The 57671-nt window shown below is 69.2% G+C and carries 55 protein-coding genes (2 of these 55 running past the window's edge); 35 read left to right on the plus strand and 20 right to left on the minus strand.

What is annotated here, in order from left to right; all coding sequences use genetic code 11:
- Together P3102_RS37215 and P3102_RS37220 are read left to right on the plus strand one after the other, a co-directional pair.
- A protein-coding gene (locus P3102_RS37215) for a response regulator transcription factor (protein ID WP_276365331.1) crosses the window boundary here: on the plus strand, nucleotides 1-73 show its 3' portion. Its footprint begins 584 nt before the window's first position; 73 of the gene's 657 nt are visible here — the last part of the coding sequence; the start codon falls outside the window, past its left edge; its stop codon occupies nucleotides 71-73.
- Nucleotides 74-164: 91 nt separating this feature from the next.
- Nucleotides 165-575: a VOC family protein gene (locus P3102_RS37220; protein WP_276365332.1), complete on the plus strand. Its 411-nt coding sequence runs from the start codon at nucleotides 165-167 to the stop codon at nucleotides 573-575.
- Nucleotides 576-766: 191 nt separating this feature from the next.
- On the opposite strand, the gene P3102_RS37225 is transcribed toward P3102_RS37220, so the two are convergent.
- Entirely contained in the window at nucleotides 767-1678 is a 912-nt protein-coding gene (locus P3102_RS37225) for an SDR family NAD(P)-dependent oxidoreductase (protein ID WP_276365333.1), read from the minus strand.
- Nucleotides 1679-2257 carry a TetR/AcrR family transcriptional regulator gene (locus P3102_RS37230; protein ID WP_276365334.1) on the minus strand — a complete coding sequence of 193 codons (579 nt, stop codon included), beginning with the start codon at nucleotides 2255-2257 and terminating at the stop codon, nucleotides 1679-1681. It lies immediately after the preceding gene.
- 190 nt (nucleotides 2258-2447) lie between these two features.
- Between P3102_RS37230 and P3102_RS37235 the strand changes: the two genes are divergently transcribed.
- From P3102_RS37235 to trmB, 6 genes are all read left to right on the plus strand, one after another.
- The gene (locus tag P3102_RS37235; protein WP_276365335.1) at nucleotides 2448-3386 is read left to right on the plus strand and encodes an ABC transporter ATP-binding protein; all 939 of its coding nucleotides are present in this window, start codon (nucleotides 2448-2450) and stop codon (nucleotides 3384-3386) included.
- A gap of 39 nt (nucleotides 3387-3425) precedes the next feature.
- Nucleotides 3426-4157, plus strand: a complete 732-nt coding sequence (locus P3102_RS37240) for an ABC transporter permease (RefSeq protein ID WP_276365336.1) — start codon at nucleotides 3426-3428, stop codon at nucleotides 4155-4157.
- Nucleotides 4158-4307: 150 nt separating this feature from the next.
- Nucleotides 4308-5228, plus strand: a complete 921-nt coding sequence (locus tag P3102_RS37245) for an ABC transporter ATP-binding protein (RefSeq protein WP_276365337.1) — start codon at nucleotides 4308-4310, stop codon at nucleotides 5226-5228.
- Nucleotides 5225-5977: a hypothetical protein gene (locus P3102_RS37250; RefSeq protein WP_276365339.1), complete on the plus strand. Its 753-nt coding sequence runs from the start codon at nucleotides 5225-5227 to the stop codon at nucleotides 5975-5977. The genes P3102_RS37245 and P3102_RS37250 overlap by 4 nt, the downstream gene beginning before the upstream one ends.
- A gap of 160 nt (nucleotides 5978-6137) precedes the next feature.
- On the plus strand, nucleotides 6138-6689 hold the full coding sequence (locus tag P3102_RS37255; protein ID WP_276365340.1) for a hypothetical protein: 552 nt from the start codon (nucleotides 6138-6140) through the stop codon (nucleotides 6687-6689).
- A 141-nt stretch (nucleotides 6690-6830) separates the two neighbouring features.
- Nucleotides 6831-7514, plus strand: coding sequence for a tRNA (guanosine(46)-N7)-methyltransferase TrmB (trmB, locus tag P3102_RS37260; RefSeq protein WP_276371539.1), 684 nt, complete (start codon nucleotides 6831-6833; stop codon nucleotides 7512-7514).
- 214 nt (nucleotides 7515-7728) lie between these two features.
- Here the strand turns inward: trmB and P3102_RS37265 are convergent, their stop codons facing one another.
- Both P3102_RS37265 and P3102_RS37270 read right to left on the minus strand, forming a co-directional pair.
- The gene (locus P3102_RS37265; RefSeq protein WP_276365341.1) at nucleotides 7729-9978 is read right to left on the minus strand and encodes an ABC transporter permease; all 2250 of its coding nucleotides are present in this window, start codon (nucleotides 9976-9978) and stop codon (nucleotides 7729-7731) included.
- Nucleotides 9978-10673, minus strand: coding sequence for an ABC transporter ATP-binding protein (locus P3102_RS37270; RefSeq protein WP_276365342.1), 696 nt, complete (start codon nucleotides 10671-10673; stop codon nucleotides 9978-9980). The genes P3102_RS37265 and P3102_RS37270 overlap by 1 nt, the downstream gene beginning before the upstream one ends.
- A gap of 246 nt (nucleotides 10674-10919) precedes the next feature.
- On the opposite strand from P3102_RS37270, the gene P3102_RS37275 reads away from it, so the two are divergent.
- The 3 genes from P3102_RS37275 to P3102_RS37285 are packed head-to-tail and all read left to right on the plus strand — an operon-like array spanning nucleotide 10920 to nucleotide 14598.
- Nucleotides 10920-12629, plus strand: coding sequence for a histidine kinase (locus tag P3102_RS37275; RefSeq protein ID WP_276371541.1), 1710 nt, complete (start codon nucleotides 10920-10922; stop codon nucleotides 12627-12629).
- Entirely contained in the window at nucleotides 12626-13276 is a 651-nt protein-coding gene (locus P3102_RS37280; protein ID WP_037334212.1) for a response regulator transcription factor, read from the plus strand. The genes P3102_RS37275 and P3102_RS37280 overlap by 4 nt, the downstream gene beginning before the upstream one ends.
- 14 nt (nucleotides 13277-13290) lie before the next feature.
- Entirely contained in the window at nucleotides 13291-14598 is a 1308-nt protein-coding gene (locus P3102_RS37285; protein WP_276365343.1) for an amidohydrolase, read from the plus strand.
- Nucleotides 14599-14631: 33 nt separating this feature from the next.
- On the opposite strand, the gene P3102_RS37290 is transcribed toward P3102_RS37285, so the two are convergent.
- Nucleotides 14632-15318 carry an SDR family oxidoreductase gene (locus tag P3102_RS37290; protein ID WP_276365344.1) on the minus strand — a complete coding sequence of 229 codons (687 nt, stop codon included), beginning with the start codon at nucleotides 15316-15318 and terminating at the stop codon, nucleotides 14632-14634.
- Between the two features lie 268 nt (nucleotides 15319-15586).
- On the opposite strand from P3102_RS37290, the gene P3102_RS37295 reads away from it, so the two are divergent.
- Together P3102_RS37295 and P3102_RS37300 are read left to right on the plus strand one after the other, a co-directional pair.
- Entirely contained in the window at nucleotides 15587-15739 is a 153-nt protein-coding gene (locus tag P3102_RS37295; RefSeq protein WP_276365345.1) for a hypothetical protein, read from the plus strand.
- A gap of 119 nt (nucleotides 15740-15858) precedes the next feature.
- Nucleotides 15859-16089 (plus strand): hypothetical protein, encoded by a 231-nt coding sequence (locus P3102_RS37300; RefSeq protein WP_276365346.1) that lies wholly within the window; start codon nucleotides 15859-15861, stop codon nucleotides 16087-16089.
- A gap of 200 nt (nucleotides 16090-16289) precedes the next feature.
- Here the strand turns inward: P3102_RS37300 and P3102_RS37305 are convergent, their stop codons facing one another.
- From P3102_RS37305 to P3102_RS37330, 6 genes are all read right to left on the minus strand, one after another.
- Nucleotides 16290-16913: a class I SAM-dependent methyltransferase gene (locus P3102_RS37305; protein WP_276365347.1), complete on the minus strand. Its 624-nt coding sequence runs from the start codon at nucleotides 16911-16913 to the stop codon at nucleotides 16290-16292.
- 234 nt (nucleotides 16914-17147) lie between these two features.
- Nucleotides 17148-18767: an SdrD B-like domain-containing protein gene (locus P3102_RS37310; RefSeq protein ID WP_276365348.1), complete on the minus strand. Its 1620-nt coding sequence runs from the start codon at nucleotides 18765-18767 to the stop codon at nucleotides 17148-17150.
- A 111-nt stretch (nucleotides 18768-18878) separates the two neighbouring features.
- A complete protein-coding gene (locus tag P3102_RS37315; protein WP_276365349.1) occupies nucleotides 18879-20975 on the minus strand; it encodes a PhoX family phosphatase in 2097 nt (698 codons plus the stop codon).
- 179 nt (nucleotides 20976-21154) lie between these two features.
- Entirely contained in the window at nucleotides 21155-23215 is a 2061-nt protein-coding gene (locus tag P3102_RS37320) for a PhoX family phosphatase (protein WP_276365350.1), read from the minus strand.
- Between the two features lie 98 nt (nucleotides 23216-23313).
- Complete coding sequence (locus tag P3102_RS37325) at nucleotides 23314-24531, minus strand: MFS transporter (RefSeq protein ID WP_276365351.1); 1218 nt, start codon at nucleotides 24529-24531, stop codon at nucleotides 23314-23316.
- On the minus strand, nucleotides 24521-24979 hold the full coding sequence (locus P3102_RS37330) for a MarR family transcriptional regulator (RefSeq protein WP_276365352.1): 459 nt from the start codon (nucleotides 24977-24979) through the stop codon (nucleotides 24521-24523). Before P3102_RS37330 ends, P3102_RS37325 begins: the two co-directional genes overlap by 11 nt.
- Before the next feature lie 76 nt (nucleotides 24980-25055).
- Here P3102_RS37330 and P3102_RS37335 point away from each other — a divergent pair, with 76 nt between their 5' ends.
- Nucleotides 25056-25691 carry an HAD family phosphatase gene (locus tag P3102_RS37335; RefSeq protein WP_276365353.1) on the plus strand — a complete coding sequence of 212 codons (636 nt, stop codon included), beginning with the start codon at nucleotides 25056-25058 and terminating at the stop codon, nucleotides 25689-25691.
- Between the two features lie 82 nt (nucleotides 25692-25773).
- Here P3102_RS37335 and P3102_RS37340 read toward each other — a convergent pair whose 3' ends face one another.
- Both P3102_RS37340 and P3102_RS37345 read right to left on the minus strand, forming a co-directional pair.
- A complete protein-coding gene (locus P3102_RS37340; protein ID WP_276365355.1) occupies nucleotides 25774-26856 on the minus strand; it encodes an inositol-3-phosphate synthase in 1083 nt (360 codons plus the stop codon).
- 63 nt (nucleotides 26857-26919) lie between these two features.
- Complete coding sequence (locus P3102_RS37345) at nucleotides 26920-27465, minus strand: PadR family transcriptional regulator (protein ID WP_005168208.1); 546 nt, start codon at nucleotides 27463-27465, stop codon at nucleotides 26920-26922.
- Nucleotides 27466-27713: 248 nt separating this feature from the next.
- Between P3102_RS37345 and P3102_RS37350 the strand changes: the two genes are divergently transcribed.
- From P3102_RS37350 to P3102_RS37360, 3 genes are all read left to right on the plus strand, one after another.
- Entirely contained in the window at nucleotides 27714-28127 is a 414-nt protein-coding gene (locus P3102_RS37350) for a DUF5318 domain-containing protein (RefSeq protein ID WP_276365361.1), read from the plus strand.
- 517 nt (nucleotides 28128-28644) lie between these two features.
- Nucleotides 28645-31026: a transglycosylase domain-containing protein gene (locus P3102_RS37355; RefSeq protein WP_276371543.1), complete on the plus strand. Its 2382-nt coding sequence runs from the start codon at nucleotides 28645-28647 to the stop codon at nucleotides 31024-31026.
- Between the two features lie 232 nt (nucleotides 31027-31258).
- Nucleotides 31259-33790, plus strand: coding sequence for a transglycosylase domain-containing protein (locus P3102_RS37360; protein WP_276365363.1), 2532 nt, complete (start codon nucleotides 31259-31261; stop codon nucleotides 33788-33790).
- An 8-nt stretch (nucleotides 33791-33798) separates the two neighbouring features.
- Here the strand turns inward: P3102_RS37360 and P3102_RS37365 are convergent, their stop codons facing one another.
- Nucleotides 33799-34848 (minus strand): Gfo/Idh/MocA family oxidoreductase, encoded by a 1050-nt coding sequence (locus P3102_RS37365; protein ID WP_276365364.1) that lies wholly within the window; start codon nucleotides 34846-34848, stop codon nucleotides 33799-33801.
- Nucleotides 34849-34903: 55 nt separating this feature from the next.
- On the opposite strand from P3102_RS37365, the gene P3102_RS37370 reads away from it, so the two are divergent.
- Nucleotides 34904-35983 carry an ROK family transcriptional regulator gene (locus P3102_RS37370; RefSeq protein ID WP_276365366.1) on the plus strand — a complete coding sequence of 360 codons (1080 nt, stop codon included), beginning with the start codon at nucleotides 34904-34906 and terminating at the stop codon, nucleotides 35981-35983.
- A 149-nt stretch (nucleotides 35984-36132) separates the two neighbouring features.
- Nucleotides 36133-37710 (plus strand): glycosyltransferase 87 family protein, encoded by a 1578-nt coding sequence (locus P3102_RS37375; protein WP_276365367.1) that lies wholly within the window; start codon nucleotides 36133-36135, stop codon nucleotides 37708-37710.
- A gap of 133 nt (nucleotides 37711-37843) precedes the next feature.
- Here the strand turns inward: P3102_RS37375 and P3102_RS37380 are convergent, their stop codons facing one another.
- Both P3102_RS37380 and P3102_RS37385 read right to left on the minus strand, forming a co-directional pair.
- Nucleotides 37844-38353 (minus strand): hypothetical protein, encoded by a 510-nt coding sequence (locus tag P3102_RS37380; protein ID WP_276365368.1) that lies wholly within the window; start codon nucleotides 38351-38353, stop codon nucleotides 37844-37846.
- A 174-nt stretch (nucleotides 38354-38527) separates the two neighbouring features.
- Entirely contained in the window at nucleotides 38528-39307 is a 780-nt protein-coding gene (locus P3102_RS37385) for a deoxyribonuclease IV (RefSeq protein WP_276365370.1), read from the minus strand.
- A gap of 174 nt (nucleotides 39308-39481) precedes the next feature.
- On the opposite strand from P3102_RS37385, the gene P3102_RS37390 reads away from it, so the two are divergent.
- From P3102_RS37390 to dnaB, 12 genes are all read left to right on the plus strand, one after another.
- A complete protein-coding gene (locus P3102_RS37390) occupies nucleotides 39482-40342 on the plus strand; it encodes a hypothetical protein (RefSeq protein WP_276365371.1) in 861 nt (286 codons plus the stop codon).
- A 123-nt stretch (nucleotides 40343-40465) separates the two neighbouring features.
- Entirely contained in the window at nucleotides 40466-41356 is an 891-nt protein-coding gene (locus P3102_RS37395) for a hypothetical protein (protein ID WP_276365373.1), read from the plus strand.
- Nucleotides 41357-41457: 101 nt separating this feature from the next.
- Nucleotides 41458-42339: a hypothetical protein gene (locus P3102_RS37400; protein ID WP_276365374.1), complete on the plus strand. Its 882-nt coding sequence runs from the start codon at nucleotides 41458-41460 to the stop codon at nucleotides 42337-42339.
- A 102-nt stretch (nucleotides 42340-42441) separates the two neighbouring features.
- Entirely contained in the window at nucleotides 42442-42762 is a 321-nt protein-coding gene (gene rpsF / locus P3102_RS37405) for a 30S ribosomal protein S6 (protein ID WP_276365376.1), read from the plus strand.
- 16 nt (nucleotides 42763-42778) lie between these two features.
- On the plus strand, nucleotides 42779-43291 hold the full coding sequence (locus P3102_RS37410; protein WP_101611516.1) for a single-stranded DNA-binding protein: 513 nt from the start codon (nucleotides 42779-42781) through the stop codon (nucleotides 43289-43291).
- A 77-nt stretch (nucleotides 43292-43368) separates the two neighbouring features.
- A complete protein-coding gene (gene rpsR, locus P3102_RS37415) occupies nucleotides 43369-43617 on the plus strand; it encodes a 30S ribosomal protein S18 (protein ID WP_005168122.1) in 249 nt (82 codons plus the stop codon).
- Nucleotides 43618-43629: 12 nt separating this feature from the next.
- The gene (gene rplI / locus P3102_RS37420) at nucleotides 43630-44085 is read left to right on the plus strand and encodes a 50S ribosomal protein L9 (RefSeq protein ID WP_276365379.1); all 456 of its coding nucleotides are present in this window, start codon (nucleotides 43630-43632) and stop codon (nucleotides 44083-44085) included.
- A gap of 142 nt (nucleotides 44086-44227) precedes the next feature.
- On the plus strand, nucleotides 44228-44632 hold the full coding sequence (locus P3102_RS37425; RefSeq protein ID WP_276365380.1) for a hypothetical protein: 405 nt from the start codon (nucleotides 44228-44230) through the stop codon (nucleotides 44630-44632).
- Nucleotides 44632-45225 carry a DUF3558 domain-containing protein gene (locus P3102_RS37430; protein ID WP_276365382.1) on the plus strand — a complete coding sequence of 198 codons (594 nt, stop codon included), beginning with the start codon at nucleotides 44632-44634 and terminating at the stop codon, nucleotides 45223-45225. Before P3102_RS37425 ends, P3102_RS37430 begins: the two co-directional genes overlap by 1 nt.
- Before the next feature lie 3 nt (nucleotides 45226-45228).
- Complete coding sequence (locus P3102_RS37435) at nucleotides 45229-46614, plus strand: PPE domain-containing protein (protein WP_276365383.1); 1386 nt, start codon at nucleotides 45229-45231, stop codon at nucleotides 46612-46614.
- Between the two features lie 97 nt (nucleotides 46615-46711).
- On the plus strand, nucleotides 46712-47509 hold the full coding sequence (locus P3102_RS37440; protein ID WP_276365385.1) for an ESX secretion-associated protein EspG: 798 nt from the start codon (nucleotides 46712-46714) through the stop codon (nucleotides 47507-47509).
- Between the two features lie 475 nt (nucleotides 47510-47984).
- Nucleotides 47985-49394 (plus strand): replicative DNA helicase, encoded by a 1410-nt coding sequence (gene dnaB, locus P3102_RS37445; protein ID WP_276371545.1) that lies wholly within the window; start codon nucleotides 47985-47987, stop codon nucleotides 49392-49394.
- Nucleotides 49395-49568: 174 nt separating this feature from the next.
- On the opposite strand, the gene P3102_RS37450 is transcribed toward dnaB, so the two are convergent.
- Entirely contained in the window at nucleotides 49569-50684 is a 1116-nt protein-coding gene (locus P3102_RS37450; protein ID WP_276365386.1) for an FAD-dependent monooxygenase, read from the minus strand.
- A gap of 70 nt (nucleotides 50685-50754) precedes the next feature.
- Between P3102_RS37450 and P3102_RS37455 the strand changes: the two genes are divergently transcribed.
- Together P3102_RS37455 and P3102_RS37460 are read left to right on the plus strand one after the other, a co-directional pair.
- The gene (locus P3102_RS37455) at nucleotides 50755-51435 is read left to right on the plus strand and encodes a TetR/AcrR family transcriptional regulator (RefSeq protein WP_276365388.1); all 681 of its coding nucleotides are present in this window, start codon (nucleotides 50755-50757) and stop codon (nucleotides 51433-51435) included.
- A gap of 63 nt (nucleotides 51436-51498) precedes the next feature.
- Nucleotides 51499-52677 carry a serine hydrolase domain-containing protein gene (locus tag P3102_RS37460; RefSeq protein WP_276365389.1) on the plus strand — a complete coding sequence of 393 codons (1179 nt, stop codon included), beginning with the start codon at nucleotides 51499-51501 and terminating at the stop codon, nucleotides 52675-52677.
- Nucleotides 52678-52769: 92 nt separating this feature from the next.
- Here the strand turns inward: P3102_RS37460 and P3102_RS37465 are convergent, their stop codons facing one another.
- Nucleotides 52770-53231: a MarR family winged helix-turn-helix transcriptional regulator gene (locus tag P3102_RS37465; RefSeq protein ID WP_276365391.1), complete on the minus strand. Its 462-nt coding sequence runs from the start codon at nucleotides 53229-53231 to the stop codon at nucleotides 52770-52772.
- A 170-nt stretch (nucleotides 53232-53401) separates the two neighbouring features.
- Between P3102_RS37465 and P3102_RS37470 the strand changes: the two genes are divergently transcribed.
- Nucleotides 53402-54172 carry a class III extradiol ring-cleavage dioxygenase gene (locus P3102_RS37470; protein WP_276365392.1) on the plus strand — a complete coding sequence of 257 codons (771 nt, stop codon included), beginning with the start codon at nucleotides 53402-53404 and terminating at the stop codon, nucleotides 54170-54172.
- Here the strand turns inward: P3102_RS37470 and P3102_RS37475 are convergent.
- Nucleotides 54169-55335 (minus strand): MFS transporter, encoded by a 1167-nt coding sequence (locus tag P3102_RS37475; protein WP_276365394.1) that lies wholly within the window; start codon nucleotides 55333-55335, stop codon nucleotides 54169-54171. The two genes, P3102_RS37470 and P3102_RS37475, sit on opposite strands and share 4 nt — an antisense overlap.
- Nucleotides 55336-55426: 91 nt before the next feature.
- Here P3102_RS37475 and P3102_RS37480 point away from each other — a divergent pair, with 91 nt between their 5' ends.
- A complete protein-coding gene (locus P3102_RS37480) occupies nucleotides 55427-56638 on the plus strand; it encodes an ROK family transcriptional regulator (protein ID WP_276365395.1) in 1212 nt (403 codons plus the stop codon).
- Between the two features lie 123 nt (nucleotides 56639-56761).
- Here P3102_RS37480 and P3102_RS37485 read toward each other — a convergent pair whose 3' ends face one another.
- Nucleotides 56762-57671, minus strand: partial view of a PE-PGRS family protein gene (locus tag P3102_RS37485; protein WP_276365397.1) — the 3' portion only. The gene runs 3071 nt beyond the window's last position; the window shows 910 of its 3981 coding nt (coding positions 3072-3981); the start codon falls outside the window, past its right edge — the gene reads right to left on this strand; the stop codon is at nucleotides 56762-56764.

Below are 57671 nucleotides of genomic sequence, written 5' to 3' on the forward strand. Positions count from 1 at the left end.
CGATCTGCGTGATCGCGTGCAGGCCGTGGTGCTCGCCTACGAGACCGGCCTCGCGCGTCCCGGCGTCACCTGAGCCTGGATTTTCGCAGTTTTGGAAAGTGGTCACTCGGTGAGCACTTTGCGGCGGATCCTTGTCCTCGGAGCCGCTACTCGAGGAGACGGAAATGCTGCGAGGCCTCACCACCACCACGTTCTACGCCGACGACCTGACCGCCGCGATCGAGTGGTACTCCGATCTCTTCGGGATCGAGCCGTACTTCGTCCGCAGCGGCCCCGACGGCACACCGGCCTACGTCGAGTACCGGATCGGCGACTACCAGCACGAGTTCGGCCTGGTCCGCGGCGACTTCCGGCCTCCGCTCGCCCGGCCCGGCCCGGGCGGAGCCATCGCGAACTGGGCCGTCGACAACGTCGAGGACGCCTTCGCGAAGCTGCTCGAAAAGGGGGCGAAGGAGTATGAGCCGATCATCGAGCGCGGGCCGGGCTTCGTGACCGCGGCCGTCATCGACCCGTTCGGCAACGTCCTCGGCGTCATGGTCAACCAGCACTACCTGGACGTGCTGGCCGGGAAGTAAGGCCTTCGCGGCATGGTCCCGGACCGGGTCGACGGGAGCCCGCCGGGCCCGCGCCGAAGGACGCGGCCCGGCGGCTGGATATTCCCGTTATGGCTTGCTGCGGCCGGGCGTCGTGAGTGGCGAACAGGGTTGGAACACGAATCGCCACTCACGGCCCCCTGTACCGACGCCCTCGCGTACCGCGGCCTGCCCTAGCGGTACAGGGCGTGATCCGCCGTCTCCGGATCCTTGCCCGTATCCCGGACTTCGGCCATCCACTTGCCGAAGTCGGGGCGTGAGCCGTCGACGTCGGTCAGGCCGTACTCGTTCATCAACGTCCACGACGCGAGCGTCCTGCCCGCGAACCGCGAGACCTCCGGGTCGGTCGCCAGCTTCGCGACACCCCGCCCGAGCAACGTCGGGGTCTCCGAGATGGCGAAGTCGACGGGCGCCGTCTTGCCCACCGCGTCACGCCAGGTCTCTTCGGTGACCTCGAAATGGTCGAGCATCGACTCCGAGCGCAAGAAGCCGGGCGTCACGGTCATGCCGACGCAACCGACCTTCTTCAGTTCGGCGCCGAGCGCCCTGCCGATCGCGCGGATGCCCGACTTCGCGAGGAAGTACGGGATGCCCGCGCCGACGTACTCGTCGTGGTCGCCGTCGGTGACCTCGACGACGAGACCGCCCGCACGCCGCACGACCAGCGGAAGCAGCCGGTGCAACGCGATCAGATGCGTGTCGATCGCGTTGTGCACCAGCGTGAGCGCGTCGTCGAGGCTGGAGTCCCAGTACGTGCGCTCGAAGTCCGCGAACGGGTCGCCACCCCAGACGTCGTCGACCAGTACGTCGATCCGTCCGTCCACTTCGGACTCGATGCGCGTCTTCAAGGCGTCCACGTCGGACACCTCGGTGAAGTCGGTCCGGACGGCGATCCCCCGGCCCCCCGCCGCGTCGACGAGCTCCGCGGTGTCTTCGATCGTCTCCGACCGCTTCATCGGCGACTGGTGTTCGCGCGTCGTGCGGCCGGTGACGAACACCGTCCAGCCGAGCCTGCCCAGCTCCACCGCGATCGCGCGGCCACATCCCCTGGTCGCCCCCGTGACCACGGCCACTTTCCGGTCCATTCAGGACACTCCTTTCCACGCGGTCAGCACCGCGTCCACGTCTTGCCCCACCCGGTCGACGAATCGGCCCTTCGGCCGGATCGACCAGTCCAGCGCGGCCCCGTTCGCCACCCCCAGCAGCACCCGCGCCGCACGGACGACGCCGGGCGCCCCCGGCAGATCCCGCGCCGCGACGCGCATGAGCCGCCGCAACTCCGCCTCCACGGCGATGAAATGCGCACCCAGCAGGGCACGGAGTTCCGGATCCCCGATGTCCACCCCTAACTGACCGAGATGGTTCGCCGCCGTCTCCGGGGTGCCCAGCCCCTCGTAGACCACGACGACCGCCGCCCGCAGCGCCTCCACGGGGTCGGTCAGCTCACCGCATTCCCGCATCAGCCCGACGACCGATCGCGTGTTCAGCCGGCTCAACGCCTGCAAGAGGCCGTTCTTCGAACCGAACCGCTGGGCGACGGTGCCGACCGCGACCCCGGCTTCCGCCGCCACCTGGGCCAGCGTGAAACCCGGGCCGACCATGCCGATCACGGTCTCCGCCGCGTTCAGCAGTCGTTCGTCCGTGATGCTCCGGGGCCTTGCCACCCCATTATTGAACCACGGTTCATTAACCAGGACGAATCAGGGTCGCCATCAGGGGGATCACCGATCGCGTACGCCGCCGGAAGACGGCAAGCTACGTCTCAGGTCGGGTATCAGGTTGGCACCTCAGGATGACGCGCTCGACCACCCACATGGACGACGATTGTGCTCGCAGTCGCCGAGGGGAGCAGACATGATCGAGGCAGTGGGCCTCACCAAGCGGTACGGCAAGACACTGGCGGTGAACGACCTTTCCTTCTCCGTCGCGGCCGGGGAGGTCACCGGATTCCTCGGCCCCAACGGGGCGGGCAAGTCGACGACCATGCGGATGATCCTCGGCCTGGACAACCCGACCTCGGGTCAGGTGCGCATCGGGGGCAAGCTGTACCGCGAGCTGAAGGAACCGCTGCGGACGGTCGGCGCGCTGCTGGACGCCAAATGGGTGCACCCCAACCGGTCGGCACGGGCGCATCTGCGCTGGATGGCGAAGTCCAACAAGATCGCGGAGAGCCGGGTCGACGAGGTGCTCGAGACCGTCGGGCTCACCAGCGTCGCCGGAAAGCGCGCCGGTGGTTTCTCCCTCGGCATGTCGCAGCGGCTGGGGATCGCGGCGGCACTGCTGGGCGACCCGGAGGTCCTCCTCTTCGACGAGCCCGTCAACGGTCTCGACCCCGAGGGCATCCTCTGGATCCGGAAGTTCATGCACCGGCTCGCCGAGGAAGGCCGCACGGTCTTCGTTTCCTCACACCTGCTTTCGGAGATGGCGCTGACCGCGAGCCACCTGGTCGTGATCGGCAAGGGGCGGCTGATCTCCCAGTCCTCCACCGAGGACTTCGTCTCACGGGCCGCCGAGAACACGGTCAAGGTCCGGTCGCCGCAGCTGCCCGCGCTGCGCGCCGCGCTGACCCAGGCGAGCGCCCAGGTCACCGACGCCGACCGAGCACTCGTGGTGTCCGGTTTGGACAGTGAGAAGATCGGCGAGATCGCCGCGGCCAACCAGATCGTGCTGCACGAGCTCAGCCCGCAGACCGGCTCCCTGGAGCAGGCCTTCATGCAGATCACCGGCGATTCGGTCGAGTACCACACGGGCCTCGAAACCGAAGCCGCCGAAGTGGTCACCGCCGCCCAGTAGCCGCTCACTCTTTCAAACACCGCCGAGGAAAGAAAAGCCATGACTCTGCTCGCCGTGGAACGCATCAAGCTGTTCACCACACGCTCACCCTGGTGGTGCGCGCTGGCCGCACTGGCGGTCGTGATCGGTTTCGCCGCCATCGTCTCCGGCGCCGCACCCGCCGGGGAACTCACCGACGTCAGCCTGACCCAGTTCGGTTACGGCTTCGGCATGGCCGTGATCATGGTGCTCGCCGCGCTGTCGGTGACCACCGAATACCGCTTCGGCACCATCCGGACCACCTTCCAGGCCGTGCCGAACCGCACCGCGGCGCTGCTGGCCAAGACCGGCGTGGTCGCGACCCTGTCACTCGTGATCGGGGAGGTCGCCGCGTTCGGCGCCTGGGGCCTCGCCTCGGCCATGCGGCCGGAAGACCTCGCGCTGAACACCACCGCGGAGTGGGTCGGTGTCGCCGGGGTGGGCGTGGTGTTCGCCCTCGCCTCGGTGATCGCGATCGCCGTCGGCATCCTGATCCGGCACAGCGCCGGCGCCATCTCGCTCGTGCTGATTTACGCCCTCGCGGTGGAGAACCTGATCCAGCTGATCCCGAAGATCGGCAAGGACATCTACGACTGGATGCCGTTCCACGTCGCCGACAGGTTCCTCACCGGTTCGGGCCGGGCCGCGGCGGAAGCGCCGTTGAGCCAGGCCGGATCGCTGGCCTACTTCGCCGGCTTCGCACTGGTGCTGCTGGTCATCTCGCTGGTCGTCGCGAACAAGCGCGACGCGTAAGCACTTCCACCGGGGGAAAGCCGGACGTCTTCACTCGGGGGAGCGAGACGTCCGGCCGGGGAGAAAAGGGGAACAAGGACCGGGCCGCCTAATCGGGGGGCAGCCCGGTCCTTTCCCGCGTAATGTCGGAACACACCGGAGGGAGGGCTGATGATCGAGGCCACCGGACTCACGAAAAGCTACGGCGACAAGCTCGCCGTCGACGACCTTTCCTTCACCGCCGAAGTGGGGCGAGTGACGGGATTCCTCGGCCCCAACGGGGCGGGGAAGTCCACCACCATGCGGATGATGCTCGGGCTCGACAACCCCACGTCGGGCACGGTGACCATCGACGGCAAGGCCTACCGAGAGCTGCATGATCCCCTTCGGACGGTCGGCGGCATGATCGACGCCACCTGGCGGCATCCCGGCCGGACCGCGCGCGAGCACCTCCGGTGGATCGCCGCGACCAACGGCCTGCCCGACCAGCGGGTCGACGAGGTGCTCCGGCTGGTCGGACTGGAATCGGTCGCCCGCAAACGGGCCGGGCAGTTCTCGCTCGGGATGTCGCAGCGGCTCGGGATCGCCACGGCGTTGCTGGGCGACCCGCGAGTGCTGCTGTTCGACGAGCCGGTCAACGGGCTCGACCCCGAGGGCATCGTGTGGATCCGGAAGCTGATGCACGCCCTCGCCGCCGAGGGCCGCACCGTGTTCGTGTCCAGCCACCTGCTGCCGGAGATGGCGCAGACCGCGCAGGACCTCGTCGTGATCGGCCGGGGGAAGCTGATCTACCAGGGCACGATGGAGGACTTCGTCGGCCGGGCGAAGGGGCTCGGTGTGCGGGTCCGCAGCCCGCATCTGCCCGAACTGCGGACGGCGCTGACCGAGAAGGGCGCCGATTTCCGCGAGGAGGACGGCGCGCTCATCGTGTCCGAACTGGACAGTGACGACATCGGTGAACTCGCCTTCGGCGCCGGCGCGACCCTCCACGAGCTGAAGCCGCTCACCGGCTCGCTCGAACAGGCCTACATGCAGCTCACCGCCGAAGCCGTCGAATACGGCACCGGCCAGGTTCCGGAGGTCGTCCGATGACCGCGGCGAACGTGCTCCGCGCGGAGCGGATCAAACTGCTGAGCACCCGCATGCCCTGGTGGTGCGCGGGGATCGCGGTCGTGGTCGCGCTCGCCTACACCGCGCTCTTCTTCGGCTTCGTGCCGCTCGAAGGCGAGACGAGCGTCAACTCCACCCAGGTCGCCAGCGCGCTCGGCCGCACCGTGGTGCTGGTCCTCGCCATCCTCGCGGCGGCGACGGAGTTCAACTGGGGCACGATGAAGCTCACCTTCCAGGCGGTGCCGTCACGGGTACCCGCGTTGCTGGCGAAGGGCGCCGTCGTCGGGGCGTTCTCGGCGTTGATCGGGTTGCTGGTGGGCTTCGGCTCCTGGGCGGTCGCGTATCTGATCGAACCGGCCGCCGACCTGGGGCTGGCTTCGGGAGCCGACTGGCGCGCGGTGGCGGGTCAGGGCGTCACCTTCCTCCTGACCGGGCTGCTCGGTGTCGGCCTCGGGCTGCTGTTCCGCAACCCCGCGTTCGCCCTCGGTTTCGCGCTGGTCTGGACGCAGTTGATCGAAGGCCTCGTCATGCTGATTCCGAAAGTGGGCGACGACATCTACCAGTGGATGCCGTTCTTCGCGGCGAATCAGTTTTCCGGACCGGATCTCACGGTGGCGATGTTGAAACTCGAGCCACCGTTGGGACCGTGGGGTTATTTGGCTTATTTCGGCGCCATCTGCGTGATTGTCTATACGGCAGGGCTGATGATCACCCATCGACGGGACGCCTGAGCTTTACCGCCTCCAAAGGAGTCAAGTCCACGTTAAGAGCCTGTGGCTTCCCTCACAGGAAGCGGACATACTGTTCCTGACCGGGCGATGCTCGGGATGAGCTTATTTTTCGGCTCTTCAGCCCCGGAGGTGATCCTTGACGGTGGATTCCGGTCAGGGAGTGGAACGTATGATCCCGCAAGCTCGCACGGAAAGTATGCGACCCCGGCTCGAGCCCATGCTCGACCTCGAATGGTCACAGGCGATCGAACTGCCCCGCACGGTCGCTTCCGCGACGCGGCCGTCCGATATCCGCCGCGCGTGGGTGCACCGCGCACCCGAAGATCTCGTTGTCGCGCTGTATCGCGCGTCCAGTGGAATGCACGGCGAAATTCCCGCGCCGTGGTGGCTTCGCGCCGTCGTGGAAGGCAGGCTCGAATCGCGGGAACTCGGTTTCCGCATCGAAGACCGCATCGCCGGCCTGCTCGGCAGGCGTCCCGGGTGGGAATTCGTCCCGTGGGCCGCGGACGGAGAATCCGGTTACTGGGAGTTCATGCCTTCCGAACGCGGAGCGTCCGGGCATTCGATCCCGACCACCGTGTTGAACACCAGCCGCCACGACGGCTGGATCGACGTTCTCCCCGCCCATTCCAGTACGACGCCGGCACCGCTCGCGGTCGCCGGATTCGCGGGCCTGCGCTCGCGGCTGGGGGAGTTCGAAGCCGTCCGGTAAGTCGCCGGGCGGAGCCGAAGGCGCGATCCGGAAATCGGCCATAGCCCAACCCGCCCGGCCGACGTGATCACGGACGCGGGTTCGCCGGTGCGCACTGCCGCCGCGTTTAATGGGCTGGTGGAAAACGAGGACCAGCCACGGATGCGCAGCGTGGTCAGCTATGTCAACCGCGGCGGCCGGATGACCGTCGGGCAGCAGCGAGCCTGGGACGACCTCTGGCCGTCGCTCGGCCGCACCGTCGGCGAACTGCCCGAAGGCCCGGTGGATTTCGAGGAGTGGTTCGGCAGGCAGGCCCCGGTCATGGTGGAGATCGGTTCGGGCATGGGCGAGACCACGTCCCAGCTCGCGGCCGCCGCTCCGGAGCTCAACTACGTCGCGGTCGAGGTGTACGACCCGGGCCTCGGCCAGCTGATGTTGCGCGCCGAGAAGCTCGGCGTGCGGAACCTGCGGCTGATGCACGGTGACGCCGTCGTGCTGCTGACCTCGCACGTCGAGCCGGGCTCGTTGTCCGGCGTCCGGCTGTTCTTCCCGGACCCGTGGCCGAAGAAGCGGCACCACAAGCGGCGGATCGTGCAGCCGGAGTTCGTGTCGCTGGTCGCCTCGCGGCTCGTGCCGGGCGGGACCTTCCACCTGGCGACCGATTGGGAGAACTACGCCGAGCAGATGCTGGAGGTCTGCTCGGCCGAGCCGCTCCTGCGCAACCGCCACGCCGACGAGCCCGGTGGCTGGGCCCCGCGTCCGGAGTGGCGGCCGGTCACGAAGTTCGAGAACCGCGCCGACGTCGAAGGCCGGATCTCGCACGACCTGATCTTCGAACGGGTCTAGCAGCGACGGAAAGGGCCGGTCAGGACGTCCCCGCGTCCCGACCGGCCCTTTCCCGCCCCCGCACCTCGGGATACCCCCTGCGTATCCCCGGTGCCCGTGCGTCCCTCCCCGGCAGAGGGACGACGGGGCACCCAGGCCCGTGGGTGGATCACCACCGACTCCATCCACGAGACCTGCCCGCCCGGACGCCATGACGCCATTCGGGCGAACTTCCTCACTCGTCGGCCAGTGGCTCCGACTGCACCCGCTTGAGCGCCGGGGTCGAGACGGATGCCCCGAGCAACGCCACCCCGATGCCCAGCACCACGGGCGCCAGCAGCCAGGGGCTCAGCACGACCGTGTCCTTCTCGACCATGCTGTAGAGCCCCATGCCGACTCCGATCCCGACCACGCCCGCGCCGATGGTGGCCACCATCGCGGGCAGGGCCGCTTCCATCCGCAGCGCCCTCGCCAGCACCCGCACCGGGGTCCCGGCCGCGATGAGCGCCCCGAAGGTGCGGCGGCGGTCCATCACCGAGCCCGCGGTCGCCACGGCCGCGCTGCACCCGGCGAGCACCCCGGCGGCGATCAGGCCGATCACGGTGACCCGGCGCAGGTCGCCGAGCTCCTGCTGCTGGCCGATCAGGTGCAGGCCGCGGCTGCCGACCTCCTGGCCGGGTGCCGCGCCGACCAGCGCGGTCCGCACGACCTCGCCGTTCTCCGGTGTCGTCGGCACGAGCACGTCGAACCGCTCCGGCGTGACGCCCGCGGGAACCAGGGCCGGGTCGATGACGATCGTGCCGGCGGTGTCCTCGTCGCCCATCGGGAAGAGGTGCACGGGAGTCTTCGGATTCAGCGGCGTACCGGCCTTGTCGTACTCCGCCGTCACGCGGTACTCCGCCGGGTTGATCCCGGCCCTGCTGTAGATCGCGGGCTCCTGCTCGCAGGAACCACCGATGTTCACCCGCAGCAGTTTCGTGGCGTCCTCGCAGGTCATCACGAAAGCCCGGTTCAAGTTCTCGGAGCGGGTCCCCATCTCGCCGGTGGCCAGGTAGACCTGCCCGACCGAGACGGCCTTCTCGGTGATCCCGTAGCGGGTGAGCGACGCGTTGGCCCGGCCGGCGATCTGCTGCGCCTGCGTGGCGTCGGCTTCGGCGTAGAGAACGTTGTCCTTGAAGGTCCGGCCGCCGCCCGCCATCGACTCGAACGAAGGCAGCAGGGTGAGCGCCATCGAGCCGGTGAAGACGGCGAGCACGACACCCGCCGTGGCGCGGTAGGCGCTTTTCGGGTCGTCACGGAGCCTGCGCCCGGCCAGCAGTGATGCCGGTTCGCGCCAGATCCGGACGAAGGTGCCCCCGACCGCCGAGGTGACCCACGGCCCGATGATCGCGGCCGATCCGACCAGCAGGAACAGCCCCAGCATCACCATCGGCAGGCTGGCGTTGTCCTGGGTGACCGCGAAGAGGAAGAAGGCACCGGCCACGGGGACCGCGAGCAGCCGCCACCAGTGCAGCGGTTTGCGAGCGTGTGCCGAAGCCGCGAACAGCGGAGTCTTCAGCACTCGGCGGATGCCGAGGACGCCGGCGAAGACGACCAGCAGCGGGATCGCGATGGCGACCGCGATGGTCGAGCCGAGCGGGAGGTCGAAGTCCGAGGCGAGCCAGGTCCCGCCATCCCAGGGGACGAACGTCGAGAGGCCCTGGAGCGCCGGTGCCACGAGGATGCCGAGTAGCGCGCCGACCGTGGCGGACAACGCCGTCTCGGCGGCGACGATCTTCGTCACCTGGCCAGGGGTCGCGCCTGCCAGCCGCAGCGCCGCCATCCGCACCTCGCGCCGTGCCGCGGTGAGCCGGGCGGAGGACGCGACGAGCACCAGGCTCGGCACGAGCAGGACGATGACGCCGACCCAGGCGAGCAGTTCGAGCAGCGGGTCGGGTTCGGCCTGCTTGCCGGGGAAACCATCCGCGGCCATCGCCGTCTTCGGCATCGACTCCGGGGTGTGGCCGACGACGGCGACCAGCTGCTCCGGATACATCAGCGAGTCCGGGCCGAGCGAGTCGACGAGTGTGCCGAACCGGTCCCCGAGCTGGGCCTGCGGCGCGGACTGGATCAGTTTCCCGAGCGCGGGGGAGACGACCGCCTCGCCGGGGGCGGGCAGCCGCGGGATGCCCGGCGGCAGGCCGAGCATCGGGGCGGTGCCGGTCCGGGCGATGTCGACGCGGACGATCTCGCGGTCACCCGAGTAGTCCTTGGTCGCGGCCATCAGCAGCGGCGCCGCGCGCTGGGGCTGATCGGACTCGGAAGAGTAGCTGTAGGTGTCCTGCCAGATCGCGCGCTGGGAACGGGCCTGCGTGGCACCGGGAAGAGAGGCGAGCAGGAGCACCAGACTGGTCGCGACGGCGACCCCGACCGCGGTGAGGATGGCCGACGTGCGGGTCCGGCGGTCGACCCGGAGCACCCGCATGGCCAGCTGGAAGCTGTTCATCAGGCGGCCAGCCTCGTCGCGATCAGGCCGTCCCGGATGGAGACGGTGCGCGGCATGGCTTCGGCGAGCTCGCGGTCGTGGGTCACCACGATCACCGCGGCACCGCTGTCGGCGGCCGCGGCGAGCAGCGCGTCCATGGTGGCCCGGCCGGTGCGGGTGTCGAGCGCGCCGGTCGGCTCGTCGGCGAAGATGACCTTCGGCCGGTGCGTCAGCGCGCGGGCGATCGCGACGCGTTGCGCCTCACCACCGGAAAGCTCGCCGGGGCGGCGCTTCTCCTTGCCCGCGAGGCCGAGCTTCGCCAGCCATTCGCGGCCGGCCTCGATGGATTCCTTGCGGCCTTTGCCACCCAGCAGCGACGGCAGCGCGACGTTCTCCTCGGCGCTCAGTTCGGCGACGAGCATCCCGGACTGGAACACGAACCCGAACTCGGTGCGCCGCAATTCGCTGCGCTTGCGCTCGTTGAGCTGGTCGACCCGCTGCCCGGCGAGGAAGATCTGCCCGGAGTCGGCGCGGAGGATCCCGGCGAGCACGTGCAGCAGGGACGTCTTGCCCGAACCGGAGGGCCCGACGATGGCGACCGCGTCCCCCGCCTGGATGTCGATGTCGATCCCGGCCAGCGCGTGCTGCGTGCCGTACCGCTTCACCAGTCCACGCCCGGCGAGTACCGGCTGCCCTGTCCCCTGTGGAGCTACCACCGCGAGTCTCCCTAGTCAGTCACTTGTGTTCGGCTTCGGGGGAGAGCTTCGCCGCGAACCACCTATGTCCACTTCGGGCAGACGGCCAGTGCTGATCACCCGCGCATCGGCCGATCGGCCGACCCGGCTCGGGCCGGTCGGCCAAGGTGCGGGCGGTGGCGGATCCTTTACCGTCACGGTGTGACAGCAGGTCCCTCCCAGAACAGGTTCGCCGCGCGGGTGAGCGCGCTCGCGCGGCGGATCGGCATGCCCGCCGTCGTCCTGCTGGCCGCGCTCGCCTTCGACCTGGTCTTCGTGACCGACGCCGCCTTCGACGACACCGGCCCCCGCGGTATCGATCTCCTGCTGTTCCCCGGCATCTTCGCGATGGTGTTCTGCGCGCTCTGGGCGCAGCGGCGGGCCGCCGTCGGTGCCGTCGCGGCCTCGGTCGTGCTGGTGGCGTACACGCTGGTCATCCGGTATCTCGACATCCCGACGTACTCGAGTGTGCTCGCCCATCTGTCCATCACCGAGGTGGTGGCGGGGGTCGAAATCCTGTTCTACGCCGCCCGCCGGACGCGGCCGGGGGTCGCGTTCGCCGTGATCTCCGGTCTGGTGCTGGCCACCCTGACCGCGGTGTCCGGCCGCTACTACTACGGCGACAGTTCGAGCGGCACCATGGCGCAGGCGATGCTGTTCGGCGGAGTCCTGCTGGGTTGCACGCTGGTCTTCGCCATCCCCGGGCGTGACCGCACGGTGACCCCGAACCGCTACGAGAAGCTGCAGAAACTCAACAAGCTGGTGCTGGGCCAGTGGCCGCTCATCGGCATGCTGGGGGTGGCGCTGGTCCTGGAATTCGGCTTCACCTACGCCAGCGGGGTGCAGGGCTTCCCCATCGTGGTCTGCTCGATCGTGGCCGCGGTCATCGCGGTCGCCGCGCCGCGCCGACCGGCCGACGCGATGGTCGCGCTCACCGCGGTCATGCTGCTTTCCGCGCTGGTGACGCCGTTCCTGCGGCTGAAGTACGACTACCCGACACCTGGCGGAGTGCCGGGAACGCAGGTCGTCGCGGGAATGGGCCTGGTCGTCACCCTGGTCCGCGCGGCCGGGCTGAGCAAGGCCGTGCCCCGGATCGCCGGACTGTCCGTGGTGGTCGCCCTGGCCTGCGTCCTCAACGCCAAACGGCCGACCCCCGATCCGACGACCGACCCGGACGACATCGCCGGTTTCGCCGTCATCGCGCTGCTGCTGCTCGGCATCTCGGTCGCGATCGGCCTGGCGCTGCGTTCGCGGGATTCGGAACGCACGCAGGTCATCCAATCGGCGATCTCCGACGCGCAGACCTCGGAACGGATGGCGTTGGCGCGGGAGCTGCACGACGTCGTCGCCCACCACGTCACCGGGATCGTCGTGCAGGCGCAGGCGGCGAAGATGATGGGCGAGAAGAATCCGCAGGTCGCGGTCGAGGCGATGGGCCGGATCGAGGACGCCGGGGTGGAGGCGCTCGCGGCGATGCGGCGGCTCGTGCGGAGCATGCGCGGCGACGCCCCGGCCGGGAGCAGCGAATTCAGCGAACAGGCCACCACCGATCTCGCCGCCGACCTGCGGACGCTGATCGAACGGTCGAATCACGGCGTGCGGACGTCGATGAAGCTCGAACTGCCGCCGGACGTGCCGCACGAGGTCGGGCGATCGGCGTTGCGGCTGGTGCAGGAGTCGCTGACGAACGTCGGCAAGCACGCGTCCGGCGCGAAGGAGGCGCTGGTCATCGCCGAGGTGACCGGAAGCGAACTGCACCTCCAGGTGACCGATGACGGACGCGAACCGGAGCGTCGTCCGGCGGGCGGGTCGGGCGGCTACGGTCTGATCGGCATGCGCGAACGGGTCGCCCTGCTCCACGGCCGGCTTTCCGCCGGCCGGGCGCCGGGCGGCGGATGGCGCGTCGAAGCGTGGCTACCACTTGAAGGAGAAGAGTGATCCGGGTATTGATCGCCGACGACCAGGACATGGTGCGGATCGGCTTCCGGATGATCCTGGACGCCCAAGACGACATCGAGGTGGTCGCCGACGTGGCGGACGGTGTCTCGGCGGTCGCGAAGGCGCGCGAGCTGCGGCCGGACGTCTGCCTGCTGGACATCCGCATGCCGGGGATCGACGGGCTCGAGGTCACCAAGCAGCTCGCGGGGCCGGACGTCGCCGATCCGCTGAAGGTGGTGGTGGTCACGACGTTCGATCTCGACGAGTACGTGCACACCGCGCTACGGAACGGCGCGAGCGGGTTCCTGCTGAAGGACGCCGGGCCCGCACTGCTGATCGAGGCGGTGCGCGCGGCCGCCCGCGGGGACGCGCTGGTCTCACCGCAGATCACCGTCCGGCTGCTGAAGCATTTCGACGGCGGAGCGGTGAAACGCGACGTCAGCCCACCTTCGGAACCGCTGACCGCCCGGGAGCTCGACGTGGTCAAGGCGGCCGCGAAGGGGCTGACGAACACGGAGATCGGCGCCGAGCTGTTCCTGTCGTTGTCCACGGTGAAGACGCATCTGGCATCGGTGCAGGGCAAGGTCGGTGCGCGGAACCGGGTGGAGATCGCGGCCTGGGCGTGGCGGAGCGGTGTCGTGGACTGACCTAAACTCGATTCATGCAACGCCGTTTCCACGCTCCCGTCGTTCTTCCCGCCGACCCCGCTTGCTCGTTGCTGCGTGACGCCGTGGTCGACGTGGACGAAGCGGGGCGCATCACCCATGTCGGTCCCGTGGCCGGGGCTCCCGAGACGTCCGCTCCCGTGACCCGGTTGAGCGGTCTTCTCCTGCCCGGCCTGGTGAACGCGCACGCGCACAGCCCGATGACGCTGCTGCGCGGGATGGGCGGCGACCTGCCGCTGCTGCGGTGGCTGACCGAGATCATCTGGCCGACCGAGGCGAAGCTGAAGCCCGCCGACATCCGCACCGGCATGATGCTGGGCTCGGTCGAAATGCTGCGGCACGGCGTCACGACCAGCGCGGAGATGTACTTCGAAGGCGAGCAGCTCGCCGACGCGGTGCTCACCACCGGTGGCCGGGTGGTGCTGGGCCCGCCGATCATGGAACTGCCGGGGACGGACTGGCGCGCGATGCTGAAGGGCATCGAACGCTGGATCGACACCGACGGCCTCCGGTTCGGGCCCGGCGAGCGGATCGAGGTCGGCTACGGGCCGCACTCGGCGTACATGCTGAACGCCGAAGCGCTGCGCGCGACCGCGGAATCGGCGGCCGAACGTGGCGCGCTGGTGCAGATCCACGTGGCCGAGGCGGCGCTCGAAGACGTCGAACAGCGTGAAGAGCACGGTTCGGTACCCGCGTTGCTGGAGAAGGTCGGGATGCTGCGGGGCCGGACGCTCGCCGCGCACGCCATCCACCTTTCCGACGAGGACATCGCACTGTTCGCCGCGCGCGGTGTCGGGATGGCGCACTGCCCGGGCTCGAACGCGAAGCTCGCTTCAGGCATCGCGCGTGTGACGGACCTGCGGAAGGCAGGCGTCGCCGTCGGGCTCGGCACGGACGGCCCGGCGTCGAACGACGACATCGACCTGTGGGAGGAACTGCAGCTCTCGGCGATGTTCGCGCGGCTCGCGACCGGCGAGTCGACCGTGCTGACCGCGGCCGACGCGTTCCTGCTCGGCACCCGCGGCGGCGCGGACGCGCTGGGCCGCACCGACATCGGCGCGCTGGAAACCGGCCGGTGGGCGGACATGGTGCACGTCGACCTCGACGACCCGGCGTTCGCGGCAGGTATCGACGTCCCGGACGAGCAACTGCTCTCGAACCTGGTCTGGGCCGCGGGCTCGCGGCGCGTCCGCGACGTGTGGGTGGCGGGCGAGCAGGTCGTCGGCGACGGCGAATCCCTGCGCGTCGACCGCGCGAAGGTGCAGGCCGAAGTCGCGGAAACCTCGGCGCGGCTGCGTTCTTAGGCCGCGGGTGGTCACTCACGACCCGCGGGACGGCTAGACCAGGCCGCGCGGGCGGAGGGTCACGTCGGTGGGGTGCGCGTCACCGGTGGCGGAGACGGCGGCGAGGACGGCGGCCGCGACGGATTCGGGGCGCAGGAAGCGTTCCGGCTCGTATGCGCGGCCTTCGTCGGCGACGATCGCCTGCTGCATTTCGGTGTCCGTGCGGCCGGGGTAGACCGACGTCACCCGCAGCGCGGACTCCTCCTCCCGCAGCGCGTCGGCGAAGGCGCGGACGGCGAACTTGCTGGCCGCGTACGGACCCCAGCCCGGGCGCGCGTTCTGCCCGGCACCCGAGTTGATCACGACGACATGCCCCTTCGCGGTACGCAAGGCGGGCAGCAACTGCCTGGTCAGCGTGACGACCGCGAGCACGTTGACCTCGAAGTTCGCCCGCCAGTCGGCGTCGGTCGCGGCCTCTACCGTGCCGAGCCTCGCGACGCCCGCCGAGTGCACCAGCACGTCCAGCGCGCCGAATTCGGCGGTCGCCGCCTCCAGCGTCTCGGCGTCGGTCAGGTCGATCGGCCACGGCCGGGCGTCGGGCAGCGTGCCCGCCAGCGCGCCGAGCGCGTCGGCGTCACGACCGCCGAGCAGCAACCGGTGGGTGGGGGCGAGCGCGCGGGCGACCGCGGCACCGATACCGCGGGTGGCACCGGTGACGAGAGCCAGGGGGAGGTCAGCCATGCCACCACGCTAGTGGTTCGGAGTTGAACGACTTACGCGTGTCCAGGAAGCGATCTCGCGTGATCAGGGAGCGCACACGCGTGATCGGAGGCGTAACTCGCGTGATCGGAGGGCGCACACGACCGGCGGCTTCGCCGCCCGGGGGAGCCGGCCGTCCACGCCGCGGATCGCTTCCAGCGTCGACGGCATCAACGGATGGCCGGCGAAATCCTTCGCCAGGATCGGATGCCCGTGCCCGGTCGACCGCGACCGGAAGGAACGCTCATCCGTGACGCCGACAGCGCTCGGAGAGGCCGAATACGACGGGCGAAGCGATCCGGCGGCCACGACCGCCCGAATCCCCACGACGGCCAAGAGCACCACGGTCACCCTCGTCACCGGCAAGACCGGTGCGGTGTTCGGCGCCAGCAGACCGTGGTAACCCATCTGGAACACCTGATAGGCCAACGAGAGCGCGGCCGCCACCGCCAGCAGACCCGGCGCGGCGACGTACCGGCCGCGCGAGCACGAACAGCGCGGTCAAGGCGACAACGCCGAAGAGTGCGGAGATCAGGCCGCACCAACGGTCCCAGCCCGGCGACCAGCGCGACCGGCCAGGCCCGCAGGTCGTCCATTGTGGACACCCGGCGGACGAGCGGCCACCAGGTACCGCCCAGCCACAAGATGATCAGGCCGGTCTCGAGCCCGGACGTCGCGAAGTCGCGGAACGGCGGCAACGCGCACATCACCAGCGCGCCGCCAGGCGCGAAACCGTGGACCGCCAGCGGCTGATAGAGCCGCCGGGCGCCGTCCAGGCCGAAGAACAGCCCGGTGACCGAGAAGACCAGTCCGATGATCGCCGAGATCCACTCCAGCGGAACCCCGGGTATCAACCGAAAACGCTCAACGCCACTGTCCACAACGGACTGGTGTTGGCCTCGACCCGCCCGCCTCGGTTGCGTGCGCAGGAGATCAGACCCGCGGCCCGCGAGTCAGACCGCGCGGGCGGCAAGGCAGGCTTGGGGCAGCTTCCTCCCTTCCATGGCCAGCCGTGCGGCGACCTCGAAGCCGGTCCGCTCCAGTAGATCGGCGACCCGGCCGGGTTCCAGCAGGTACGCGTCGTAGGTGACCGGGTGGCCGTACGCCGTCTTCGGGCTCAGGCGCTCGTCGCCGACGTGGAACCCGAGCAGCACTCGCCCACCCGGCGCTAGCACACGGCGGAACTCCGTGAACACCGCCGGGAGCACCTCCGGCGGGAGGTGGAAGATCGACCACCAGGCGACGAGACCGCCCAGTTCGCCGTCGGGGAGATCGAGGGCCGTCATCGAGCCGACGAAGAACCGCAGCTCAGGATGACGACGGCGGGCGATCTCGATCATCTTCGGCGACAAGTCGACACCGGTGACGTCGAGGCCGAGCGACGCCAGATGGGCGGTGACATGACCAGGGCCGCAACCGACGTCGACGACCGGGCCGCGTACCTGCTCGGCGAACGCGGCGAGCATCGCGCGGCTGATCGGCTCCTGTTCGAAGAGCGGCTCGACCCGCGCCACGTAGTCCTCGGCGACAGTGTCGTAGGACTCGCGGGTGGTGGTCAGAAACGAGGGTTCGGTCACGGTGGGCGACGTTAGCGGCACCCACCGACAGTTCTCGCTCGTGGACGGTGCGGAGATGGCGTAACTCGCGTGATTGAGCAGCGAACTCGCGTGATCGGAGGCGTAACTCGCGTGATTGAGCAGCGAACTCGCGTGATCGGAGGCGTAACTCGCGTGATTGGCGGGCGCACACGCGTGATCGGAGGCGTAACTCGCGTGTGCGGTGGTCGATCACGTGAGTTCGGGGCCGCGAGTTCACGGCTCGAGCAGTCCGGCGTCCCTGGTCAGGTCCTCGGGTGCGTCCGGCTCGGCCACCGGCGTGCAGCCGGTCGCGGGATCCACCGCCGAATCGGTGCCGTCGTACCGCGCCGCGCCGGGCTGGGTCGGCTGACGTGCGCCGACGTCGAAGCACACTTGGTACGAGCCCGGCGGCACACGGTCGAAGGCGTAGCGCCCGTCCGGCCCGGTCACGGTCGAGCTCGTCTCGGTGCCCGAAGCGTCCTTCAACGTCACCTTCACGTCGGGGACGCCGAGTTCGTCGCGGCTCTGGAGGCCGTCCTTGTCCTTGTCCAGCCACACGAAGTCGCCCAGCCTGCTCGTCGGCGCGGTCAATCCCGCCGCGAGCGTCAGGTCGACACGGTTGCGAGGGCCGACCGCGGTGGTCGCGGTGCAGCCGTTCGCCGGGTCGGCGTCCGAGTCCTTCGCGTCGTCGCCCGCGTCCTTCGTCGTGTACGTGACGGGAAGCCCGCTGATGTCGAAGCAGACCTGGTAGATGCCGTCTTTCAGGTTGGTGAAGCGGTACTTGCCGCCGTCGTCCGTGGTGCGTGTCCCGAGCGCCGTGCCCGACGCGTCCTTCAAAGTCACCTTCACGCCCTGAACGCCCGGCTCCCCGGAGTCCTGCAGCCCGTTCCCGTCGAGGTCGGTCCAGACGAACTCGCCGATCTCGTCGATCGCGGGCGGCGGGGTGACCTTGATCGTGGTGGTCGCGGTCTTCTTCGGCACCGTGCCGCTGGAGACGGTCACGGTGCTCACGTGACCGTTGTCCGCTTCGGTGACGTTCTTGTGGTCGCAGGTGACGGTCGCGGCTTGGCCGGCCTCGAGGGTCGCGATCGGGGTGGGCTTCACGTCGCACCACGGGTCCACGACCTTGATGTCGGTCAGGGTCGTGGTGCCGTCGTTGGTGACGGTGAACCGGTAGTTCGCGGTGGTGCCCGCCTCCAGCGTGGCCGTGGCGCCCCACGTCCCGGTCGCCGGATCCCGCACCTCCGCCTTGGCCGACAACGAGGCGATCTGCAGGTGGACGCAGTCCCACATCACCCAGTTGCGGTCGGTGGCGGCGAAGAACCTCACCGAACTCGCCGACGGCGGGGCGGTCGACGGCGGGAAGTCCTGCCGGGCCAGCGCGCCGTCCGCCTCGACGGCGTGCACGACCTTGAGCTTGTTCTCCAGGACGACCTGGCCGGACCCGTTGTAGAACCGCAGCCCCGTCTCCTGGACGGCCTCCGCGCGCCGCAGGTTGCCATCGTTCGTGCCGGTCCAGTCGGTCAGCGTGTAGACGGCGCCGGGCACGAACTTCATCGCCGCGTAAGCGGTGCTGACCATCTTGTCCGGCGTCGAGATCAGAGCGTATCTGCCACCGTCGGACTGGTAATCGTCGTCCGTCGACAGCCGCGGCTGCTTGCTCCTCGGCGTTCCGTCGGGCACCGGGGCGGCCGGGTTGAACGTGTACCCGGCAGGCGGGCTGCCCTGCTCCACACTCGGATTCGGTGCGGCGCCGCCGGTGCAGCCGGACGGGACGGTCGCGGCCTGCGCAGACGCGGAAACGACGCCCATCACGAGTGTGCCTGCCGCCATGAACACCAGTGCCCTTTTCACAGGGCTGAAGCTAATGAGCGGGACGGGGTGGCGTCATCACCGAACGGTGTCGTCCGGCGCCCCGATCAGGCGGAAGAGTCTTGCCGAGAGTGATCGGGGCGCCGGAGGCCACTACTTGACGCCGATGCGGCCGACCTGGCCCCAGCGGCCCTTCTTCCACACCGAAACGATCGACGGCCGCGGCTGCGTCGTGCCACCGTCCGGCCAGTGCGACGTCGGGTTCGCGGAGCTGGCCGCGTCCTCACCGGGATGCTGCACGGCGACGAGCACCAGGTGGTCGGTCACCACCGGGCCACAGCATTCCGCGCCCACCGGGACCGACAGGAACTGCTTGACGTGCCCGCGTTCCGGACCGTCGACCGGCACCGAGAACAGGCCGTCGTGGGAGCCGAGCGCGTTGCCGTCGGTGGAGATCCACAGGTTGCCGTGCCGGTCGAACGCGACGTTGTCCGGGCAGGAGATCGGGCTGACCTGCTCCTTCGGGAAGCCGCCGAAGTAGGTGTCCGCCGTCTTCGGGTCCCCGCAGACGAGCAGCAGCCGCCAGGAGAACTTCGTGGCCGCGGCGTCGCCGCGGTCCTCCTCCCACTCCAGGACATGCCCGTTGCGGTTGTTCGGCCGCGGGTTCGCCTCGTCGACGTTCGCCTTGCCGGCGGGGCCACGCTGGCTGTTGTTGGTCAGCGCCGCGTAGATCCGGCCGTTGACCGGGTTCGGCTCGATGTCCTCGGGGCGGTCCATCTTGGTCGGCTGGACCTTGTCCGCGGCCTCACGGGTGAAGACGTAGACCTCTTCGGCGGTGAAGCCGTCCACAAAGGACTTGTTGCCGGCGGCCAGCGGGATCCACTCGCCGACGCCGTCGAATTCGCCGTCGGCGGGCAGCTTTCCGGTGCCGTCGATCTCGGCGGCCGGGCTGTCGCCGGTGAAGCGGGCGACGTACAGGGTGCCGTCGTCGAGCAGCGCCGAGTTGTGGCGACGCGCGTGCGCGCTCTTGCCCGGCTTGTACTTGCCCTTGGAGACGAACTTGTAGATGTACTCGAAGCGCTCGTCGTCACCGGAGTAGACGGCGACGCGGCCGTCCTTGGTGATCTTGACGTTCGCGGCTTCGTGCTTGAAGCGGCCGAGCGCCGTGTGCTTGATCGGTGTCGAGTTCGGGTCGTTCGGGTCGATTTCGACGACCCAGCCGAAGCGGTTGGCCTCGTTGGGCTCCTGCGCGAGGTCCCAGCGCTTGTCGAACCGCTCCCACTTCCGGGTGCTGGCGGTGCCGGAGAAGCCGTACCGCTTCAGCCGCGCGGCGGCGACCGGGTCGGTGACGCTCGCCGCGTTGGCGAAGTACTGGTTGACGTTCTCCTCACCGGAAAGCACGGTGCCCCAAGGGGTCACGCCACCGGCGCAGTTGTTCTGCGTGCCGAAGACCTTGCGGCCGGTGGGGTCCGCGGAGGTCTTGAGGTACTTCGAACCGGCGGCCGGGCCACGCACCTCGAAGGCGGTGTTCAGCGTGATGCGGCGGTTGAACGGGCTCGGCGTCACGCGCAGCGCGCCGCCGATCGGGTCGCGGAAGGCCTGGACGACCGAGAGGCCGTGCGCGGCCCACGCGATCTTGACCTGCTCCTCGGTCGGGTTGGCCGGGTCGTACTGGTCGGCCGGGAACATGTGGACCTCGGTGGTGTACTCGTGGTTCACCACCAGCAGGTTGCGGATGCCCAGCGGATCCTGCGGAATCAGGCCGACGAAGTCGCAGTTGTAGCCGAACTGCTTCGCCTGCGCGGCCGCGGTCTGCTTGCGGAAATCGAACTTCGGCGCGCCCCACTCGACGGCGTCGCCCCAGCGGATGACGACGCGCTGCTCGTATCCCTCGGGGATGGTGATCGCGTCGAGCGTGTTCGGCGGCACGGCTTCGAAGTCGGTGCCGGGCACCGGGCGTCCGGGACGGCCCGGCTTGCCGTGCCCCGCGGCCTCGACGGGGGTTTCGGCGGCGGCCGTGCCGGACAGCGCGGCGAAACCACCGGCGGCCGCGGCCAGCACGGCGCCGGCCTTCAGGGCGCCACGGCGGGACAGCATGTCCTTGACGACGTCGCCGAAGTATTCGTTGTCCGACGTGTTGGGCTCGGGGTGGGCGCACGCGTTGCCGCAGCGGTACTCGCAGGTGACCGCGGAGCGGCCACCGGGGTGGGAGGTGATCAACGGCAGCAGCCGCTGAGGCTCGAAGGACACAGGGCCTCCATGGTCGCGGTGGGTACACGTAGTCCAGTCGGGGGAACGTTGTGACGGTAAGCGACCAAAACGATCCGGCTCTGGCCGGCAGATGAACAGCGCGCGAACGAGCGATGGCGCGCTGCCCGACCCGGCAGCGCGCCATCGACGAAAAGTACTGCTAGATCGTTGCTTACCGACTAAGAACCGATGTCGGACAGGCCGTGCCTGCCGGGTTTCCAGACCGCCACCACCGAGGGACGAGGCTGGGTTTCCCCGCCGTCCGGCCAATGGGAGGCCGGTTTGTCGGCGTTCGCACCGTCCACTTCACCCGGATGCTGGACACAGACCGTGACGATCTTCCGCTCGACGATCGGCCCGCAGGTCTCCGCGCCGCGGGGCACGGTGAGGAACAGCTTCAGCTCCCCGCGGTTGCGGCCCTCCAGCGGCACCGAGTAGAGGCCGTCGTTGATGCCGAGCGCGCCCGCCGAGTCGGTGGAGATCCACAGGTTGCCGTGAGCGTCGAAGGCCACGTTGTCCGGGCTGGAGATCGGCGAGACCTGGTCCTTGGGGAAACCGGCGAAGTAGGTGTCCGGTGCCGCCGGATCACCGCACACCAGGAACAACCGCCAGCTGAAGGTCAGCGCGAGTGCGTCTCCGCGCCGTTCCTCGACCTCCAGCACCTGGCCGTGCTTGTTGTTCAGCCGCGGATTGGGTTCGGTGGCGCCTTCCTTGCCGGGGTTGCCGCGTTCGACGTTGTTGCTGAGGGCGCAGTAGATCCGGCCGGTGCGCGGATGCGCCTGGATGTCCTCCGGGCGGTCCATCTTCGTGGCGCCCACCTTGTCGGCCGCCTCGCGGGTGAAGACGTACACCTCTTCGGCGGTCATTCCGTCCACGAAGGACTTCTTGCCCGAAGCCAGCGGGATCCACTCGCCGCCGCCGTCGAATTCACCGTCGCCGGGCAGTTTTCCGGAGCCGTCGATTTCGGCGGCCGGGCTGTCGCCGGTGAACCGGCCGACGTAGAGCGTGCCGTCGTCGAGCAGGGTCATGTTGTGCCGCCGAGCATGGGCGCTGTCGCCCGGCTTCATGCGGCCCTTCGAGATGAACTTGTAGATGTACTCGAAGCGCTCGTCGTCACCGGAGTAGGCGACCACGCGGCCGTCCTTGGCCACGCGGATGTTCGCCGTCTCGTGCTTGAACCGGCCCAGATGCGTGTGCTTGACCGGGGTGCTGTCCGGATCGTTCGGGTCCAGTTCGATCACCCAGCCGAAGCGGTGGGCCTCGTTCGGTTCCCTGGCGATGTCCCAGCGCGCGTCGAACCGCTCCCATTTGCGGGTGGTCGCGGTGCCCTTGATGCCGTAGCGCGCGTATCGCTTGCGCTTCACCGGGTCGGCCACCGTGTCCGCGTTGCCGAAGTACTGGTTGATGTTCTCCTCGCCGGACAGGATCGTGCCCCACGGCGTGACCCCGCCCGCGCAGTTGTTCATCGTGCCCAGCACCACCGTTCCGGTGGGGTCCGCGGCGGTCTTGAGCAGGTCGCCGCCCGCCGCCGGACCCGTCACCCTGAACGGCGTGTGCAGGGTGATCCGCCGGTTGTAGCGGGACATCTTCGGCCGCAGATGTCCGGTGTCGCGTCCGCGCGTCACCTGGACGACGGTCAGCCCGTGGGCGGCCCACGCGATCCTGACCTGTTCCTCGGTCGGGTTGTCCCGGTCGTAACCGCGGAACATGAACTCTTCGGAGGTGTACTCGTGGTTCGTGACCAGGAGCGAGGAGAGGCCCCAGTGATCGAGTGGCAGCAGCGCGGCGAAGTCGCAGTTGTAGCCGAACTGCTTCGCCTGCGCCTCGGCGGTTTGGTGGTCGAAGTCGAACTTCGGCGCGCCGGGCAGCACCGCGTCACCCCAGCGGATCACGATGCCCTGTTCGTAGCCCTCGGGCACCACGACGGCGTCGAGAGTGTTCGGCTGGACCCGCTGGTAGTCGGTGCCGGGCGGCGGCTTCGGCCGTCCCCGGCCTGCCGGCTCGGCCGCCGGCTCGGCCGAGGCGTGCCCGGCGAGCGCGAGCGGAGTGCCGGCGGCCAGCGCGACGACGGCCGACGCCTTCAACGCGCCACGGCGGCTCACCGTGCCGAGCACGTCGGCGAAGGTGGGGTTGTCCGACGTGTTCGGCGCGTCGTGGAAGCACGCGTCGCCACAGCGGTAAGTACAGGTCACTGACGCCCGGCTTGGTGAGTGGCCGGCCAGCAACGGAAGGAACTTCACGCGGACCTCCGCATCTGCGGTTCGAGAGGTCGACGCTAAGGCACCGGACCAACGAGAGGAAACCCCTCGTTGGTCCGGTGTTCACTTTTTGTTCCGATTCACATCTCTTCGCCCACGAGGGCCGCTTCGGCCGGGATCGTGTGCGGGTCGGCGGTCTTCTCACGGATCGTCAGCAGGGCACCGGCGAGCACGCACAGGATCGCGGCGATGACGAACGGCGCCTGCTTGGCGCCGAACCACTCGGCAAGGTGGCCGACGACGGTCGCGGCGACCGCGCCGCCGAGCCAGCGGCAGAAGTTGTACCCGGCGCTCGCGACGGGACGCGGGGCGCCGCTGATCGACATGGCCGTGCCGGTGAAGAGCGTGTTGAGCAGGCCGGACACCAGACCGGACAGGACGATGCCGACCACCAGCACCGGCTTGCTCGGGATCGCCATGATCAGGAGCAGCACGGCGTAGCCGAACACGGCGACCACGGTCGCGTGCCGCTCACCGAGTTTCGCGGCGAGCTTCGGCGCCAGCACCACCCCCGCGACGGCGACCGAAAGGCCCCAGCCGCAGAAGATCAGGCCGACGGCGACGGCGCTCCACTCCAGCACGAACGGCGACCAGGCCAGCACCACGAAGAACGCGGCGGTGTAGAGCGCGGAACCGATCGAGGTGCGCAGCAGCCCGCCGTGCTTCAGCGCGCGGAACGGGTCGAGCAGCCGGATCCCGGGCCGCTTTTCCTTCGCGTCGGTGGTCAGGAAGACCGAGCACAGCACGAGACCGCACAGCATCAGCAGCGAAGTGCCGAAGAACGGGCCACGCCAGGAGATGCTGCCGAGCAGGGCGCCCAGCAGCGGGCCGACCGCGAGGCCGACCCCCAGCGCGGCTTCGTACAGCAGGATCGCACCCGCCTGGCCGCCGGTCGCGGCGCCGACGATGACCGAAAGCGCGGTCGCGATGAAGAAGGCGTTGCCGAGACCCCAGACCGCACGCAGCCCGATGAGCTGCTCGATCGACCCGGAGGCGGCGCAGAGCGCGGTGGCGACGACGACCAGCGTCAGCCCGACGACCACGGTCCGCTTGGCCCCGAACCGGGCACTCATCGCGCCGGTGACCAGCATGGCGACCGCCTGGACACCGAGGTAGCTGGAGAACAGCAGCGTCACTTCGGACGGCGTCGCTTGCAGGCCTTCGGCGATCGACAGCAGGATCGGGTCGACCAGCCCGATGCCCATGAACGCGATGACCGCGGCGAACGCGGTGATCCATACCTGTTTGGGCTGCCCCTTGACGGCGTCCAACAGGCTCGAGTGGTGCTCAGCGCTCATCGCGGATCAGTTCCTCCTTCTTTTCTTCGTGCAACAACCTGGTGAGAGCGGGGAGTGCGGCTTCGATCGCGGCGCGATCGGTCTCGTCCAGCTCGAAGAGCCGCTCGCGGAGGAATTCCTCCCTGGCGACGATCAACTGCCGATGGAAGCGCCGCCCCTCCTCGGTGACCTCGACGAGTACCGCCCGGCCGTCGGCGGGATCGCGACGGCGGCTGACCAGGCCGAGCCGGTCGAGACGGCGGACGACGTCGGTCATCGTCGGCAGCCGGACCCGCTCCAGGTCGGCGAGCGTGCTCATCCGGCGCGGACCGCCGTTCAGCAGCTCCGACAGCACCGATCCCTGGGTGAGGGTGAGCCGCACCTGCGGCGTCTCCCGGCGGACGAGGTAGTACAGCCGGAACACCAGCGGGCGCAGCCGGTGGGCGAGGTCGGCGGCTTTCGTGGTCACTTAGCTATGCTAACCAAATTACTGAGCATAGCTAAGTAATCTGCCGCACAGGTCTCCACGGCCTAGGCTTGGGAGTGTGGAAGCGGTGATCTTCGATCTCGACGGTGTCCTGGTGGATTCGGAAAAGCTGTGGGACGAGGTCCGGCGATCCGTCGTCCACGAGTTCCACGGCACCTGGCGGGACGAGTCGACCAGGGCGATGCAAGGGATGAGCACCCCCGAATGGGCCGCCTACCTGGCGCACGACCTCGGCGTGCGGCTCCGGCCCTCGGACGTGGCGCAGGTGGTGATCGAGCGGATGGCGCGGCGGTACGCGGAGAAACCGCCGATCATCCCGGGCGCGCCGGGGGTGGTGCGTGAAGTCGCGAAGCACTGGCCGGTGGCCATCGCGAGCTCGTCACCGCCGCTGCTGATCAAGGCCTTCCTCGACATCACCCGGCTGCCGGTGCCGACGGCGGTGTCTTCGGAGCAGGTCGGCGCGGGGAAACCGGCGCCCGACGTGTACCTGAAGGCGGCCGAGCTGCTGGGCGAGGAGCCGAAGAACTGCGCGGCCGTGGAGGACACGACGAACGGGCTGCGCGCGGCGCTGGCCGCGGGGATGACGGTGTACGCGGTGCCGAATCCGCACTTTCCGCCGGACCCTTCGGTATTGGCGGAGACGACGGTGATGGGGAAGATCACGGACCTGCCGGCGGCGCTTCAGGAGGGCTGAGGCGCCCTACGCGAGTGCTATGAAGGGGCCTTTCATTGCAAAATTTGCAATGAAAGGCCCCTTCATAGCGCGCTACGGGGGGTCACGCCTCGCCGGCGATGAACTTCTCCACCTCGTCGCGCGCGGTGGCGTCGTCGTACTGCTCCGGCGGCGACTTCATGAAGTACGAGGAAGCCGAGAGGATCGGGCCACCGATGCCGCGGTCCTTCGCGATCTTCGCGGCGCGCACGGCGTCGATGATGATGCCCGCCGAGTTCGGCGAGTCCCACACCTCGAGCTTGTACTCCAGGTTCAGCGGCACGTCACCGAAGGCGCGGCCCTCGAGCCGGACGTAGGCCCACTTGCGGTCGTCGAGCCACTGCACGTAGTCGGACGGCCCGATGTGGACGTTGCCCTTGCCGAGCTCGCGGTCGACCTGCGACGTGACCGACTGGGTCTTCGAAATCTTCTTCGACTCGAGCCGCTCCAGCTCCTTCATGTTCAGGAAGTCCATGTTCCCGCCCACGTTGAGCTGCATCGTCCGGTCGAGCTGGACGCCGCGATCCTCGAACAGCTTCGCCAGCACGCGGTGCGTGATGGTGGCGCCGACCTGGGACTTGATGTCGTCACCGACGATCGGGACACCGGCCGCGCGGAACTTCTCCGCCCACTCGGGGTCGGAAGCGATGAACACCGGCAGCGCGTTGACGAACGCCACACCGGCGTCGATGCACGCCTGCGCGTAGAACTTGTCGGCCTCTTCGGAACCCACCGGCAGGTACGACACGAGCACGTCGACTTCGGCCTCGCGCAGTGCCGCGACGATGTCGACCGGGGTCTCGTCGGATTCCTCGATGGTCTCGCGATAGAAGCGGCCGAGCCCGTCGTAGGTGTGACCGCGCTGCACGGTGACGCCCAGCGGCGGCACGTCGGCGATCTTGACGGTGTTGTTCTCGCTGGCGAAGATCGCCTCGGACAGGTCGCGGCTGACCTTCTTGGCGTCCACGTCGAACGCGGCGACGAACTCGATGTCGCGGACGTGGTACTCACCGAACACGACGTGCATCAACCCGGGCACGCGAGTGCCGGCATCCGCGTCGCGGTAGTACTGAACGCCCTGGACCAGCGAGGCCGCACAGTTGCCGACGCCCACGATGGCCACCCGAACGCGGCGGTTCTCGCCCATGCCGGTTTCTCCTTCATTAGTTCAACAGTTGTAGGTGGTGCGCAGCGAGGACCACAGAGCGCCTCAGGTCTCCGGTCCACGCTGCTCGGCCTGTTCGTGCGCGATGAGCTCGTTGAGCCAGCGCACCTCCCGCTCACTGGATTCCAGCCCGAGCCGGTGCAGTTCACGGGTGTAGCGGTCGATCTTCTCCTCGGCCCGCGCCATTGCCGTCCGAAGCCCTTCTCGGCGTTCCTCGACCCGGCGACGACGGCCTTCCAGGATTCGCATCCTGACGTCGGCCGGTGTCCTCGAAAAGAACGCCAAATGGACGCCGAAGCCTTCGTCGTCCCACGTCTGCGGCCCGGCGTCGCCGAGCAGTTCGGCGAACCGTTCCTTGCCCTCGGCGGTGAGCTTGTACACGCGCTTGCCCCGGCGTGCCCATGCCCGGTCTTCCACCTCTTCGAGCTCCTCGACGAGGTAACCGGCGCGAAGCAGCCGACGCAAGGTCGGGTACAGCGAGCCGTACGAGAACGTCCGGAACATCCCGAGCGTCTCATGCAAACGTTTGCGCAGCACGTACCCGTGCATGGGGGTCTCGTGCAGCAGCCCCAAGATCGCGAGCTCGAGCACACCGCACCCCCTTCCGGGAACAAACCACGACCGGTCACGTTGGCCACCGTGACCGGTTCGGTCAACCTACCGGCCCACTATATCGCGCCGATACATCGGAGTGGTGTAGCTAACCCCGATCGAGTAGCCGGGAATCCGGCCGAAATTCATCGGAGAGTTATCGAATCTTCGGCGTGTCCGACCGCGCACGGACCGTCCCGCCGACAACGGGGCGTGGACCACACGGCAATAGCCCGTACTCTGTTGGCGTGCGAAACCAGCGGCAGGTCGTGGACTACGCCTTACAGCGGCGCTCGCTGCTCAAGGGCGTCCACTCCGGACGCGTCGGCACGTACGACGTCTGCGACGCGGGCCCGTACCTCCTGCGGGCCGCGAAATTCCACGGCCGACCAGGTGAGCAGGACTGCCCGGTCTGTCATCGGGAGAGACTCACTTTGGTGTCCTGGGTGTACGGCGACGAGCTCAAGCACGTCGCCGGATCGGCCAAGACGCCGGAAGAACTGGTGCGGATGGACGGGCTCTTCGCGGAGTTCACCGTCTACGAGGTCGAGGTCTGCGGGAGCTGTCACTGGAACCACCTGGTGCGCTCCTACGTCCTCGGAACAGGAGATCCGGGAAGCACCCGGCCACGGACCCGGTCGCAGAGGACAGCGGGTCGGTGACAGGTATCGAAAACGCAGTTGAGCACAGAGCGGCGTCCCCCGAAGCGCCGGTCTGGGAGGCCCATTCGTGAACGACGACCGCAACCGCTCCTGGCCAGGCCAGGAGCCTGATGCACCTCGCCGTGCCCAATGGCCGGGTGAAGCCGACGAACCCGGCTGGCCGAGCGACGAACCCCCGCGCCGTCCCCAGCGCCGGACCCCTCCGAACGGCACTCCTCGCTCGACTCCACCTCGCGCAGCGCACCCGCCGACCCCACCGAACCCCCAGTGGCCGGGCGGTGACGGCGGGCCACAGTGGCCGTCCGACAACGACATGGGCGACATGGGCGACACGGGCGAACCGCGCCGTCCCGCGGCCCCGCGCCGCCCCAACGGCATGCCCCCGCGCAGGCCGGGACCCCCGCCGCCGCCGGGTGGTCGTCCCGCCGGTGACCCGCGTGCCCGTCAAGGCGCCGTCGGCCGTCGCCCGCCGCCCGGCAACCGCCGCCCCCCGGCTCCCGCCGACCAGGCGACCGCGCTGGTCCAGCCGGTCGAACCGGAGTCGTACGAGCGTGAGCCGGAGCTCATCACCCATCACGCGCACAACGGCACCGAAGACCCGTACGACGATCGCTATGACGATCGTCACGAAAACACCGCCCTCGGTGCCGAGGACGAAGACCAGCACGACGACGAGGCGGAGCCCGCCGAAGACGAAGAGGACGACAAGAAGGTCCTCACGCCGAAGCAGCGCAAGAAGCGCCGCTGGCGGATCGTCCGCCGCGTCCTCTACGCGACGTTCGGCCTGTTCGTCGTGGTGCCCGCGGTCGCGTTCGTCATCACCTATTTCGTGGTGGACGTCCCGACGCAGGAAAGCATCGCGAGCCTGCAGAGCCAGCCGATCACGCTGATGTACGCCGACGGCAGCCCGATGGGCAAGATCGCGCCCGCCAGCGGCGGGAGCCGGTACCTGCTGAAGCCAGGGGAAGTCCCGGAAGTGGTCAAGAAAGCCGTGTACGCGGCCGAGGACTCGTCGTTCGAGACGAACTCCGGTTTCGACGTCGGCGGCATCCTGCGCGCGGTCTACAACAACGTCACCGGTGGCCAGGGCGGCGGTTCGACGATCTCCCAGCAGTACATCAAGAAGGCCACGGCCAACGAGGCGCCGACGCTCACCCGTAAATGGACCGAGCTGGCCAAATCCTTCAAGATGAACAACCAGATGTCCAAAGAGGAGATCATCACCGCCTACCTCAACACCATCTACTTCGGCCGCGGCGCGAACGGCATCGAAGCGGCGGCACAGGCCTACTTCAAGAAGCCCGCCAAGGACCTGGGCGCGCCCGAGGCCGCCTTGCTCGCCGGCCTGATCCAGGGCCCGAGCAAGTCCGAGAACGACGCGTACGCGCAGCGCCGCTGGAACTTCGTGATGGACCAGATGGTGGCGAACAAGTGGCTCGACCCGGGTGAGCGCGCCACCGCGCAATTCCCGAAGCCGATCCCCAAGGCGCAGGCGAAGGCCGACGACGCCGGGACGCTGAGCCTGCACATCCGCAACCGGGTGATCGACGAACTCGAAGCCCGCGGCTACGACCAGGACCGGCTGCACCAGGGCGGCTTCAAGATCACCACGACGATCGACCCCAAGGCGCAGAAGATGGCCGAGGAGTCCGTCGCCGAGGGGATGAAGGGCCAGACGGACGAGAACATCCTGAACGCGCTGGTCGCGATAGACCCCAAGACCGGCGGCGTGGTCGCGTACTGGGGCGGCCCGGACTGGACGAAGAACGACAAGGGCCAGGACGTCCAGGCCATCGACTGGGCGAACGTGCCGCACAACCCCGGTTCGGCGTTCAAGGCCTTCGACCTGACCGCGTTCCTCAAGATGGGCAAGGGGCTCGGCGAGACCTTCGATGGATCCAACAACCGGAAGTTCGACGGTCGCACGATCCGGAACGCGGGCGAGAGCTCCAACTGCGGTACGCAGTGCACGGTCGCCGAGGCGATGAAGGTCTCCGCGAACACCGTGTTCTACGACATGGTCCGCAACGAGACGAAGGTCGACCCGGTGGCGAAGGCCGCGAAGGAAGCCGGCGTGATGGTGGAGGCCGACGGCGGCAAGGCGAAGCTGAGCCCCGACATCAACATCGCGCTCGGCGGTGGTGGCACGGTCACCACCGCGGAGGACATGGCGGCCGGTTTCGCCACCTTCGCCGGTGAAGGCATCCGGCAGAAGCAGCATTTCGTCGCCAAGCTGACCAACTCCGACGACGAGGTCGAGTTCGACGAGACGGCTCCCAAGGGAGCTCCCGCCTTCCACGAGGACGCCGGCAAGAGCAAGCAGATCGCGGGCAACGTCACCGAAGCGCTCGAAGACGTCATCCCGTACTCGAAGCTCAAGTGCCCGAGGGGACACGAGTGCGCGGGCAAGACCGGGACGCAGCAGTACGACTTCAAGGAAAGCGACCCGGTGAGCTACCGCGACCGCAACGCGCAGACCTGGATGGTCGGCTACACGCCGAGCATCTCGACCTCGGTGTGGGTCGGCGGCGACGGCAACAAGCCGCTGCACGACAAGAGCGGCAAGCCGATCTACGGCCGGACCATCGCCGGTCCGATCTGGGAAGACTTCCTGTCCCGGTACATGACCGGCAAGCCGTCGGAGAAGTTCGAGAACGTCAAGGCGATCGGCAAGGACGCGCGCTACGTGCCGCCCGCGACGACGGTCCAGAAGCCGCCGGAGAAATCCACGCCGCCGCCCGAGACGCCGACGACCACCCCGACGCCGACGACACCCACCTCGCCGACGGAGACGACGGCAATCGGTGGGTGGCCGACGAAGCCGACCAAGCCCACCAAACCGACACGGCCAGGACCGGGGACCACGGATCCGCTGTTCCCGAACGCCGAAGACCCGTGATCATCGGATAAACAGGCCCGTGATGACCGGATGGAACAGACCCGTGATCATCGGATGGAACAGACCCGTGCGCACCGGGCAGCACGCATGAAGAAAGGTGTGCCGGGCACTCGCCCGGCACACCTTTTTTCGTGGCGCCGGTGAACCTGAACCGATCTGACACGTCTTTACCGCAAGGAGACCTGCGACCGCAGGACCGCGCTCACCGACGAAAGGTTCGGAGGACGTCCCAGTGAACGACGATCCCCACGGCGGATGGCCAGGTCAGGACCCTGACCCCGCACGTCGTCCGCAACGCCCCACCGGACCGCCCCGCCGCCCCGCCGGACCGCCTCCGGGATACGGGCAGCAGCAGGGTCCCGGCAGGCAGGGCCCAGGGCAGGCACCGTGGCAACGGCAGGGTGGGCCTCAGCAGCAGCCGCCACCGCCGCCACCGCGGCGTTCGCAGCGGCCACCGGTCGCGCCGCAGCACGAGCCGGACCTCATCACGCATCACGAGCACAACGGCACCGTCGATCGTGGTTACGAAGAGCCGTACGAGGACGAGCAGTACGGCCCGGAGACCGGCGAAAACGGGAAACCGATCCTCACCCCGGCGCAGCGCAAGAAGCGCCGGTGGAGACGCGTCCGGCGAGTGCTGCTCGCGCTGTTCTGCCTGTTCGTCGTCATCCCCGCGATCGCGTTCGTGATCACCTACTTCGCCGTCGACGTCCCGTCGCCGCAGGCCGTCGCGGCCACGCAGGGCCAGGCGGTGACGTACTACTACGCCGACGACACCGAGATGGGCAAGGACGTCCCCAAGGGCGGCAACCGGCAGATCCTGACCCCGGAGCAGATCCCGGACATCGTCAAGAAGGCGGTCATCGCCACCGAGGACGCCTCCTTCGAGACGAACTCGGGCTTCGACATCGGCGGCATCCTGCGCGCGGTCTACAACCAGGTGACCGCGGGCAAGGGCGGTGGTTCGACCATCTCCCAGCAGTACATCAAGGTCGCCAGCGGGGACGACGAATCGTCGCTCGCCCGTAAATGGACCGAGCTCGCCAAATCCTTCAAGATGAACCAGACGTACGAGAAGAAGGACATCATCTCGGCGTACCTGAACATCATCTACTTCGGTCGTGGCGCGTACGGGATCGAGTCGGCCGCGCAGGCGTTCTTCGGCAAGCCCGCCGGTGAGCTCAACGCCTCCGAGGCGGCGCTGCTCGCCGGCCTCATCCAGCAGCCGGGCCGTTCGGAGAACCCGAAGGTCGCGAACGAACGCTGGACAGTCGCGCTGAACCGCATGGTGCAGAACGGGTTCCTCTCCGCCGCGGACCGTGCGAACCTGCAGTTCCCGACGCCGATCCCGCAGGAGGACAAGCAGCAGGCCGGGGTGGTCAACCCGTTCATCCGCGACAAGGTCAAGGAAGAGCTCGCCGCGAACGGCATCACCGCCGACGACTACTACCGGGGTGGTTACAAGGTCTACACGACCATCGACCCGAAGGCGCAGGCCGCGGCCGAGCAGGCGGTCGCCGAGGGGATGAAGGGCCAGACCGACGAGAACCTGCTCAACGCGCTCGTCGCGATCGATCCCAAGACCGGCGGGGTGAAGGCGTACTACGGTGGCCCGTCCATCGTGAAGGGGCCCGACGGCAAAGATCAAAAGGGCCGGGACTGGGCGAACACGCCGCAGAACCCCGGGTCGTCGATGAAGCCGTTCGACCTGACCGCGTACCTGCAGCTGGGCAAGGGCGGCATCAACTCGACGTTCGACGGCTCCAACAACCGGCAGTTCGGGAAGCAGACGATCCGGAACGCCGGTCCCGGCAGCTCGTGTTCGGCGCAGTGCACGGTGTCCGAAGCGATGCAGCGCTCCGCGAACACGGTGTTCTACGACATGGTCGTGAACGTGACCAAGCCCGGACCGGTGGCACAGGCCGCCAAGGACGCCGGGATCAAACCCGCCCCCGAGGGCGCCTCCGAACTGTTCGCCGACAACAACATCGCGCTCGGCGGTGGCAAGACGGCCGTCAGCCCGGAGGACATGGCCGCCGCGTACGCGACCTTCGCGGGCGATGGCCAGCGGCGGACCAGGCACTTCGTCGCCAAGGTGACCAACTCGCAGGACGAGGCCGCTTACTCGGCCCCGGAGGAGGCGAAGCCCGCTTTCTCCGACGACGCCGACAAGAGCAAGCAGATCGCGGGCAACGTCACCGAGTCGCTCAAGGGTGTCATCCCGTTCTCGAAGCTCAAGTGCCCCAACGGCCACGAGTGCGCGGGCAAGACCGGAACCCAGCAGCACACCTACCGGCCGGGCGAGCCCGCGTCCGCGAAGGACTCCAACTCCCAGACCTGGATGGTCGGCTACACGCCGTCGATCTCGGCCGCGGTGTGGGTCGGCGGCGACGGTGACAAGGCGCTGAAGGGCAAGAACGGCAAGGCGATCTTCGGTTCGACGATCGCCGGGCCGATCTGGCAGAAGTTCATCTCCCTGTACCTGAACGGGAAACCGGCGGAGCGCTTCGACAAGGTCAAGATCATCGGCGGGGGCGGCAACGACAACGTCCCGTCGACGCAGACCCCGCCGGACGAGAACGAGGGCGCGACCGAGACCGGCACGCCGTCGACCGGACCGTCGGCCCCGCCTTCGTCTTCACGGAACGAGGAAGAACCGCCGTCCAGCTCGCGGAACCCGCCTCCGTCGTCCGGTGAGAACGGCGGCGGCGAAGAAGGCGGCAACGGTCCCGGCCGCGAGGGCAGAGGCGGCGACAACGAGTAGCCGAAAAGCTAGAGGGTGACGACGCGCCGTTCGGCACCCGAAAGGTGAGCGGCTTCGATGATCCGGAGCGCCTCGACCGCGGAAAGGGGATCCACCGGGAAATCGCCCTCGCCGAGCAACGCGTCGCGCACCTGCGCGTAGAAGTCCTCGTAGCGGCCGACCTCGGTGGGCACGGTTTCGACGTCGTCGTTCACGCCGAGCACGCCGGCGTCCGAGGACGGTTCGACGCCCCAGCCGGGGTCGCCCGGTCGCACACCGTCCTTGATCTGTGGTTCTTGGACGTCGAGGCCGTACTTGGTGAAGGTCGCCTTGTCGCCGAGCACGCGGAACCGCGGGTTCCTGGTCCCCGCGAGCGCGGACGCCCACAGGTGTGAGCGCACCCCGTTGGCGTGCCGGAGGGCGACGAAGACGTCGTCGTCGACCGACACCCCGGCACGGCGTTCGTCGACCTCCGCGTAGACCTCGGTGACCGGGCCGAACAGGTGCAGCGCCTGGTCGACGATATGCGCGCCGAGGTCGTAGAGCAGCCCACCAGCCTCGGCGGGATCACCGAACTCGCGCCAGTTTTCCCGCGGCTTCGGCACCCAGCGGTCGTAGCGCGACTCGAAGCGGAAGACGTCACCGAGGCGGCCCGCGTCGAGGACCTTCCGGACGGTGAGGAAATCCGAGTCGAACCGCCGGTTCTGGAACACCGTGAGGCCGACGCCCTTGGCCTTCGCCGCCTCGACGACCTTCGCCGCCTCGGCCGCTGTCGGCGCGAAGGGTTTGTCGACGACGACGGGTAGTCCTGCCTCGATCGCCCGTAACGCGAGCGGGACGTGCGTGCGGTTCGGCGTGCTGACGACGACCAGGTCCAGCTCACCGGATTTCGCGAACAACGCGTCCGCGTCCGGCAGCACGTCGGCGCCCGGATGATCGGTGCTCGCCTGCGTCACCCGATCCGGGTTCGAGGTGACGATGGCGGCCGGGGTCAGCCCCGGCGTCGCGTCGACCAGCGGGGCGTGGAAGACGCGCCCGCCGGTGCCGTATCCGAAGATCCCCACTCGCAAGTCAGCCATGCCCCTATTGAACAACAGTGTTGCTTAATAGGCCAGTCATGGCAGGATGCGCGCCATGCCGGAGACCGGGGTCAATCTGCGCGGCCTGCGCCAGCACAACCGGGCGCTGCTGCTCACGCACATCCTGCGCGCGGGCGGCCTCAGCCGCGTCGAACTCGCCGGCCGCACCCGGCTCACGCAGCAGGCCGTCTCGAAGATCGTCCCCGAACTGCTCGAAGCCGGCCTGCTGGACGAAGAACGACAGCCCGCCTCCGGGGTCGGCAAACCGCGCACACTCCTGCGTGTCCGCGCGGCCGCCCGGTCCGCGCTCGGTGCCCAGCTCGACCGGGACTCGTTCCGGGTGCTCATCACCGACCTGACCGGGAAGATCGTCGCGTCGCATGGTGGGCCGCTGTCGCCTGGATTCACGCCCGACCAGGCAGTCTCCGCTCTCGGCGAAGCGACCGAAGCACTACTCGACGGTGTCGACCGCGAACGCGTCCTCGGCCTCGGCGTCGGCTCCGTCGGCCCGCTCGACCACCGCGAAGGGGTGATCCGGGACGCCACGAACATGCCGGGCTGGCACCACGTCCCCCTGCGCGACCTGCTCGCGAAACGCACCGGACTGCCCGTACGGCTCGACAAGAACACCAACGCCGCCGCCTTCGCCCAGCAGTGGACCGGCGGCGACCAGACCGCGACCGCCGTCGTGCTCGTCGGCACCGGGATCGGCGTCGGCCTGCTGATCGACGGCAGGCTGTACCGCGGGCCGCGGACCAACGCCGGCGAGTTCGGGCACACCACGCTCGCCTTCGACGGACCGCGGTGCGCGTGCGGCCGCCGAGGCTGCGTCGAGGTGCTGCACAACGCGGCGGCGACCACCGAGGAGGCGGCGGGGCTGCTGGGGATCGGGCTCGCCGACCTCGTCCAGGTGCTCGACCTCGAACGTGTCGTGCTCACCGGGCGTGCGGTCCGCGCGGAACCCGAGGTGTACCGCGACACGGTCGCCGCGCGCCTGCGGGAACTCCTGCCTTTGCCGCACTGGCAACGGATCCAGGTCGATCTCGACGAGATGGGCGACGACGTCGTCGCGTTCGGCGCGGCCGCGGAGGTGCTGGCCGGGTTCTACGACAGCGGAGACGTCGCCTTCGCGTGATCGGCGGGACGACACGCGTGCTCAAGTGGACGACTCACGTGACTGAATGGACGACACGCCGCAGAAGCCGACGGCGGCACAGGCAGCCCGGACCGGCCGAGCGGCGACATCACCGGGTGGTCACCCGGACAGGCGCTACCATCCGCCTCGTGTCCGACCAGACGACCCAGCCCGAGGCTCAGCTCTCCCTCACCCCCGGCGAGCGGGTCATCCCGAGCTGGAACGAACCGCTCGTGGCCGCGGCCACCCGGCCGATCGGCGGCCCGCTCGGCGAGCACGCGGCCGTGGGGCGGCACTGGTTCTGGTCGCCGCAGCGGGCCGGGCTGCTGCTGGCCTGTCTCGCGCTGCTGCTCTCGTGGTTCGGCAAGGCGTCGTGCATCCAGCAGTACACCGACGACTCCGGGACCCATCAGCTCGACTGGCGGGCGGGCCGTCCGTTCGTCGCGATGTGTTACTCGGACATCATCCCGCTCTACAGTTCCGAGCGGCTGAACGATCCGGACACCTTCCCGTACGTGACTTCGTGGACCGAAAACGCGGGGACGGCGAAGGAGACCACGCGGTACATGGAGTACCCGGTCGCGACCGGGCTGTTCCAGTGGATCAACGCGAAACTCACCGAGGCCTGGCTTTCGGTCGCGGAATCGGGCTGGCTGCCCGGCGCGCTGCCGGTGGCCGTCTACTTCGACATCTCGGCGCTCTGGCTCGCGATGGCGTGGCTCGTCACGGTGTGGGCGACCGGCCGATCGGTGAAACGCCGCCCGTGGGACGCCGCGCTGGTCGCGCTCTCGCCGCTGGCGCTGGCGCACGTCTTCACCAACTTCGACGCCATCGCGACCGCGTTCACCGCGACCGCGCTGCTCGCCTGGGCCCGGCGACGGCCCGAGGTCGCGGGGTTCCTGCTCGGGCTCGGCGCGGCGGCGAAGCTGTATCCGCTGCTGCTGCTCGTCCCGCTGTTCTTCCTGTGCCTGCGCGCGGGCAAGGTCAGACAGTGGGCACTGACCGCCGGACTCGCCGCGGCGACGTTCGTGGTGGTCAACGTCCCGTTCGCGCTCGCGGCGCCGACCGGCTGGTGGGAGTTCTTCCGGCTCAACACGATGCGCCCGATGGACCCGGACTCGCTCTACAACGTGATCTCCCAGCTCTCCGGCTGGGCCGGTTTCGACGGGAAGCTCACCGCGGGCCAGACACCGGTCGTGCTCAACGCCGTCGTCGCGGTGCTGTTCCTCGCCGCCTGCGCCGGCATCGGATACGTCGCGCTGAAGGCGCCGCGCCGTCCGCGGCTCGGCCAGCTCGCGTTCCTGGTGGTGGCCGCGTTCCTGCTGACCAACAAGGTGTGGAGCCCGCAGTACTCGCTGTGGCTGGTGCCGCTGGCGGTGCTCGCGATCCCGCGCTGGCGGCTGCTGCTCGGCTGGATGATCCTCGACGCGCTGGTCTGGGCGCCGCGGATGATGTACTACCTCGGCGTCGACAACAAGGGACTGCCCGAAGACTGGTTCCTCGGTGCCGTCGTCGTCCGCGACCTCGCGGTGGTCGGCCTCTGCGCGCTGGTGATCCGGGAGATCTACCAGCCGCGCGAAGACCCCGTCCGCGCCGCCGGGGACGACGATCCGATCGGTGGTTTCCTCGACAGTGCCCCCGATGTGGGCGGCCGGCGCTCGGCGATCCTCGCCGCCTCCAGCAGGGCGGCGGAGTCGTCGAAAGCGGCGGGTCCGCCGAGCGGGTAGCCGAACACGGCCAGTGCCTGACCACGGGTTCCCGGCGCGGGGACGACGTGCTCGCCGTCCTCCGCCCGGTACCCGGTCCGATTCCTCATACGGCCCAGGTTCGACCCTCCCGTGGTGGGAAGGCCAAGCAAATTCAGCGCACGAGGTAGCCGCCCGTGCTCGTCGCGAAGAACGGCACCGGTCCGGTGCAGGGCAGGACGTCCTGCTCGAACGAGCCGTACGCCCAGCTCCAGCCGATCCGGTCGTGGCCGCGCGGCACGTCCCGTACCGAGAAGCCGACGCGGCGCCCGATCAGGTTCACCGGGAGCCCGGGGATGTCGGCGCGTTCGATCACGCCGGTCAAGACGGCGAGGTCGCCTTCCCGCGAGACGCAGTCGACCTTGCCGTCGAAATCGGCGACGAGCTTCCCGTCCTCGGTCAGATGGTTCACGTGGAACCGGCCCGACGATTTCCCCGGTTCCCCGAAAGCGGCGAAATCGAAGCGGACCGGGTCGGCCCCGTAACCGGGGAACGTCAGCGGCCCGCCCGCCGAGCCGACGACGGTCGCTCCCGGCCCCGGAGCCGCGTTCACCTGTGTCGCCCCCAGCGTTCCCGCCGCGACGGCGAGTACGGCGACCGCGGCGATCTTCGACCTGATGTTCATGGCTTTCCCTCCAGCACCGGGTGCTTCCCGGTCGAGGTCGAGCCTTCCGGTGCCCGCGCGAGCGGGACTCCCTCCGGAGAGGGAACGCTCTCCCGCCCAGGTCCGAAACCGCAATTGGTCACCTACTTGCGCCCCGTTGCCGGCGCAAGTAGGTGACCAATTGCGAAGGGGGAGTCAGGCGGAGGCGACGTGCTTCCGGAGATAGGCGATGTCCGCGGCCTGGCCGCCGGCCGGGGTCTCGACGATCACCGGCGCGCCCGCCTCGGCCGCGACGGCGGCCAGCACCTCGGGGTCGATCGTGCCGTCGCCGCCGACGACGTTCGCGTGCCGGTCCCGCGTGGAGCCGAACTCGTCGCGCGAGTTGTTGAGGTGCACCAGGTCGATCCGGCCGGTGATGGCCTTGACCTTCTTGACCGCCTCGGTCAGGTCCCAGCCCGCCGCGTACGCGTGGCAGGTGTCGAAACAGAAGCCCGCCCCGAATTCGCCGACCTTGTCCCACAGACGGGCGATCGTGTCGAGGTCGCGGGTCATCGCGTTGTCGCCGCCCGCGGTGTTCTCGATCAGGATCGGCACGGCGAAGCCGCCCTTTTCCTGTTCACGCTCGAAAAGCTTGCGCCAGTTGACGAGGCCTTCTTCGACGTCGTCGCCCGAACCGACGTGGCCGCCGTGCACGACGAGCCCTTTCGCGCCGATTTCGGCGGCGCCGTTCGCGTGCTGGGTGACGGTCTTCCGCGAAGGGATGCGGATGCGGTTGTTCATCGACGCCACATTGATCAGATAGGGCGAGTGGATGAACACCTCGACCGGCGATTCCTTGATCGCTTCGCCGTGCGGGTGGGGTTTGGGAGCCTTCCAGCCCTGCGGATCGGAAAGGAAGAACTGGAGGACTTCGGCTTCGCGCTCGGCGACCGCGGTCAGCGGATCGTCGTCGCGGACATGAGCACCGATTTTCATGTTGGAGGAATCTACGCGGAGCGAAGCTCCTCCGTTGAGGGCGGTGGCGGGGAGGAAGGCGGAATTACCCCCGGGTGATTCCGCCCGACGCACCCCGGTCGGTCACGCTCGTGGGGTAGCGTGAGCGCGTTCCGTTAAATCGCGTTGGGTCTTGAGGGGCGGAGGACGAACTCGATGGGGAAGACTGCCGGGCGGCTCACGGCTTGGGGATTCGCGCTTTCGGTCACGGCCGGATTGGCGTTCCCGACGACCGCGACGGCCGCCGAGGAACCGCATCCGACCCTGTCCGGCGAATGCGGTGCGACGCTGCAGAACGGAAAGTCCGGCAACGGCCTCGTTCTCGACGCGGCGGCACCGCTCGCTTCGCCCGAGGCGCTGACGGTCGGTTTGGACTCGAAGGCCAAGACAGCCGAGGGCCGGAAGCCGCTGCTTTCGCTGCCGGTCGGCGACTTGATCAAGGCGACGGGCCTCACCGACAACGCGGTCGGCGACCTCGCCGCGCAGGGCGTCTGCAAGCCCGCGCAGGGCGCGGTGAACGCGGTCGGGAACCTGCCCCAGGGCGTCGCCGACGAACTCCCGCTCCCGGAAGTCCCCGAGCCGCCCAGGCCCGAACCGCCGAACCCGGAACCCCCGAACCCGGAACCGCCGAAGCCCCAACCCCCGCAGCCCCAGCCCCCGCAGCCCGAGCCACCGAAGCCGGGACCGGGTCAGCCCGGCGGACCGGACCGCGTACTGCCGGTGGAAATGGGCCCTGGTTCCTCCACCGGCCTCGGCGGTGACTCGATCGCCGGCGTGATCGGCAACGCGGCGCTGCTCCCCGGCAGCTCCGTCCAGGCGCCGGTGATCACCCAGATCGTCCCCGGCGTCCCCGGCGAGGTGCCGCCGCCCACCGTCGACGAGGAGGACACCGGCAACGCGCAGGCCATGCCGGCGCCGGTCGCCCCGGCCAGGCTGCCGCTGTTGCTCGCGGTGCTGGCGCTGGCCGTCGTCGCCGCGGGTCTCGTCCGTGCTTGGCTGCGGGGTAAGCCCGCCTGATTCTCACCCCGGGTGACGCCCGCTCCACTCGAATGCCCGACCTGTTCGAGTGAGCGGGCGTCACCCGTCTCCCTTAGCGTCGTTGTACCGGTGGATGACCCCGACGACGGAGGAGTCGAAGGCATGCGCGAACGGACACGGAGGGCGACCGCCCTGGGTGCGTCGGCCTTCATTCTCGCGGGCTCGGCCGCCCTCGCCATGCCCGGCACGGCCGCCGCCGCCGCCGAGACCAAGACCGCCACCTGTGGCGGATCGGTGACCGCGAAGACCGGTGACACGATCCTCGGCAAGACGCCGCTGCTCGGCATTCCCCTCAACCTGGGCCAAGCCGGTCCGGTCTCGGGAGTGCTCACGGGCACGATCAACGCGCTGCTCGGCACGGTCTGCCGGGTGACGGTGACCGTGGTGAACGTCGTCGTCGCGCCGGTCCCGGTCGTCGGCGAACCCGCCGCCGAAGCGCTGAACGGCGCCGTCTCCGGCACCACCCGGGCACTGACCGGCGGCGGCAAGCCCGCTCCCGGAACCCCGCCGCAGCCCGGGAAACCCGCTCCGGGGACGCCCGGCAGCGGCGGCCCGCAGACAGGCGGACCCGGCGCTCCGGCACCGGGCGGGACGCCGGCGGGCGGCATCCCGGTGGTGAACAGCCCGCTGTTGCCCGGCACCTTCACCCCGAACTTCGGCAGCCTGCCGTGGGGCGTCGACACGGGCTACGCCCCGATGCGCGACTACAGCTCCATCCCGATGGCGACGGCCGGCCTCTTCAGTCCGTCGCCCGGCCTCCGGTACGGCGGACAGATCCCGGGTTACGCGCCTCAGTTCGGTGTGGCCACCGAAAACCAGAACGGCAATCCGGACGTCCGAACCGCAGGACAAGCCGAAGCACTACCGAATGTCGGCGACGGATTCACTCAGGACGGGAAACTGCCCCTGCTGCTCGCCGTTTTGGCACTCTCCGGAGTCAGCGCGGGCCTTGTCCGCACCTGGGTTCTACGCCGAATGGCCGCTTCAAGTTAGTCCTACCGCCTAGTATCTTCCTGATCATCCCCTCGTTGTCCCCGTCGCAGTGCTTTCTGACGCACTGCCACACGCCCCCACCGACCCGAAGGATCGCGCTCGTGCGGAAGACCACCATCTGGCAGACCACCCGCAAGGCGCTCACCGTCACCGCACTCGCGACCATGGTCACCGGCGGCGCGCTCCTGACGGCGGGCACCGCCTCGGCCGCCACCACCCTGGCGAACGCGTGCAGCGGCACCGTCAACGGCGGGATGGGCGACTCCGTCGCGATCACCGGCACCTCGGTCAGGGAACTGGTGCGCGCCGGTGCGCGGGAAGCGGGCACGCTGGCCCTCTACGACGTCGCCGCGAACGACATCGCCAAGGTCAACACCATCGGCGTCGGCGCGGTCCCGAACGCCGCGGGCGGCGCGGTCGAGGGCAAGGCGATCGGCGCGGCCGTGCGGCAGGCGGTCAAGAACACCAAGTCCTGGGGCCTCGGGCTCAACCCCGAGAAGACCCTCGACTCCATCGAGCACAAGGTCGCCGGCAGCTGCGGCCTGACGACGGTCGCCACGAACTACGTCGCGCCGGTCCTGCCGACGCCGGGCACCACCACCCCGCGGCAGGGTGGCAACGGCGGCGGCACCCACGCGCTGCCGTCCTCGCCGAGCCTGCTGTCCGGCGGCAGCAACGGCACCGGCCACGCCCCGCCGCGCGAGTACGGCAACCTCCCGGTCGCGCAGCCGGGTGTCGCGGTGGCGCCGGGCGTGCGTTACCCGGCCAACAGCCCGCTTCCCGGCGAAGCCGCCCCGCAGTTCGGCACCGACGGCCAGGCCGGACAGGGCGGCCCCGACGTCCGCAACGCCGGCAACGCCGAAGCGCTCGCGTCCGACGGCTTGCCCGGCGACGTCCAGTTGCCGATGCTGCTCGCGGTGCTCGTGCTCGCTGGCGTGACCGCCGCGCTGGTCCGCACCTGGGTCCTGCGCCGCGTCTCCTGACGCCCGTTCGGGACCGGCGAGAAGCCGCCAGGTACGCTTACCTGGACAAACCCTCCTGCCACGGACAGTCCGTGGCCGCGAGCCCATAGGAGGTGAGTGGTTGTGTCACGCCATTACGAGGTAATGGTCATCCTGGACCCCACGCTCGACGAGCGTACGGTGGCCCCGACCCTGGACACCTTCCTCAACGTGATCCGTACTTCGGGCGGAAGCGTGGAGAAGGTCGACGTCTGGGGACGCCGCCGGCTGTCCTACGAGATCAAGAAGCACGCCGAGGGCATCTACGCGCTCCTCGACCTGAACTCGACCTCGGAAGCGGTCAAGGAGCTGGACCGTCAGCTCTCGCTGCAGGAGACCGTGCTCCGCACCAAGGTCATGCGCCGCGAGATCAAGCGCGCCGCGACCGCCGCCGCCAAGGCCTGAGCCGAAGGACTTCCCGATGGCTGGAGACACCGTCATCACGGTGATCGGCAACCTCACGTCCGACCCGGAGCTTCGCTTCACCCCTTCCGGTGCGGCGGTCGCGAACTTCACCGTCGCGTCCACCCCGCGCACACTGGACAAGCAGTCCGGTGAGTGGAAGGACGGCGAGGCCCTGTTCCTGCGCTGCAACATCTGGCGTCAGGCGGCCGAGAACGTCGCCGAGTCGCTGACGCGTGGCGCGCGTGTCGTCGTGCAGGGGCGCCTCAAGCAGCGGTCTTTCGAGACCAAGGAAGGCGAGAAGCGCACCGTCGTCGAGCTCGAGGTCGATGAGATCGGCCCGTCGCTGCGCTACGCCACCGCCAAGGTGAACAAGGTCAGCCGTGGCACCGGTGGCGGTGGAGGCGGCGGCTTCGGTGGCGGCGGCGGTGGCGGCCAGTCCGGCCCGCCCGCCGACGACCCGTGGGGTTCCGCCCCGCCCGCCGGTGGCGGCGGTGGCGGCGGCGGCTTCTCCGACGAGCCGCCCTTCTGATCAGGCGATCCGCCGCGGGCGAGAGCTCCGCGAGACGCCTCGAGACAACCACTACGTAGAAATCCAGGAGAACTACCGTGGCCAAGCCACCCATCCGCAAGCCCAAGAAGAAGGTCTGCGTGTTCTGCAAGGCCGAGAAGAAGGGCCGCCCGGAGAACATCGACTACAAGGACACCAACCTGCTTCGGAAGTACATCTCCGACCGCGGGAAGATCCGCGCCCGCCGGGTGACCGGCAACTGCAGCCAGCACCAGCGTGACATCGCCATCGCGGTCAAGAACTCCCGCGAGATGGCGCTGCTGCCCTACACCTCGACCGCACGCTAAGGAGGCACGTCAATGGCGAAGATCATTCTCACCACCGACGTCGCCAACCTCGGTGGGCCCGGCGACATCGTCGAGGTCAAGGACGGCTACGCGCGCAACTACCTGCTCCCCCGCGGCTACGCCATCGTGGCCACCAAGGGTGCGGAGAAGAACGTGCGCACGATCAAGCGGGCGCAGGAGAGCCGTCGCATCCGCGACCTCGACCACGCCAAGGAGATCAAGGCGACCCTGGAGGGCCTCGGCGCCGTCCAGCTGAGCGGCAAGGCGGCCGAGGGCTCGAAGAAGCTCTTCGGTTCGATCACCACCGCCGAGATCGTGGACGCGATCAAGGCCGCGGGCGGCCCGCTGCTCGACAAGCGCGTCATCGAGCTGAAGGACCACATCAAGACCGTGGGCAAGCACTCGGTCGGCGCTCGTCTGCACCCCGACGTCCGCGTCGACGTGCGGCTCGAGGTCAAGGCCAAATAACACCGCTTCGGCACAGGGCGGGACGTCTCCATCGCGGAGAGGTCCCGCCCTTTGCTTTGCGCGGAACCCCATCCGGCCGGGTCACGTCCTAGGATCGACTCGACGTCGAGGCACGGGGACGCAAAAAGGGGATCTGGAACCAATGGCTTACGACAGCAACGCCGAGCAGAACCGGCAGGAGAAGGTCACGGTGTCCGCGCCTGCCAATCCTGACCAGCCGTCGTCGGGCGGGGGCGGTGGCGGGTTCACCTTCGACAAGGACAAGATCGACGGCATCATCAAGAAGTGGACGGACCTGCAGATCGAGCTCAAGCGGGACTTCAACGACGCGAACCTGATGGCGAACGTCAAGGCGCCCGGCAAGGAGTTCGCGAGCGGCGACTGGGAGAAGCTGGCGAACCCGTCGGGCAAGGCGTTCCTGGAGCAGAACCAGAAGATGCAGGACTACGTCAAGAACTACATCGACCAGCTGACCGCCGCGAAGCAGAAGATCGCCACGAACGAGGCCGAAACGCAGGCTTCGCTCACCAAGCACAAGGCCGTGTGATGCGACGTTCCCTCGTTCTCCTCCTCGCCGCGGGCGCGCTGGTCGCCGGCTGTTCGGGCACCAAGAACGGCACCGCCTCTTCGGAGCCGTCCTACCCGACCGGCTCTCCGAGTGCGTCGAGCGGCTCGTCCGGCTCCGCACCGAAGGTGTCGAACCCGTTGAAGACCTCGTCGATCGAGAGCGACGCCTGTTCCGCGCTCTCCGCGGCGAAGCGGTCCGACCTCGGTCTCGGCGAAGGCGAGCCGCGGACCACGAGCGTCGGCCCCGGCTGCTCGATCTTCGCCGCCGACGACCGGCTGAACCAGATCGAGATCAGCCCGGTGCTCGCGAACAAGAACGGCCTCAGCGACGTCTACGACACGAAGGCCAACGACGAGTACTTCGAGCCGACCGAGGTCGCCGGATACCCGGCGGTGTACGCCGCGGCGCTCGACGGCCGCAAGCAAGGCAAATGCGGCCTCTTCGTCGGCGTGACCGACCAGTTGGCCGTGAACATCCTGGTGCAGTACGACAACGGGCCCGGCGCGAGTGATCCGTGCCCGGTCGCGCGCAAAGTGGGGGAAGCGATGATCGAGACGTTGAAGGAGGGCTGACGCGTGTTCCTGTTGCCGATCATCGCCGGGTATTCGGCCTACAACCTGGCGACCACGAAATCCGGCGATTTCGAAGCGTCGGGCGGCGATCGCAAGATCGACTGCTACAACATCTGGGAGAAGATCGTCACCGGTCCGGGCACCGGGTCGATCCAGGAGGGGCAGGCCGCGGCGACCCGGCTCAAGGCCGGCTACCAGGACAGGCTGACCACCATCGACAACCTGTCGAAGGAGATGGACGCCGCCTGGACCGGTAAGAGCGCCGAAGCCGCGCAGCAGTCCGGCGCGCATCCGCTGCGGACGTGGATGGAGGACTCCGGCAAGAAGCTGGTGGACTCCGACAAGTACCTCGGCGAGCAGAACACCGCGTTCACCACGGTGAAGGCGAAGGTGCAGCCGGTCCCGAAGGACCCGCCGAAGAACAACCTGCTCAACTCCATCACCCCGTGGACCACCGACACCGACCGCGCGATCCGGGACTACAACCAAAAGGGTCAAGCGAACGTCGACGCGTTCAACGAGTACTTCAAGGCCAGTTCCGAGAACGGCAAGAAGATGCCCACCTACAACAAGATGGAGGGGCAGAACACGAACGTCGATGTCAACGGTGGTGGCGGCGACGGCAAGGACAAGGACGGCAACGGGAACGGCCAGGGCGACCGGAACGGGCACAACGGCATGCCGGGCATCTCGATGCCGCCCGGTTCGATGCCGCCTGGTTCGATGCCGCCCGGTGGGATGCCCCCCGGCGGGATGCCGAGCTTCCCCGGTTCGAACATGCCGGGTATCGGCACGCCGGGTTCGAACCCGCCAGGGTCGAATTTCCCGGGCAGCAACCTGCCGGGGTCGAACATCCCCGGCTCGAACCCGCCTGGTTCCCACCTGCCCGGCGGGCAGTACGACCCCAACCTCCCCGGCAGCAACTACAAGCCCCCGACGTGGGACGACGGGACGAGCGCGTCGGGCTACACCCCGCCGAAGATCCCCGGCGCGGGCGGTTTCGGCCCCGGTGCCGGAGGAGGCGGCGGTGGTGGTGCCGGCTTCGGCGGCACCGCCATCCCCGGTGCGGGTGGCTTCGGCCCGGACGGCGGCTTCGGCCCCGGGTTCGGTCCCGGTGGCGGTAGTGGCGCGGCCCTGCCCGGCAACGCGGGTGCGATGGGCGGTGCCGGTGCCGGTGCCGGTGCGGGAGCCGGTGGCGCGGGTTCCGGTTCCGGAGCGGGCCGTGGTGCCGGCGGAATGATGGGTGGCATGGGCGGAATGGGAGCCGGTGGCGCCAAGGGCAAGGGCGCCGAGGACGAGGAGCGCAGCTCCAAGTTCCTCGTCGGCGACGATCCCAACGAGATCTTCGGCACCGACGAACTCACCGCACCGCCGGTGATCGGCGAGTAGTCGGCACGAGCGGGCCGGGCGCGTGCCAAGATTGGGGCCGCGCCCGGCTTGTCTTGTTCCGGGCTGGACGAACATGAACGACTAGGGGGCAGTTCCGGTGCTGGACAAGCAGGTCACGATAACGACCGGCACCCTCATCACGCTGATCCGCCGACGGGGCGGCGAACCGCACACGATCCTGTCGGAAACGCCGACCTGGTACGACGAGAACGCACAGCGGGCCGAGGACGAGCGGACCAATGAGGAACTGACGAGTCAGGGCCTCTTCGGCGCACGGGGGCTGCACGCCGGGTTCAAGGCGACGCTCGAAGCGATCGTCAGGCCGTCGCTCGAGTACTACGGCTGGGTCGACGGCGGGTTCGAGGGCAAGGCGCTGAGCTTCACCCTGCTCGCGGGGAGCGCCGGCGGCGAGGGTTTCGTCCTCGCCCGGCACAGCGAGCACGACGGCATCGCGCTCGCGTCCGTGCGGCCCGAAGAACTGCTCACCGAGTTCCTCGACCAGATCCCGAAGCTCGCGCCGGGACGCGGCCGTCCGATCGCCGTCCCGAAGAGTCAGGTCGAGGCCCCGCGGTCGTCGTCGACGGCGCAGGACGAAGGCTTCGAGGTACTTCGCAGCGGACGGCAGAGCACCGGAAGCCAGGAGGCGGACGAGCTTCGCCGCATCCTCGCGTTGCGCCGTTTGGGGAGCGGCAGCCTCTACGTCGCGGCCCGCGGCCGGAGCGGGGGGCGGCAGCGGATCGAACGGCCGGTGAACTACATCGATACGACCGAAGGCCGGTGGCTGACCGAAGAGGTACCGGGGAGTGGCGAGCCGAGGATCGCCTTCACACCCGCCGACCAGCAGGTTCTCGCGGAACGACTACGGAGCGCACAGGGCAGGTTGTTCGCGTTGTGAATTCAGCTCCGGCCGATGGGGCGAGCCACCCCTCCGCTCTCCGTGCCATTCATCCACAGGGCACTCCTGTGCGCCCTCGTGCGACACGCCGAACGACGAGTTTCGCCCGACACGCCGGACGGAGTTGAATAAAGTTCTCCACAGTATGTCCACAGGCTTTGACCAGTGCTTTTGTCCGGTCCCTCCCGCGTTGCCCACAAGTTGTACACAGGCTTTCGGGCACCTGTGAAGGGATGCCCGCAGTCATCCCCAGGTTATCCACAGGGCGGTCCCCAGGCGAAATTGCGCTGGTCCGTTCGGGGGGCCTACCGTGCCCGCCGGGCCTGTACGCACCGTGGTGGCCGTCCGGCCGGAGAAGAGCACAGGGGAGCGCCGGAAGCGGAGGGAGGGCGGCCGGTGGACACGGGCGGACCGACCGGGGAAGTTCTGGCATAATCGAACGCGTGTTCGATGTCTTGAGGAGGTGGCAGCAGCGGTGGCGCTGACCGACGACCGCAATCCGATGTACGCGGGGTCCGACCCGGGTCCCGGCGACCCCGGTCCGCGTGGCGGCGAGTACGACCGCCAGCCTCCGCAGGACATCGCCGCCGAGCAGTCCGTGCTCGGCGGCATGCTGCTGTCGAAGGACGCCGTCGCCGACGTCATCGAAGCCCTCGGGCCCGACGACTTCTACCGGCCCGCGCACCAGGCGATCTACGACGTCGTCCTCGACCTCTACGGACGCGGCGAACCCGCCGACCCGATCACCGTCTCCGCCGAGCTGGAACGCCGCGGCGAACTGGGCCGCGTCGGCGGCGCCCCGTACCTGCACACCCTGATCGCGACGGTGCCGACGGCGGCGAACGCCGGGTACTACGCCGAGATCGTCTCCGAGAAGGCGGTGCTGCGGCGCCTGGTCGAAGCGGGCACGCGGATCGTTCAGTACGGCTACGGCGCGGCCGCGGCCGACGGCGCGAACATCGACGAGGTCGTCGACCGCGCGCAGGCCGCGATCTACGACGTCACCGAACGGCGCACCAGCGAGGACTACGTCGCGCTGGAGGAACTGCTCCAGCCGACCATGGACGAGATCGACGCGATCGCCTCACGCGGCGGGCAGTCGCAGGGCATCCCGACCGGTTTCGCCGACTTCGACGATCTGACCAACGGCCTGCACCCCGGCCAGATGATCATCGTCGCGGCGCGGCCCGGTGTCGGGAAATCGACGCTGGGACTGGATTTCGCCCGTTCGGCGTCCATCAAACACGGCTTGACCAGCGTGATCTTCTCGCTGGAAATGAGCAGGACCGAGATCGTCATGCGCATGCTCTCGGCCGAGGCTCGGATCCGCCTGGCGGACATGCGCGGTGGCAAGATGTCCGACGACGACTGGACACGCCTCGCGCGCCGGATGAGCGAGGTCTCCGAGGCGCCGCTGTTCGTCGACGACTCGCCGAACATGACGATGATGGAGATCCGCGCGAAGGCCCGGCGGCTCAAGCAGCGCAACGATCTCAAGCTCGTCGTCCTCGACTACCTCCAGCTGATGACCTCGGGCAAGCGCGTCGAGTCACGGCAGCAGGAGGTCTCGGAGTTCTCGCGGCAGATGAAGCTGCTGGCCAAGGAGATCGAGGTCCCGGTGATCGCGATCAGCCAGCTGAACCGTGGTCCCGAGCAGCGGACCGACAAACGCCCGATGCTGTCCGACCTCCGTGAGTCCGGTTCGCTGGAGCAGGACGCCGACCTCGTCATCCTGGTCAACCGTCCCGACGCCTGGGAGCGGGACGACCCGCGTGCCGGCGAGGCGGACCTGATCATCGCGAAGCACCGTGCCGGGCCGACGGCGACGATCACCGTCGCGCACCAGCTGCACTACAGCCGCTTCGTCGACCTCTCGCACGACTAGCGAAACGGTGTGGAGGCCGGGCAGGCCAGGACACATTTCTGCACGAAGTTCGCCCGGACCTCGGCGTGGACAACCATCGGTAGACCCGGTCTTACCGGGCCCGCTGGGTCATCGGCCTGGCGCCGACCTCGGAGGAAGATCGGAATCCACGCGCGAGCGGCCACCGCGTGAGTTTCACTCCGGCTGGAAGAACGCGAGCATCTTCCGCGCGGCGTCCGGCGCCGTCAGGAGTTCGTGGACCCGTGCGGACATCCGGGCAGCGGCGCTGGTGCGCTCGAACATCTCGCGTTCGTATGCCTTGACGGCGGTCGGGAAGTCGCCGGGGTGCGCGGCCAGCGCGAGGCCGAGCAGGGCACCGTCCAGCAGGGCCATGTTGGCGCCTTCCCCCACCGCCGGCATCAGGTGCGCGGCGTCGCCGACCAGCGTGACATCAGGGTTCGCCTGCCAGGTCAGGCCCACCGGGAGAGCGGCGATCGGTCGCGGCACGACCGTGTCGTCGCAGGCCGCGATGAGCGCGGTGAAGCGGGGGTCCCAGCCGTCGAGCTCCTCGATCAGCCGGGTCCGGGCGGCGGCCGGGTCGTCGAAGGGAATCCCGCTCGTGGTCAGCCAGTCCTCGGCGGTGCCGTAGAAGCTCAGGCCGATGCGGACACGGCCGTCGCCGTTGCGCTGCGCGGCCAGGGATTTCCCGTCGCCGAGCGCCCAGTAGGTGCCGCGCCCGACCATCGCCGCGAGGTCGGGATGGGTTCGATCGATGTCGGAGATGCAGAGCTCGACGAGGTTGTGGCCGAGATGCGCCGGGCGGGCGTCGGTGAGCAGCGCGCGGACCCGGGAATTCGCTCCGTCCGCGCCGACCAGCAGGTCGTACGCCGCACGGGTCCCGTCGGTGAAGTGCAAGACGCCGTCGGCGGCGGAGGCGAAAGCGTGGCCCCAACGCACGGTGTCTTCGGGCAGGGAATCCAGCAGCAGGTTTCGCAGGTCGGCTCGATCGACCTCGGGCCGCGCGAACGGCGCGTCGTCGGGCGTGTCCTCCTGCAACAGCAAGGTGCCGTCCGGCTCCAGAAGGCGCATGTCCTGGCCTTCACCGCGGGCGATCGTCCGGAATCGGTCGATCACCCCGGCCTCGCGCAGCGCCCGCTGACCGGTGTCGGCGTGGATGTCGAGCATGCCGCCCTGGCCGCGCGCGTCACGCGATGGTTCGCGTTCATAAACGGAAGCGTCGATCCCTTTGACGTGCAGGAGGCGAGCGAGCGCGAGGCCGCCGAGGCCCGCGCCGACGATGGCGATGGTCATGACCGTTCTCCTTCGATACACCGTATTGATCAATACACTGTATCGAACGATGCGTTGTATTGTCACCGGCATGGTGGTGTGGGAGCGGCCGGAGCCGCCGGATCGGCCCGCCCTGGCTCCGCTCAGCCGGGAGCGAATCGTGCGGGCGGCGATCGAACTCGCCGACGCGGACGGCCTGGACGCGGTCTCGCTGCGCAAGATCGCCACCGCGCTGGACGTCGGCCCGATGCGGCTGTACGGCTACATCGCGAGCAAAGAGGAGCTGCTCGACCTGATGGTCGACGCCGCCCACGCCGAGATCCGGCCCGCCGGAACCGGCTGGCGGGAGGTGCTGCGTTCGCACGCCGAAGCCATGCGGCACACCGTGCACGAGCACGAGTGGCTCGCCGACCTCCTGGGTGGCCGCCCCCAGCTCGGGCCGAACGCGCTGGCCGCTGGTGAAGCCGTGCTGGCCGCGCTGGGTGACCTCGGCGTGGACGCCGTCATGCCCGTGGTCTCCGCCGTCAACGCGTACACGATCGGCGCGGTGCGCCGGGAGATCGCCGAGTGGCGCGCGGAACGCGCCACCGGGATGGACGAGAAGCGCTGGCAGGCCGCGCTCGGGCCCTATCTGGAGCGATCCTTCGCCACCGGTGAGTTTCCCGCGCTGGCCAGGGCGGTGCGTGACGCGGTCCATCTGGATGCCGACGAGACCTTTCGGGTCGGCCTCGATCTCCTGCTCGACGGCATCGAGGCCCGCGTCTCGCGCTGATCGAGACTCCCGTGTCAGCGCCGTGACCGTCTCGTGTCAGCGCGGCCCGCGAACGTGGTCGTCATGACCAAGACATCGAGGACTTCCCGCCGAATCGGCCTCACCGCGCTGGCGGCCGCGCTGCTGACGGGCGTGGCCGTGCCGACGGCCTCCGCCGGGCAGGACCGGCCGGAGCTGCGGCAAGCCGTCCAGGAGTTCGTCGACGCCGGGTTCGGCGGGATGCAGCTGCGCGTCCGGGACGAGCGGGGCGAATGGACCGGCAGCGCCGGAGTACGCGAGCTGGGCGGGACCGCGAAACCGCCGACCAACGGTCACTTCCGGGTCGGCAGCACGTCGAAGAACTTCACCGCGACCCTGGTGCTGCAACTGGTGGCCGAGGGCAGGATCGGGCTCGACACCCCGGTCGCCGGGTTCCTTCCGCGGTTCGGGCTGGACTCGCGGATCACCGTGCGGATGCTTTTGCAGCACACCAGCGGGCTGTTCAACCACACCGGCCAGTACAACCCGGACGGGACGGTCACGCCGGGCATCCCGTGGGCGGGCAAGGAGTGGGTGGACAAGCGGTTCCACACCTATCGGCCCGAGGAACTGGTCCGGCTGGCGGTGGCCAAGTCGCCGGTGTTCGAGCCGGGCGCGCGCTGGGACTACTCCAACACCAACTACGTGGTGGCCAGGCTGCTGGTCGAGAAGCTCACCGGCCGCCCCTTCGCCGAAGAGCTGGACCGGCGGATCCTGCGGCCGCTCAAGCTGCGTGGCACCTTGTCGCCGAACGCGTGGCCGGGGATGCCCGAGCCGTACGCCCACGCCTACTACCGCTACGAAGACGCCGGCCAGTGGAAGACGATCGACGTCACGCACCAGAACCCGTCCTGGATCTCCAGCGCCGGAGACATGATCTCGACGACCAAGGATCTCCAGACGTACTTTTCCGTGCTGCAGAGCGGAAAGCTCCTCCCGGCGTGGCTGATGGCCGAGATGCGCAAGACGCACCCCGGCAGCGAAAGTCTTTACGGCTTCTACGGTCTGGGGCAGTTCACGCAGGACTTGGGGCCGGGCTGCGCCGGCCCCATCCTGAACCACAACGGCGGCAACAACGGCTACGGGTCGCTGATGTACAGCACGCCCGACGGCGGCAAGACGCTGACCGGGTCGATCACCGCGGGCGCTCCCGAAATCGATCCCGTGCCGTCGTACCCGGCAGCACTGAACAAGCTGCTCAAGACGGTGTTCTGCGGCAAGTGAGCACGATCCGGTCAGCGAGTTCGCCGGGGCGTTCGATGACGAACGCCCCGGTCGAGCGCACTGTTCCGTGACCCCGGCGGCGACCTGGCCGACTACTTCGCGCCGAGCGCGCCGTAGTTCCGGACGAACGCGGTCAGCAACCGCGCGAACTCGCGGCGGTCGTCGTCCGGCCAGTCCGCCATCGCCTCGGCGAACACCGAGCGGCGGAATTCGTGCATGCGCGTCACTTCGGCGCGGCCGGCCTCGGTGAGCACGAGAACGGCGCGGCGGCCGTCGCGCTGATCGGCTTCGCGCCGGAGAAACCCGCCCTCGACCGCGCGCGCGACCAGACGGCTCGCGCGCGGCTGGTCGATGCTCAGCGCCGCGGCGAGACTGGTGACGGTACCCGGCTCGCCACTCTCCGCGGCCGCCTCGACGGCGTCGAGAAGTCCCTGTATCGCCTGGTCCGGCATTGTTTCGGCGCGGTCGCGGGCGAGTTTCGACAGTGATCGCCTCGCCTGGCTCCGCCGGACGGCGATCATCGCGCGTTCCACGTCGGCCACGGCGTCCGTCATCACTCGTCCTCACTGTGCATGTGCTTCTGCATGCAGTTGCCATCTACCTGAGGAGTATCCCTGAGGCCCATCGGATTCCAGTTCACGCACCTTCACCGGGCCCGTGGGAATAAGGCGACACCCGGCGACGTCTGTCCTAGTAGTTGAAAATTCAAACAACTGGAGCCGACATGACACCGGTGCTCTACCTCAGCCACGGCGCGCCGCCGCTCGCCGACGACGCCACCTGGACCCGCCAGCTCGCCACCTGGTCCGCCACCCTCGAAAAGCCGAAGGCGATCCTCATCGTCTCCGCGCACTGGGAAGAGGCACCGCTGACCCTCGGTGCCACCACCACGGTGCCGCTGGTCTACGACTTCTGGGGCTTCCCGGATCACTACTACCAGGTGAAATACCCCGCGCCCGGCGCTCCCGAGCTGGCGGACAAGGTGCGGAAGCTCCTGCGCTCGCCCCAGACCCCGATCCACGACGCACCCGACCGCGGGCTCGACCACGGCGCGTACGTCCCGCTCGTGGAGATGTATCCGGACGCCGACATCCCCGTGCTCCAGGTGTCGATGCCGTCACTGGACCCGCAGGAGCTTTTCGACCTCGGCCGGAAACTCGCCCCGTTGCGCGACGAGGGCGTGCTGATCATCGGCAGCGGGTTCTTCACCCACAACCTGAACGCGCTGAGCCAGACCGACGGCACCGACGGGGCGCCGCCGTCGTGGTCGAGCGAATTCGACCACTGGGGTGCGGAAACGCTGCGGCAGGGCGACCTCGACGCGTTGCTGGACTTCCAGCACAAAGCCCCCGCCGCGGCCATCGCGCACCCCAGGATCGAGCACTTCGCGCCGCTCTTCGTCTCCCTCGGCGCGAGCTCGTCGGAAGGAAGGGGCGAGACCGTCATCGACGGCTACTGGTACGGCCTCGCCAAGCGTTCCCTCCAGTTCGGCTAACGGGACCGAAGGACACCGGCGCCCGCCACCAGGCCGAGCGCCAGCACCGTGACCACGCCGAACGACACGGTCAACGACGTCAGGTCGGCGATCCCGCCGATCAGCGACGGCGCGACGAGCCCCGAGGAGTAGGTGATGGTCGCGACGCCCGCGATCGACTGGCTCGGCGTCGGCCCGCTGCGTCCGGCCGCGGCGAAGGCGAGCGGAACGACGACGGAGACACCGAGCCCGATCAACGCGAAGCCGCCCATCGCCATCACCGGATGGGCGGCGAAAACGACCAGCAGACCCCCCGCCGTCGCGAAGACACCGCCCGCGCGGACGGTCTTGACCGAGCCGAAGCGCCGCACCAACGCGTCACCCGAGAGGCGGGCCACCGCCATCGTGCAGGTGAACGCGGTGGTCGACGCGGCCGCGATACCCGGCGAAGTGCCGAGGACGTCACGCAGGTAGACGGCGGACCAGTCGAGGCTCGCCCCCTCGGCGAAAACGGCGCAGAACGCGACGGCGCCGATGATCACGGCCGACTTCGGCGGCAGCGCGAACCTCGGCGGCGGATGCTCGTCGGGGGCGCTGCGGACGTCGAACACGCCCTGGCAGAGGATCGCACCGGCGACGGTGAGCACGGCGGACACGAGCACGAAGTGGATCCGCGCGTCCAGAGCCGCATGGGCGGCGAGCGTGCCCGCGGCGGAACCGACGAGCGCGCCCGTGGTCCACATGCCGTGCAGTCCCGACATGACCGACTTGCCCATCTTCTCCTCGACGTCGACGCCGAGGGCGTTCATCAGCACGTCCGAGGTCCCCGCCGCGGTGCCCATGACGAACAGCGCGAGGCACAGGGTGACGAGGTTTCCCGCCAGGGAAGGCAGGATCAGCGCCAGCGTCCAGTAGGCGAGAAGCAAGCGGAGCCCCAGCCTGCCGCCGAGCCGGTGCCCGATCCGCGCGGCGAGCGGCATGGTGAGCGAAGCACCGATGGCGGGGAAAGCGAGCGCCAACCCGAGCTGGCCCGCGCTGATCCCCGCGTGTTCCTGGATCCACGGGATCCGGGTGGCGAAACTGCCGGTCACCGCGCCGTGCACGGCGAAGACGGCGGCGATGGCGATCCGCGCCTGCCGCACTCGCCGCGTCGGTCCGCCGACGGTTTCCACTGTGTTGGTCACTGGGCCCCCAAGGTCCATGAGACGACTCGACAGGTGTGAGCGTAAACTATCAGGAAGGGGACCTGATAATTAATTCTGGGAGGATCTGCCGGTGAGTGTCATCCGGATGCCGTCCGCCTCCCCGAGTACCGCGCGTGCCATCAACGACCGCCTCGCGCTCGACCTGCTTCAACGCGAAGGTTCGCTGACGGCCGCCCAGCTCAAGACGTTGACCGGGCTTTCCCGGCCGACGGTGGCCGACCTCGTCGAACGTCTGCGGGACGCGGGGCTGATCGAGATCGTCGGCGAGGCGGGCGCGGACCGCCGCGGCCCGAACGCGAAGCTGTACGGCATCGTCGCCGGCCGCGCGTACCTCGCCGGGCTCGACGTCCGCACCCACGGCATGGCCGTTTCGGTCGCGGACCTCCTGGGCCGCACGCGCGCGGAGGCCTCACTGCCGTTCGAGCTGGACATCGAGACCGACATGGCCGTCGAGCGGGCGATCGCCCTACTGGAGACCCAAACCGCCCAAGCGGGCGCGACAGCGTTGCACACGATCGCCGTCGGCGCTCCCGGACTGGTCGACCCGGCGACCGGCGGTCTGCGGCCCGCCGGGGGATTACCCGCGTGGCACGGGAAACTCGTCGACGAACTCCGGCGACGGCTGGGTGTCCCGGTGTTGCTGGAGAACGAGGTCAACCTCGCGGCCGCCGCCGAGCAACGACTCGGCGCCGCCCGTGATCGGGACACGTTCGTCCTGCTGTGGCTGGGTTTCGGGGTCGGCGCGGCCGTCGTCCTCGACGGTTCGCTGCGGCGGGGCGCGTCGGGCGGCGCGGGGGAGATCGGGTTCCTGCCGATGCTGGGCCCCGGACGGCTCCCGACGGCGACCGACTGCGACGGCGGCTTCCACACCCTCGCGGGCAGCGCCGCGATCTGCGACCTCGCGCGCGAACACGGCATCCCCGCTTCGTCGGCGGACGACGCCGAAGCGGCCGCAGCGGCTGTCGGGTACGCGATCGACGAGGACGCCGGGGTCTTTCTCGAGATCGTCGCCGAGCGGATCGCGATCGGCGCCGCCGCGGTGACCGCGGTACTGGACCCGGGCTGTCTCGTGCTGGGCGGGGAGGTCGGCCGCGCCGGTGGCGAAGCGTTCGCTGCCAGGGTGAGCCGCCGGCTCGCGGAGATCTCGCCGCTGCGGACCGAGGTGCGGGCGGGGACCGTCGGCGGGAGCGGGGTGCTGGAAGGCGCGGTGCTCACCGCGATGGGCGCCGCCCAGGACGCGCTGTTCACACCGGGGGCTGAAGGGAGCTTTCCCCGCATGTGACGAGATGAAGGGCGCTTTCACCGCAGGCGATGCGGGAAAGCGCCCTTCAGCGGACGAAGCGGGCCCGGGAGTGTCTCCCGGGCCCGCTTCGGTTCATTCAGTGGCGTCAGCCGACTGGCGCGTTCACTTGGTGTGGAACTTCTTGCCGGTCAGGGTGCCGATGAACCGCTGGAACAGGCTCAGCGGCGACGAGTCGGCCCCCGCCAGCGCCGGGACCTGCGCGTTCGGCATCGCCGGGGCGTTGCTCACGACGGGCAGGGTGCCCGTGGTGGGCAGCTGCACCGGCAGCTTGCCCGCGACCGGCAGATCACCGGCGGTGGGCAGCGCGTCCGCGGTCCGGAGCCGCACCGGCAGCTTGCCCGTCACCGGCAGCGTGCCGGCGGTCGGGAGCTGCACCGGCAGTTCGCCCGCGACCGGCAGGGTGCCCGCGGTGGGCAGCTGCACCGGCAGCTTGCCCGCGACCGGCAGGGTGCCCGCGGTGGGCAGCTGCACCGGCAGCTTGCCCGCGACCGGCAGCTTGCTCGCGATCGGCAGCTTGCCCGCGACCGGCAGGGTGCCCGCGGTGGGCAGCTGCACCGGCAGCTTGCCCGCGACCGGCAGCTTGCTCGCGATCGGCAGCTTGCCCGCGACCGGCAGGGTGCCCGCGGTGGGCAGCTGCACCGGCAGCTTGCCCGCGACCGGCAGGGTGCCCGCGATCGGCAGCTTGCCCGCGACCGGCAGGGTGCCCGCGGTGGGCAGCTGCACCGGCAGCTTGCCCGCGACCGGCAGCTTGCTCGCGATCGGCAGCTTGCCCGCGACCGGCAGGGTGCCCGCGGTGGGCAGCTGCACCGGCAGCTTGCCCGCGACCGGCAGGGTGCCCGCGGTGGGCAGCTTGCCGACGACGGGCAGGTCGCCAGCGGCCGGGAGCTGCACCGGCAGCTTGCCCGCGGTGGGCAGGTCACCGGCGGTGGGCAGCGTGTCCACGGTCCGAAGCTGCACCGGCGACTTGCTCGCGACCGGGAGCTTGCCCGCGATCGGCAGCTTGCCGACGACC

Origin of the sequence: Amycolatopsis sp. QT-25 (assembly GCF_029369745.1) — a bacterium.
Classification (GTDB): domain Bacteria; phylum Actinomycetota; class Actinomycetes; order Mycobacteriales; family Pseudonocardiaceae; genus Amycolatopsis.

Coding starts and splice junctions, on each gene's coding strand:
- P3102_RS37220 (WP_276365332.1), top strand. CDS start 165: ATGCTGCGAGGCCTCACCACCACCACGTTCTACGCCGACGACCTGACC.
- P3102_RS37225 (WP_276365333.1), bottom strand. CDS start 1,678: ATGGACCGGAAAGTGGCCGTGGTCACGGGGGCGACCAGGGGATGTGGC.
- P3102_RS37235 (WP_276365335.1), top strand. CDS start 2,448: ATGATCGAGGCAGTGGGCCTCACCAAGCGGTACGGCAAGACACTGGCG.
- P3102_RS37240 (WP_276365336.1), top strand. CDS start 3,426: ATGACTCTGCTCGCCGTGGAACGCATCAAGCTGTTCACCACACGCTCA.
- P3102_RS37245 (WP_276365337.1), top strand. CDS start 4,308: ATGATCGAGGCCACCGGACTCACGAAAAGCTACGGCGACAAGCTCGCC.
- P3102_RS37250 (WP_276365339.1), top strand. CDS start 5,225: ATGACCGCGGCGAACGTGCTCCGCGCGGAGCGGATCAAACTGCTGAGC.
- trmB (WP_276371539.1), top strand. CDS start 6,831: ATGCGCAGCGTGGTCAGCTATGTCAACCGCGGCGGCCGGATGACCGTC.
- P3102_RS37265 (WP_276365341.1), bottom strand. CDS start 9,978: ATGAACAGCTTCCAGCTGGCCATGCGGGTGCTCCGGGTCGACCGCCGG.
- P3102_RS37275 (WP_276371541.1), top strand. CDS start 10,920: ATGCCCGCCGTCGTCCTGCTGGCCGCGCTCGCCTTCGACCTGGTCTTC.
- P3102_RS37285 (WP_276365343.1), top strand. CDS start 13,291: ATGCAACGCCGTTTCCACGCTCCCGTCGTTCTTCCCGCCGACCCCGCT.
- P3102_RS37290 (WP_276365344.1), bottom strand. CDS start 15,318: ATGGCTGACCTCCCCCTGGCTCTCGTCACCGGTGCCACCCGCGGTATC.
- P3102_RS37325 (WP_276365351.1), bottom strand. CDS start 24,531: ATGAGCGCTGAGCACCACTCGAGCCTGTTGGACGCCGTCAAGGGGCAG.
- P3102_RS37340 (WP_276365355.1), bottom strand. CDS start 26,856: ATGGGCGAGAACCGCCGCGTTCGGGTGGCCATCGTGGGCGTCGGCAAC.
- P3102_RS37365 (WP_276365364.1), bottom strand. CDS start 34,848: ATGGCTGACTTGCGAGTGGGGATCTTCGGATACGGCACCGGCGGGCGC.
- P3102_RS37370 (WP_276365366.1), top strand. CDS start 34,904: ATGCCGGAGACCGGGGTCAATCTGCGCGGCCTGCGCCAGCACAACCGG.
- P3102_RS37380 (WP_276365368.1), bottom strand. CDS start 38,353: ATGAACATCAGGTCGAAGATCGCCGCGGTCGCCGTACTCGCCGTCGCG.
- P3102_RS37385 (WP_276365370.1), bottom strand. CDS start 39,307: ATGAAAATCGGTGCTCATGTCCGCGACGACGATCCGCTGACCGCGGTC.
- P3102_RS37390 (WP_276365371.1), top strand. CDS start 39,482: ATGGGGAAGACTGCCGGGCGGCTCACGGCTTGGGGATTCGCGCTTTCG.
- P3102_RS37395 (WP_276365373.1), top strand. CDS start 40,466: ATGCGCGAACGGACACGGAGGGCGACCGCCCTGGGTGCGTCGGCCTTC.
- P3102_RS37410 (WP_101611516.1), top strand. CDS start 42,779: ATGGCTGGAGACACCGTCATCACGGTGATCGGCAACCTCACGTCCGAC.
- rplI (WP_276365379.1), top strand. CDS start 43,630: ATGGCGAAGATCATTCTCACCACCGACGTCGCCAACCTCGGTGGGCCC.
- P3102_RS37425 (WP_276365380.1), top strand. CDS start 44,228: ATGGCTTACGACAGCAACGCCGAGCAGAACCGGCAGGAGAAGGTCACG.
- P3102_RS37430 (WP_276365382.1), top strand. CDS start 44,632: ATGCGACGTTCCCTCGTTCTCCTCCTCGCCGCGGGCGCGCTGGTCGCC.
- P3102_RS37450 (WP_276365386.1), bottom strand. CDS start 50,684: ATGACCATCGCCATCGTCGGCGCGGGCCTCGGCGGCCTCGCGCTCGCT.
- P3102_RS37455 (WP_276365388.1), top strand. CDS start 50,755: ATGGTGGTGTGGGAGCGGCCGGAGCCGCCGGATCGGCCCGCCCTGGCT.
- P3102_RS37460 (WP_276365389.1), top strand. CDS start 51,499: ATGACCAAGACATCGAGGACTTCCCGCCGAATCGGCCTCACCGCGCTG.
- P3102_RS37465 (WP_276365391.1), bottom strand. CDS start 53,231: ATGACGGACGCCGTGGCCGACGTGGAACGCGCGATGATCGCCGTCCGG.
- P3102_RS37470 (WP_276365392.1), top strand. CDS start 53,402: ATGACACCGGTGCTCTACCTCAGCCACGGCGCGCCGCCGCTCGCCGAC.